Source organism: Pseudomonas sp. GCEP-101 (assembly GCF_025133575.1).
Taxonomy (GTDB): Bacteria; Pseudomonadota; Gammaproteobacteria; order Pseudomonadales; family Pseudomonadaceae; genus Pseudomonas; species Pseudomonas nitroreducens_B.
This window is the reverse complement of sequence record NZ_CP104011.1, coordinates 5,718,476-5,774,200: the sequence shown is the minus strand read 5'-3', so window position 1 is coordinate 5,774,200 and position 55,725 is coordinate 5,718,476. Positions and strand designations below refer to the sequence as shown.

51 protein-coding genes (2 of these 51 only partly in view) are annotated in these 55,725 nt (G+C 66.7%); 20 read left to right on the top strand and 31 right to left on the bottom strand.

Translation table 11 applies throughout. The features are described from left to right. From ccoN (N0B71_RS25995) to ccoN (N0B71_RS25975), 5 genes are all read right to left on the bottom strand, one after another. Positions 1-1,256, bottom strand: partial view of a cytochrome-c oxidase, cbb3-type subunit I gene (ccoN, locus tag N0B71_RS25995; RefSeq protein ID WP_259755864.1) — the 5' portion only. The gene continues 187 nt to the left of window position 1, outside the view; the window shows 1,256 of its 1,443 coding nt (coding positions 1-1,256); its start codon is at positions 1,254-1,256; the stop codon falls past the left edge of the window. Positions 1,257-1,594: 338 nt separating this feature from the next. Then, positions 1,595-2,518: a cytochrome-c oxidase, cbb3-type subunit III gene (gene ccoP / locus N0B71_RS25990; protein ID WP_259755863.1), complete on the bottom strand. Its 924-nt coding sequence runs from the start codon at positions 2,516-2,518 to the stop codon at positions 1,595-1,597. Continuing rightward, positions 2,515-2,706 carry a cbb3-type cytochrome oxidase subunit 3 gene (locus N0B71_RS25985; protein WP_259755862.1) on the bottom strand — a complete coding sequence of 64 codons (192 nt, stop codon included), beginning with the start codon at positions 2,704-2,706 and terminating at the stop codon, positions 2,515-2,517. Before N0B71_RS25985 ends, ccoP begins: the two co-directional genes overlap by 4 nt. Positions 2,707-2,710: 4 nt before the next feature. Then, entirely contained in the window at positions 2,711-3,319 is a 609-nt protein-coding gene (gene ccoO / locus N0B71_RS25980) for a cytochrome-c oxidase, cbb3-type subunit II (RefSeq protein ID WP_259755860.1), read from the bottom strand. A 10-nt stretch (positions 3,320-3,329) separates the two neighbouring features. Continuing rightward, positions 3,330-4,754: a cytochrome-c oxidase, cbb3-type subunit I gene (ccoN, locus tag N0B71_RS25975; protein WP_259755859.1), complete on the bottom strand. Its 1,425-nt coding sequence runs from the start codon at positions 4,752-4,754 to the stop codon at positions 3,330-3,332. 119 nt (positions 4,755-4,873) lie between these two features. Here ccoN (N0B71_RS25975) and N0B71_RS25970 point away from each other — a divergent pair, with 119 nt between their 5' ends. Together N0B71_RS25970 and cprA are read left to right on the top strand one after the other, a co-directional pair. Continuing rightward, positions 4,874-5,572, top strand: coding sequence for an alpha/beta family hydrolase (locus N0B71_RS25970; RefSeq protein WP_259755857.1), 699 nt, complete (start codon positions 4,874-4,876; stop codon positions 5,570-5,572). Positions 5,573-5,661: 89 nt separating this feature from the next. Continuing rightward, complete coding sequence (gene cprA / locus N0B71_RS25965) at positions 5,662-6,834, top strand: cationic peptide resistance protein CprA (RefSeq protein WP_259755856.1); 1,173 nt, start codon at positions 5,662-5,664, stop codon at positions 6,832-6,834. Between the two features lie 166 nt (positions 6,835-7,000). On the opposite strand, the gene N0B71_RS25960 is transcribed toward cprA, so the two are convergent. Both N0B71_RS25960 and acnA read right to left on the bottom strand, forming a co-directional pair. After that, positions 7,001-8,566 carry a methyl-accepting chemotaxis protein gene (locus tag N0B71_RS25960; protein WP_259755855.1) on the bottom strand — a complete coding sequence of 522 codons (1,566 nt, stop codon included), beginning with the start codon at positions 8,564-8,566 and terminating at the stop codon, positions 7,001-7,003. A gap of 195 nt (positions 8,567-8,761) precedes the next feature. Then, complete coding sequence (acnA, locus tag N0B71_RS25955) at positions 8,762-11,494, bottom strand: aconitate hydratase AcnA (protein ID WP_259755853.1); 2,733 nt, start codon at positions 11,492-11,494, stop codon at positions 8,762-8,764. Positions 11,495-11,839: 345 nt separating this feature from the next. On the opposite strand from acnA, the gene rlmM reads away from it, so the two are divergent. Beyond that, a complete protein-coding gene (gene rlmM, locus N0B71_RS25950; RefSeq protein WP_259755852.1) occupies positions 11,840-12,907 on the top strand; it encodes a 23S rRNA (cytidine(2498)-2'-O)-methyltransferase RlmM in 1,068 nt (355 codons plus the stop codon). 100 nt (positions 12,908-13,007) lie between these two features. Then, positions 13,008-13,886: a MaoC family dehydratase gene (locus N0B71_RS25945; protein WP_259755851.1), complete on the top strand. Its 879-nt coding sequence runs from the start codon at positions 13,008-13,010 to the stop codon at positions 13,884-13,886. Between the two features lie 117 nt (positions 13,887-14,003). Here N0B71_RS25945 and N0B71_RS25940 read toward each other — a convergent pair whose 3' ends face one another. Further along, positions 14,004-15,560: an alpha/beta hydrolase gene (locus N0B71_RS25940; protein ID WP_259755849.1), complete on the bottom strand. Its 1,557-nt coding sequence runs from the start codon at positions 15,558-15,560 to the stop codon at positions 14,004-14,006. A gap of 153 nt (positions 15,561-15,713) precedes the next feature. On the opposite strand from N0B71_RS25940, the gene tusA reads away from it, so the two are divergent. Beyond that, the gene (tusA, locus tag N0B71_RS25935) at positions 15,714-15,953 is read left to right on the top strand and encodes a sulfurtransferase TusA (protein ID WP_015477744.1); all 240 of its coding nucleotides are present in this window, start codon (positions 15,714-15,716) and stop codon (positions 15,951-15,953) included. A gap of 387 nt (positions 15,954-16,340) precedes the next feature. On the opposite strand, the gene N0B71_RS25930 is transcribed toward tusA, so the two are convergent. From N0B71_RS25930 to N0B71_RS25895, 8 genes are all read right to left on the bottom strand, one after another. After that, positions 16,341-17,156, bottom strand: coding sequence for an ABC transporter permease (locus N0B71_RS25930; protein WP_259755847.1), 816 nt, complete (start codon positions 17,154-17,156; stop codon positions 16,341-16,343). A 12-nt stretch (positions 17,157-17,168) separates the two neighbouring features. Then, positions 17,169-18,005 (bottom strand): ABC transporter permease, encoded by an 837-nt coding sequence (locus N0B71_RS25925; protein ID WP_259755845.1) that lies wholly within the window; start codon positions 18,003-18,005, stop codon positions 17,169-17,171. Between the two features lie 15 nt (positions 18,006-18,020). Beyond that, positions 18,021-19,136 (bottom strand): ABC transporter substrate-binding protein, encoded by a 1,116-nt coding sequence (locus tag N0B71_RS25920; protein WP_259755844.1) that lies wholly within the window; start codon positions 19,134-19,136, stop codon positions 18,021-18,023. A gap of 56 nt (positions 19,137-19,192) precedes the next feature. Further along, the gene (locus tag N0B71_RS25915; RefSeq protein ID WP_259755843.1) at positions 19,193-20,278 is read right to left on the bottom strand and encodes an ABC transporter ATP-binding protein; all 1,086 of its coding nucleotides are present in this window, start codon (positions 20,276-20,278) and stop codon (positions 19,193-19,195) included. Between the two features lie 138 nt (positions 20,279-20,416). Next, positions 20,417-21,340 (bottom strand): LysR substrate-binding domain-containing protein, encoded by a 924-nt coding sequence (locus tag N0B71_RS25910; RefSeq protein WP_259755842.1) that lies wholly within the window; start codon positions 21,338-21,340, stop codon positions 20,417-20,419. 1,693 nt (positions 21,341-23,033) lie between these two features. Beyond that, a complete protein-coding gene (locus tag N0B71_RS25905) occupies positions 23,034-24,347 on the bottom strand; it encodes an NAD(P)/FAD-dependent oxidoreductase (protein WP_259755840.1) in 1,314 nt (437 codons plus the stop codon). 98 nt (positions 24,348-24,445) lie between these two features. After that, on the bottom strand, positions 24,446-25,810 hold the full coding sequence (locus tag N0B71_RS25900; RefSeq protein ID WP_259755838.1) for a glutamine synthetase family protein: 1,365 nt from the start codon (positions 25,808-25,810) through the stop codon (positions 24,446-24,448). A 173-nt stretch (positions 25,811-25,983) separates the two neighbouring features. Next, positions 25,984-26,172, bottom strand: a complete 189-nt coding sequence (locus tag N0B71_RS25895) for a hypothetical protein (RefSeq protein WP_259755837.1) — start codon at positions 26,170-26,172, stop codon at positions 25,984-25,986. A gap of 232 nt (positions 26,173-26,404) precedes the next feature. Here N0B71_RS25895 and N0B71_RS25890 point away from each other — a divergent pair, with 232 nt between their 5' ends. Continuing rightward, on the top strand, positions 26,405-26,674 hold the full coding sequence (locus tag N0B71_RS25890) for a MoaD/ThiS family protein (RefSeq protein ID WP_259755836.1): 270 nt from the start codon (positions 26,405-26,407) through the stop codon (positions 26,672-26,674). A gap of 29 nt (positions 26,675-26,703) precedes the next feature. Continuing rightward, positions 26,704-27,801: a WD40/YVTN/BNR-like repeat-containing protein gene (locus N0B71_RS25885; protein WP_259755834.1), complete on the top strand. Its 1,098-nt coding sequence runs from the start codon at positions 26,704-26,706 to the stop codon at positions 27,799-27,801. Here N0B71_RS25885 and N0B71_RS25880 read toward each other — a convergent pair. Further along, a complete protein-coding gene (locus N0B71_RS25880; RefSeq protein ID WP_259755833.1) occupies positions 27,780-27,923 on the bottom strand; it encodes a hypothetical protein in 144 nt (47 codons plus the stop codon). The two genes, N0B71_RS25885 and N0B71_RS25880, sit on opposite strands and share 22 nt — an antisense overlap. Before the next feature lie 20 nt (positions 27,924-27,943). Further along, positions 27,944-29,524, bottom strand: coding sequence for a RimK family protein (locus N0B71_RS25875; RefSeq protein ID WP_259755831.1), 1,581 nt, complete (start codon positions 29,522-29,524; stop codon positions 27,944-27,946). A gap of 93 nt (positions 29,525-29,617) precedes the next feature. Between N0B71_RS25875 and N0B71_RS25870 the strand changes: the two genes are divergently transcribed. Both N0B71_RS25870 and N0B71_RS25865 read left to right on the top strand, forming a co-directional pair. After that, on the top strand, positions 29,618-30,094 hold the full coding sequence (locus N0B71_RS25870) for a GNAT family N-acetyltransferase (RefSeq protein ID WP_259755829.1): 477 nt from the start codon (positions 29,618-29,620) through the stop codon (positions 30,092-30,094). Continuing rightward, on the top strand, positions 30,091-30,954 hold the full coding sequence (locus N0B71_RS25865; protein ID WP_259755827.1) for an MBL fold metallo-hydrolase: 864 nt from the start codon (positions 30,091-30,093) through the stop codon (positions 30,952-30,954). The genes N0B71_RS25870 and N0B71_RS25865 overlap by 4 nt, the downstream gene beginning before the upstream one ends. A gap of 82 nt (positions 30,955-31,036) precedes the next feature. On the opposite strand, the gene aceF is transcribed toward N0B71_RS25865, so the two are convergent. The 3 genes from aceF to N0B71_RS25850 form a co-directional block, all read right to left on the bottom strand. Beyond that, positions 31,037-32,665: a dihydrolipoyllysine-residue acetyltransferase gene (gene aceF, locus N0B71_RS25860; RefSeq protein ID WP_259755825.1), complete on the bottom strand. Its 1,629-nt coding sequence runs from the start codon at positions 32,663-32,665 to the stop codon at positions 31,037-31,039. 154 nt (positions 32,666-32,819) lie between these two features. After that, a complete protein-coding gene (aceE, locus tag N0B71_RS25855) occupies positions 32,820-35,468 on the bottom strand; it encodes a pyruvate dehydrogenase (acetyl-transferring), homodimeric type (RefSeq protein WP_259755823.1) in 2,649 nt (882 codons plus the stop codon). 200 nt (positions 35,469-35,668) lie between these two features. Continuing rightward, positions 35,669-36,649, bottom strand: coding sequence for a GGDEF domain-containing protein (locus N0B71_RS25850; RefSeq protein ID WP_259755822.1), 981 nt, complete (start codon positions 36,647-36,649; stop codon positions 35,669-35,671). Positions 36,650-36,940: 291 nt separating this feature from the next. Between N0B71_RS25850 and N0B71_RS25845 the strand changes: the two genes are divergently transcribed. Further along, on the top strand, positions 36,941-37,585 hold the full coding sequence (locus tag N0B71_RS25845) for a histidine phosphatase family protein (protein ID WP_259755820.1): 645 nt from the start codon (positions 36,941-36,943) through the stop codon (positions 37,583-37,585). Here the strand turns inward: N0B71_RS25845 and N0B71_RS25840 are convergent. The 3 genes from N0B71_RS25840 to N0B71_RS25830 form a co-directional block, all read right to left on the bottom strand. Continuing rightward, positions 37,572-38,171 carry a hypothetical protein gene (locus tag N0B71_RS25840; protein ID WP_442964633.1) on the bottom strand — a complete coding sequence of 200 codons (600 nt, stop codon included), beginning with the start codon at positions 38,169-38,171 and terminating at the stop codon, positions 37,572-37,574. The two genes, N0B71_RS25845 and N0B71_RS25840, sit on opposite strands and share 14 nt — an antisense overlap. A 55-nt stretch (positions 38,172-38,226) precedes the next feature. Then, positions 38,227-38,604, bottom strand: coding sequence for an NUDIX hydrolase (locus tag N0B71_RS25835; protein ID WP_259755817.1), 378 nt, complete (start codon positions 38,602-38,604; stop codon positions 38,227-38,229). A 236-nt stretch (positions 38,605-38,840) separates the two neighbouring features. Continuing rightward, on the bottom strand, positions 38,841-39,746 hold the full coding sequence (locus N0B71_RS25830; protein WP_259755816.1) for a LysR family transcriptional regulator: 906 nt from the start codon (positions 39,744-39,746) through the stop codon (positions 38,841-38,843). A 101-nt stretch (positions 39,747-39,847) separates the two neighbouring features. Here N0B71_RS25830 and N0B71_RS25825 point away from each other — a divergent pair, with 101 nt between their 5' ends. The 7 genes from N0B71_RS25825 to N0B71_RS25795 all read left to right on the top strand — a co-directional run bounded on the left by N0B71_RS25825 (position 39,848) and on the right by N0B71_RS25795 (position 46,163). After that, positions 39,848-40,714, top strand: a complete 867-nt coding sequence (locus N0B71_RS25825; protein ID WP_259755815.1) for a pirin family protein — start codon at positions 39,848-39,850, stop codon at positions 40,712-40,714. Positions 40,715-40,811: 97 nt separating this feature from the next. Continuing rightward, entirely contained in the window at positions 40,812-41,498 is a 687-nt protein-coding gene (locus N0B71_RS25820; RefSeq protein ID WP_259755813.1) for a hydrolase, read from the top strand. A 51-nt stretch (positions 41,499-41,549) separates the two neighbouring features. Further along, complete coding sequence (gene ycaC / locus N0B71_RS25815; RefSeq protein WP_259755812.1) at positions 41,550-42,176, top strand: isochorismate family cysteine hydrolase YcaC; 627 nt, start codon at positions 41,550-41,552, stop codon at positions 42,174-42,176. 814 nt (positions 42,177-42,990) lie between these two features. Next, positions 42,991-43,278 carry a DUF6021 family protein gene (locus N0B71_RS28340; RefSeq protein WP_442964632.1) on the top strand — a complete coding sequence of 96 codons (288 nt, stop codon included), beginning with the start codon at positions 42,991-42,993 and terminating at the stop codon, positions 43,276-43,278. 333 nt (positions 43,279-43,611) lie between these two features. Beyond that, complete coding sequence (locus tag N0B71_RS25805) at positions 43,612-44,739, top strand: MFS transporter (RefSeq protein ID WP_259755811.1); 1,128 nt, start codon at positions 43,612-43,614, stop codon at positions 44,737-44,739. A 60-nt stretch (positions 44,740-44,799) separates the two neighbouring features. Continuing rightward, a complete protein-coding gene (locus tag N0B71_RS25800; protein ID WP_416784607.1) occupies positions 44,800-45,156 on the top strand; it encodes a c-type cytochrome in 357 nt (118 codons plus the stop codon). 119 nt (positions 45,157-45,275) lie between these two features. Beyond that, positions 45,276-46,163, top strand: a complete 888-nt coding sequence (locus N0B71_RS25795) for a sterol desaturase family protein (protein ID WP_259755809.1) — start codon at positions 45,276-45,278, stop codon at positions 46,161-46,163. A gap of 196 nt (positions 46,164-46,359) precedes the next feature. On the opposite strand, the gene N0B71_RS25790 is transcribed toward N0B71_RS25795, so the two are convergent. The 4 genes from N0B71_RS25790 to N0B71_RS25775 form a co-directional block, all read right to left on the bottom strand. Beyond that, a complete protein-coding gene (locus tag N0B71_RS25790) occupies positions 46,360-47,043 on the bottom strand; it encodes a helix-turn-helix transcriptional regulator (protein ID WP_259755808.1) in 684 nt (227 codons plus the stop codon). After that, a complete protein-coding gene (locus tag N0B71_RS25785; RefSeq protein WP_259755807.1) occupies positions 47,030-47,590 on the bottom strand; it encodes a GNAT family N-acetyltransferase in 561 nt (186 codons plus the stop codon). The genes N0B71_RS25790 and N0B71_RS25785 overlap by 14 nt, the downstream gene beginning before the upstream one ends. Before the next feature lie 153 nt (positions 47,591-47,743). Then, positions 47,744-48,154, bottom strand: a complete 411-nt coding sequence (locus N0B71_RS25780) for a hypothetical protein (RefSeq protein WP_259755805.1) — start codon at positions 48,152-48,154, stop codon at positions 47,744-47,746. A gap of 92 nt (positions 48,155-48,246) precedes the next feature. Then, a complete protein-coding gene (locus tag N0B71_RS25775) occupies positions 48,247-48,906 on the bottom strand; it encodes a hypothetical protein (RefSeq protein WP_259755803.1) in 660 nt (219 codons plus the stop codon). A gap of 280 nt (positions 48,907-49,186) precedes the next feature. Between N0B71_RS25775 and N0B71_RS25770 the strand changes: the two genes are divergently transcribed. Then, a complete protein-coding gene (locus N0B71_RS25770; protein WP_259755802.1) occupies positions 49,187-51,115 on the top strand; it encodes an LTA synthase family protein in 1,929 nt (642 codons plus the stop codon). An 89-nt stretch (positions 51,116-51,204) separates the two neighbouring features. Then, positions 51,205-52,152 (top strand): LysR family transcriptional regulator, encoded by a 948-nt coding sequence (locus N0B71_RS25765; RefSeq protein ID WP_259755800.1) that lies wholly within the window; start codon positions 51,205-51,207, stop codon positions 52,150-52,152. Here the strand turns inward: N0B71_RS25765 and N0B71_RS25760 are convergent. Both N0B71_RS25760 and N0B71_RS25755 read right to left on the bottom strand, forming a co-directional pair. Further along, complete coding sequence (locus N0B71_RS25760; RefSeq protein WP_259755799.1) at positions 52,143-52,586, bottom strand: GlcG/HbpS family heme-binding protein; 444 nt, start codon at positions 52,584-52,586, stop codon at positions 52,143-52,145. The genes N0B71_RS25765 and N0B71_RS25760 overlap by 10 nt on opposite strands. A 2-nt stretch (positions 52,587-52,588) precedes the next feature. After that, positions 52,589-53,932 (bottom strand): metal-dependent hydrolase family protein, encoded by a 1,344-nt coding sequence (locus N0B71_RS25755; RefSeq protein ID WP_259755798.1) that lies wholly within the window; start codon positions 53,930-53,932, stop codon positions 52,589-52,591. 293 nt (positions 53,933-54,225) lie between these two features. On the opposite strand from N0B71_RS25755, the gene N0B71_RS25750 reads away from it, so the two are divergent. Next, the gene (locus N0B71_RS25750; protein WP_259755797.1) at positions 54,226-54,606 is read left to right on the top strand and encodes a nuclear transport factor 2 family protein; all 381 of its coding nucleotides are present in this window, start codon (positions 54,226-54,228) and stop codon (positions 54,604-54,606) included. Positions 54,607-55,429: 823 nt separating this feature from the next. Here N0B71_RS25750 and N0B71_RS25745 read toward each other — a convergent pair. Further along, positions 55,430-55,725 carry the final stretch of an alpha/beta hydrolase family protein gene (locus N0B71_RS25745; protein WP_259755796.1) on the bottom strand. The gene runs 862 nt beyond the window's last position, so only the last 296 of its 1,158 coding nucleotides appear in the window; the start codon falls outside the window, past its right edge; the stop codon is at positions 55,430-55,432.

The window sequence follows — 55,725 nt, the reverse complement described above, 5'->3', positions numbered from 1 at the left end:
GTGCCGTCGGCGTTGATTGCACGCCACATCAGGCCTTGGGTGATGCCGTTGACCCACATGGAGGCGATGTACAGCACGGTACCGATGGTCGCCAGCCAGAAGTGCGCGTTGATCAGGCCAACACTGTGCATCTGCTCGCGACCGAAGACCTTCGGAATCAGGTGGTACAGGGAGCCGATGGAGATCATCGCTACCCAGCCCAGAGCGCCGGCGTGTACGTGGCCGATGGTCCAGTCGGTGTAGTGCGACAGGGAGTTGACGGTCTTGATGGCCATCATCGGGCCTTCGAAGGTGGACATGCCGTAGAAGGCCAGGGACACCACCAGGAAGCGCAGGATCGGGTCGGTGCGCAGCTTATGCCAGGCGCCGGACAGGGTCATCATGCCGTTGATCATGCCGCCCCAGCTCGGAGCCAGCAGGATCAGGGACATCACCATGCCCAGGGACTGGGCCCAGTCCGGCAGGGCGGTGTAGTGCAGGTGGTGCGGACCGGCCCAGATGTACAGGGTGATCAGCGCCCAGAAGTGCACGATGGACAGGCGGTAGGAGTAGATCGGACGCTCGGCCTGCTTGGGTACGAAGTAATACATCATCCCCAGGAAGCCGGTGGTCAGGAAGAAGCCTACGGCGTTGTGGCCATACCACCACTGGATCATCGCGTCGGTCGCGCCGGCGTAGATCGAGTAGGACTTGAAGGCGGTAACCGGGATTTCCATGCTGTTGACGATGTGCAGCATGGCGGTGACCAGGATGAACGCGCCGTAGAACCAGTTGCCCACGTAGATGTGCTTGGTTTTGCGCTTCATCACGGTGCCGAAGAACACCAGGGCGTAGGTTACCCAGACGACGGCCAGCAGGATGTCGATCGGCCATTCCAGCTCGGCGTACTCCTTGGAGGAGGTGTAGCCCAGCGGCAGGGTAATGCCGGCCAGCACGATCACCGCTTGCCAACCCCAGAAGGTGAAGGCCGCGAGGCTGTCAGAAACCAGACGGGTCTGACAGGTGCGCTGTACGACGTAGTAGGAAGTTGCGAAGAGAGCACAGCCGCCGAAGGCGAAAATCACCAGGTTGGTGTGCAGCGGACGGAGGCGGCCGAAACTGGTCCAGGGCAGGTCCAGGTTCAACTGGGGCCAAACCAACTGTGAGGCGATGTAAACACCGAGCCCCATTCCAAGTATCCCCCAGACCACCGTCATGATGGCGAACTGGCGGACGACCTTATAGTTATAAGCAGTCGGACTGATTGCTGTGCTCATTCTAAGGTTCCACGGTTTTTGGATTTTATGGACAAAAAAACGGCGGCAAGTATGTAGAAAGCAACTAGCCATTGCAACGCGCCGAGACTTGGCGTATGGCCTGTTTGCCGCCTGCTCCGAAGCGCTTTGCGCCGCTGTTTGCCGCCTTTTTCGGGTCGCACGGACCAACCTGGGAAGTGGGTCAGGTTAGTCGTATGGCCGGTTTGCGAATGGAATCCAGCTTAGACGTGATCTGAAAGGGTGTGAAGAAAGGAGCTAGAGAGGGTGCGACACTTCGTCGCGATATTGCGGAGAGAAGAAACTCGCGCCCCGAGGGGGCGCGAGTTGGGGGAGGGAAGTTACTTCGCCTGGCCGGAAATGTTGTAGATGTAGGCGGCGAGGATGCGCACTTTGTCTTTGCCTAGGTACTGCTCCTGCGCCGGCATCTGGCCCTGGCGGCCGTGACGGATGGTCTGTTGCAGTTGCGCGTAGCTGGAACCGTAGATGAAGGCGGCCGGGTGAGTCAGGTCAGGTGCGCCCATCAGCGGGTTGCCCTTGCCTTCCGGACCGTGGCAGGCAACGCAGGTGGTGGCGAAGACTTTGCTGCCGTTGTCGACGTTTTCGGCGGTCACACCTTCGGGCAACTGGCGGCCATCCAGTTTGGTGGTGACGAAAGCGGCCACATCCTGCACGCCCTTGTCGCCCAGCACTTCGCCCCAGGCCGGCATGGCGGCATGGCGGCCACCGAGGATGGTGGTCTCGATGTCCTTGGCGGTACCGCCCCAGCGCCAGTCTTCGTCGGTCAGGTTCGGGAAGCCCTGGGCGCCCTTGGCGTCGGAACCGTGGCAGATGGAGCAGTAGGTTGCGAAAAGACGCTCGCCCATTTTCATGGCTTGCGGGTCTTTCGCCACTTCTTCCACGGACATGGCAGCATACTTCGCGAAGATCGGGCCGTATTTTTCCTGGGCCAGCGCTTCTTCGCGCTCCCACTGCTTGGCCTGGGTCCAGCCGCCATCGTAGCCGGGCAGGACGCCTTTCCAGTTGCCCAGGCCGGGGTAGAGGGCCAGGTAGCCGGCAGCGAAGATGATGGTGCCGACGAACAGCATGAACCACCACTTGGGCAGCGGGTTGTCATACTCTTCGATGCCGTCGAAGGCGTGACCCATGGTCTGGTCAGTGGTGTTCGAGGATTGCCCGCTGCGGGTGGCGAATACCAGCCACAGCAGGGCGATCAGCGAGCCGACTGTTAGAACGGTGATGTACAGACTCCAGAAGGTAGTCATGCGTTGTTGCTCCTAGAAGCTTGCTCTTTCTCAGCGTGCCGCTTGGCCACCGGGTCATCCGCGAAGGGCAGCAGCGCATCGTCGTCGAAGCGCTCCTTGCGTTTGCCGCCGTAAGCCCAGAGCAGTACGCCGACGAAGGCCACCATCACGATGACGGTGCCGATACCGCGAATGGTCCCGATATCCATGCTGTCACCGCTTGTTCTTGATGGAGGTGCCGAGGACCTGCAGGTACGCGACCACCGCGTCCATTTCGGTCTTCCCCTTGACGGCGTCGCTGGCGCCAGCGATGTCGTCGTCCGTGTAGGGCACGCCCATGACACGCATCACTTCCAGTTTCTTCGCCGTGTCCTTGCCATCGAGCTTGTTCTCGACCAGCCAGGGGTAGGCGGGCATCTTCGACTCCGGCACCACGTTGCGCGGGTTGTACAGGTGCGCGCGGTGCCAGTCGTCCGAGTAGCGGCCACCGACGCGGGCCAGGTCCGGACCGGTACGCTTGGAGCCCCACAGGAACGGGTGGTCCCAGACGCTTTCGCCGGCGACGGAGTAGTGGCCGTAGCGCTCGGTTTCAGCGCGGAACGGACGGATCATTTGCGAGTGGCAGCCGACGCAACCCTCGCGGATGTACACGTCACGGCCTTCCAGTTGCAGGGCGGTGTAGGGCTTCATGCCTTCCACCGGGGTGTTGGTGACGTCCTGGAAGAACAGCGGAACGATCTGGGTCAGGCCGCCGATGCTCACGGCGACCGCCATGCACAGGGCCAGCAGGCCGACGTTTTTCTCGAGTATTTCGTGTTTCATGTCGGTCTCCTCAGGCCATCTGCGCCGCGGCGTGCATTTCCGCCGGCTTCGCGTCCGCTACGGTGCGCCATACGTTGTAAGCCATGACCAGCATGCCGAGCAGGAAGATGGCGCCACCGATCATCCGCACGATGAAGCCGGGGTGGCCGGCGGCCAGGGCTTCGACGAAGGAGTAGGTGAGGGTGCCGTCGGCGTTCACTGCGCGCCACATCAGGCCCTGGGTGATGCCGTTGACCCACATGGAGGCGATGTACAGAACGGTACCGATGGTGGCCAGCCAGAAGTGGGTGTTGATCAGACCCACGCTGTGCATCTGCTCGCGGCCGAAGACCTTCGGAATCAGGTGGTACAGGGAACCGATGGACACCATGGCGACCCAGCCCAGAGCGCCGGCGTGTACGTGGCCGATGGTCCAGTCGGTGTAGTGGGAGAGGGCGTTGACGGTCTTGATGGCCATCATCGGGCCTTCGAAGGTGGACATGCCGTAGAAGGCCAGGGATACCACCAGGAAGCGCAGGATCGGGTCGGTGCGCAGCTTATGCCAGGCGCCGGAGAGGGTCATCATGCCGTTGATCATGCCGCCCCAGCTCGGAGCCAGCAGGATAAGGGACATCACCATGCCCAGGGACTGAGCCCAGTCCGGCAGGGCGGTGTAGTGCAGGTGGTGCGGACCAGCCCAGATGTAGACGGCGATCAGCGCCCAGAAGTGCACGATGGACAGGCGGTAGGAGTAGACCGGACGCTCAGCCTGCTTGGGTACGAAGTAGTACATCATCCCCAGGAAGCCGGCGGTCAGGAAGAAGCCCACGGCGTTGTGGCCGTACCACCACTGGATCATGGCGTCGGTGGCGCCCGAGTACAGCGAGTAGGACTTGGTCAGGCTGACCGGGATTTCCATGTTGTTGACCACGTGCAGGATCGCCACGGTCAGGATGAAGGCGCCGAAGAACCAGTTGCCCACATAGATGTGCTTGGTCTTGCGCTTCAGCAGCGTGCCGAAGAAGACGATGGCGTAGGAAACCCAGACGATGGTGATCAGGATGTCGATCGGCCACTCCAGCTCGGCGTACTCCTTGGAGGAGGTCATGCCCAGCGGCAGGGTGATGGCGGCACACAGGATCACCAGCTGCCAACCCCAGAAGGTGAAGGAAGCGAGCGCGTCGGAGAACAGGCGGGTCTGGCAGGTACGCTGCACCGAGTAATAGCTGGTGGCGAACAGTGCGCAGCCGCCGAAGGCGAAGATCACCGCATTGGTATGCAGCGGGCGCAGGCGCCCGAAGCTCGTCCACGGTAGGCCGAGGTTGAGTTCTGGCCACACCAGTTGCGCGGCGATCAGGACACCGACGGCCATGCCGACGATCCCCCACACCACTGTCATAATGGCGAACTGGCGGACCACCTTATAGTTATAAGCGGTCTGATTGGTTGTGCTCATTTATGGGCTTCCATCCACGGTTTGGGCAATGCCCTTCCCGGCAGGTTTTTTACGGCTTACGGCGTATGCCGCCCCTCCCCCTTGGGATAGGTACTAATTCGGAATTAGCGGAGTGAAGGATGGATAAAGGCACTTCCCGGAATATTGATTCGGATCAATTGGCGCCTGAGACCCCTGTCGCGGGCGCGTGCGGCCCTTTGTCGCTGCTGAGGAACCCGGCACGGCGCGAACTGTCACCCACGCTGGTTCTGGCGCATGGCGCCGGTGCGCCGATGGACAGCCCGTTCATGGACGGCATCGCCGCGCGGCTGGCCGAACGAGGGATCTCGGTGGTTCGCTTCGAGTTCCCCTACATGGCGATGCGCCGGGAGGACGGGAAGCGCCGTCCGCCCAATCCGCAGAAGCAATTGCTGGAGTGCTGGCGGCAGGTCTACGCGCAGGTGCGTGCCGAGGTACCCGGCACACTGGCCATCGGCGGCAAGTCCATGGGCGGGCGGATGGCCAGCCTGCTGGCCGATGAGCTGGGCGCCGATGCACTGGTCTGCCTGGGCTACCCGTTCTATGCCGCCGGCAAACCGGAGAAACCCCGGGTGGCCCACCTCGCCGAGCTGAAGACACCGACGCTGATCGCCCAGGGCGAGCGGGATGCGCTGGGAGACCGGCCGACGGTCGACGGCTACGCGTTGTCGCCGGCCATCCAGTTGCAGTGGCTGGCGGCGGCCGACCACGACCTCAAGCCGCTCAAGGCGTCCGGGCTGACCCATGAGCAGCACCTGGACAGCACCGCGGCAAGAATCGAAGCCTTTCTATTGCGCTAATCGGCCCTTAAGGCAGGGGTTCCTATCCTCGCCGGCGTCGGCTCCCCACAGCCGACGCCCCGTTTCCAGACGATAGGCCCTGAGCTGCCATGAACACCGATTACGCTGAACGCACTGCCACCCATTCCCCCCGATTCACCTCCGGCGCCGCGCACAGCCTGCTGTTGACTGGCGCCACCGGCTTCCTGGGCGGCGCCGTCGCCGCCCACCTGATGGCCGGCGGTCACACGGCGGCGCTGCTGTTCCTGGTGCGGGCCGTGTCACCCGCCGAGGGGCTGGAGCGGCTATGCGACAACTTGCGCCTGCACAGCGTGCCCGAGTCCGCGCTGGAGTCCCTGGAGGAAAGCCAGATCCTGTGCGGCGACCTGCTGGACACCGCGTGGATGCAGGGTGAGCGCGCACGCCTGATGCGCGTGGAACAGGTGATCAACTGCGCAGCAGTGGCCTCCTTCTCGAAGAACCCGAACATCTGGCCGGTGAACGTCGAGGGCACCTTCGCCTTCGCCCGGCTGCTCAGCCAGTCGCGCAACCTCAAGCGTTTCCTTCACGTCGGCACCGCCATGTGCTGCGGGCCGCAACGCGAGTCGCCGGTGCGCGAGTCCTGGGATTTTCCCGATAGCGAAGAGCAATTGGTCGACTACACCGCTTCCAAGGCCGAGATCGAACGGCGCATGCGCGAAGAGTTGCCGTCATTGCCGCTGGTGGTGGCGCGACCGTCCATCGTGGTCGGGCATCGCGAGCTGGGTTGCCGCGCTTCCGGCAGCATCTTCTGGGTGTTCCGCATGGGCTTTGCCCTGGAGAGCTTCACCTGCGGGCTGGACGAGCAGATCGACGTGATCCCGGTGGACTACTGCGCCGAAGCGCTGGTTGCCCTGGCGCTGAAGCCTACGCTGAGCCACAGCCTCTACCACATCTCCGCCGGCCACGGTTCGTCCTGCACCTTCGGCGAGATCGACCGCGCCTATGCGGACGCCCGCGGCGAAGCGCCTGTCGGCGAGCGCTACCGCAAGGTCAGCAGCGAAGATCTGCGGGAGCTGGCCGGCAGCTTCGAGAGCCGCATCGGCAAGGCCAACCCGCGCCTGGTGCTGCGCGCGCTGCGCCTGTACAGCGGCTTTGCCGACCTCAACTACCTGTTCGACAACCAACGCCTGCTGGATGAAGGCATCGCCGCGCCGCCGCGCTTCACCGATTACGTGGATGTGTGCGTGCATTCCTCGCGGGACGTCAGCATCCCGGCTCAGATGCAGTGGGATTTCAAGTAACCCGCTCGAACGCTGCCGGCCTGAACCTTGTAGGAGCGAGCTTGCTCGCGAACCTTACCCGGTCGAGACGAGGCGTAGGGCGAATAACGCTTCAGGCGTTATCCGCCATTGCGGCTGCCGGCCAGTTCGTTCGCGAGCAAGCTCGCTCCTACAGGTGGTCTCTGGATCAGCGGTTGAAACGCTCCACCAGCGAATACTGTCGCTGCGCGGTCTGTGTCAGTTCTTCGCTGAGCAGGGCAGTGCGCTGGGCCTCGCCGGAGGTCTGATCGGCCAGGTTGGCGATGGTGCTGATGTTGCGGTTGATCTCCTCGGCCACCGCGCTCTGTTCTTCCGCGGCGGCGGCGATCTGGGTGGTCATTTCGGTAATGTTGGCCACCGCATCGCTGATGCCCACCAGGGCGTTGTCCGCCTGCAGCACGCGCTCCACGCCCTCGTCGGCCTGGCGGCGGCCGGAATCCATGGCGCGTACCGCCTCGGTGGCGGTGTTCTGCAGGTTGGCGATGAGCTGGTGAATCTGCCCGGTGGACTCGGCGGTACGCTGGGCCAGCTGGCGCACTTCGTCGGCCACCACGGCGAAACCGCGGCCCATCTCGCCGGCGCGCGCCGCCTCGATGGCGGCATTGAGCGCCAGCAGGTTGGTCTGGTCGGCGATGCCCTTGATCACATCCACCACGCCGCCGATCTGCTCGCTGTCACGGGCCAGTTGGCTGACTGCTTCGCCGGTTTCGCCCACGGAGCTGGACAGGCGCTGCATGGCTTCGCGGGTTTCCGCGGCGATCTGCCGACCTTCGGTGGTCAGGTCGTTGGCCTGGCGGGTAGCGTCGGCGGTACGTTGTACGTTGTCGGCCACTTCCTGCGTGGTGGCGGCCATCTGGTTGACCGCGGTAGCCACCTGCTCGGTCTCCTGGCGCTGACGGTCCAGGCCGGCGGAGCTGTGATGGGCCAGGGAGTCGGCTTCGCGAGCCTGCTCGGTGAGGGTTTCGGCGGTGTCCTGCAGACGAGTCAGACAGGTTTTCAGTCGTGCTTCCTGGCTGAGAATGGACATTTCCAGGCGTGCCTGGGCGCCGCGGCTGTCGGTGTACATTTGCGCGATCAGCGGGTCGGAGGTGGTCTGCTCGGCCAGGCGCAGCAGGCGCTTGAGACCGCGCTGCTGCCAGCCCAATCCGGCCAGGCCCAGCGGGATCGACAGCAGGGCCGCGAGCAGGAAGCCCCAGTGCGAATTGAGCCAGGCGCCGATGAGGAAACCGATCTGGCCGATCAGGATGAACGGCAGCCAGTCCAGCAACACCGGCAACCAGCGGTCACGGGTCGGAACAGCCGACTTGCCGGCGTTGATCCGCGCATACAGCGCCTCGGCGCGGCGGACCTGTTCGGCGCTGGGTTTCACCCGCACCGACTCGTAGCCGACGATCTCGTTGCGTTCATAAATGGGCGTGACGTAGGCGCTGACCCAGTAGTGATCGCCGCTCTTGCAGCGGTTCTTGACGATACCCATCCACGGTCGACCCTTCTTCAGCGTCGTCCACATGTGCGCGAAGACCGCCGGCGGCACGTCGGGATGGCGCACCAGGTTGTGCGGCGAGCCCACCAACTCCTCGTGGGAGAAGCCGCTGATGGCGCTGAAGGCATCGTTGACGTAGCTGATCACGCCTCGTGCGTCGGTGGTGGAGATCAGCCGCTGTTCGGCGGGGAAGGTGCGTTCACGCTGGGTGATCGGCTGGTTGTTGCGCATCAGGCTGGAATCCTGGAGAAAGGCGAATTGGAACGTCTGTCCAGCGTATCGGCCGCCAGATCGAAAATTTGATAGCGATCACAGAAAAATGACAGAAGAGTGACGCCGGTAGGCTGACGATAGCCTATCGCCATGAGTCACCGGAAGCCTTGCGAAAGTCGAAGAGGGCGGCCCGTTGCGGGCCGCCGGAGCGCTCTAGATCAGGCTGCGCAGCACGTAGTGAAGGATGCCGCCGGCCTTGAAGTACTCGACTTCGTTCTGGGTATCGATGCGGCAGAGCACCTCGAAGCTGTCCTGGCTGCCGTCCTCGCGTTGCACTGCGACCGTGAGGGGCATGTGCGGCTTCAGCTCGCCCGACAGGCCGCTGATACTCAGCACTTCCTTGCCGCTCAGCTTCAGGGCCTTGCGGTCCTGGCCCTCCTTGAACTGCAGCGGCAACACGCCCATGCCCACCAGGTTGGAACGGTGGATGCGTTCGAAGCTCTCGGCGATCACCGCTTTCACGCCCAGCAGGTTGGTGCCCTTGGCCGCCCAGTCGCGGGACGAGCCGGTGCCGTACTCCTTGCCGGCGACGATCACCAGGGGCGTGCCGTCCTGCTGGTAGCGCATGGCGGCATCGTAGATCGCCAGCTTTTCCCCGGTGGGTACATAGAGGGTATTGCCGCCTTCCTCGCCGCCCAGCATCTCGTTCTTGATGCGGATGTTGGCGAAGGTGCCGCGCATCATCACCTCATGATTCCCACGGCGCGAGCCGTAGGAGTTGAAGTCGGCGTAGGCCACGCCATGCTCGCTGAGGTAGCGCCCGGCGGGGCTGTCCTTCTTGATGTTGCCGGCGGGGGAGATGTGGTCGGTGGTCACCGAGTCGCCCAGTAGGGCGAGGATCTTCGCGCCACGGATGTCTGCCACCTGCGGCGGTGCCTCGGCGATGTGTTCGAAGAACGGCGGATGCTGGATGTAGGTGGAATCGTCCTGCCAGGTGTAGGTCTTGGCGTCCGGCACCTGGATCGCACGCCACTTCTCATCGCCCTGGAAGACTTCGGCGTACTCCTTGTGGAACATTTTCGTGTCGACTTTCTGAACGGCGTCGGCGATTTCCTGCTGGGTCGGCCAGATGTCCTTCAGATACACCGGCTGACCATCCCTGCCGGTGCCCAGCGGTTCTTTAGTCAGGTCGATGCGCACGGTGCCGGCGAGGGCATAGGCGACCACCAGGGGCGGCGACGCCAGCCAGTTGGTTTTCACCAGCGGGTGCACACGTCCTTCGAAGTTGCGGTTGCCCGAGAGCACCGAGGCGACGGTCAGGTCGGCCTGCTGGATGGCCTTCTCGATGGGCTCCAGCAGCGGGCCGGAGTTGCCGATGCAGGTGGTGCAGCCATAGCCGACCAGATCGAAGCCCAGTTCGTCCAGGTAACGGGTCAGGCCGGCGGCGTGGAAGTAGTCGGTGACCACCTTGGAGCCGGGGGCCAGGGAACTCTTCACCCAGGGCTTGCGCTGCAGGCCTTTTTCCAGCGCCTTCTTCGCCAGCAGGCCGGCGGCCATCATCACGCTGGGGTTGGAGGTGTTGGTGCAGGAGGTGATGGCGGCGATCACCACGGCGCCGTTCTTCAGCCGGTGGGTCTGGCCTTCGTAGTGGTAGTCGGCTTCCCCGGTGGACTCCGCCGAGCCGACGGCAGCGCCACCGCCGCCCTCGCTGAGCAGGCGGCCTTCCTCGGTGGCGGCGGGCTTGATCTGCAGGCCGAGGAAGTCATCGAAGGCCTGGCTGACGTGGCCGAGGGCAACGCGGTCCTGCGGGCGCTTGGGGCCGGCGAGGCTGGCTTCGACGTCGCCCATGTCCAGTTGCAGGGAGTCGGTGAATACCGGCTCGTGGACTTTCTCGCGCCACAGGCCTTGCGCCTTGCTGTAGGCCTCCACCAGTTGCACGGTGGCTTCCGGCCGGCCGGACAGGCGCAGGTAACCCAGGGTGATCTCGTCCACCGGGAAGAAGCCGCACGTGGCGCCGTATTCGGGCGCCATGTTGGCGATGGTGGCGCGGTCCGCCAGCGGCAGGTCGGCGAGGCCGTCCCCGTAGAATTCGACGAACTTTCCTACAACGCCTTTCTTGCGCAGCATCTGGGTAACGGTCAGCACCAGGTCGGTGGCGGTGATGCCTTCCTTCAGCTTGCCGGTGAGCTTGAAGCCGATGACCTCGGGAATCAGCATCGACACCGGCTGGCCGAGCATGGCCGCTTCCGCCTCGATACCGCCCACGCCCCAGCCGAGCACGCCCAGGCCGTTGATCATGGTGGTGTGCGAGTCGGTGCCGACCAGGGTGTCGGGGAAGGCGTAGGTGCGGCCGTCCTCATCCTTGGTCCACACGGTGCGCCCCAGGTATTCCAGGTTGACCTGGTGGCAGATGCCGGTGCCCGGCGGCACCACGCGGAAGTTGTCGAAGGCGTTCTGCCCCCAGCGCAGGAAGGCGTAACGTTCGCCGTTGCGCTCCATCTCTATCTCGACGTTCTGGGCGAAGGCGGACTGGCTGGCGAACTTGTCCACCATCACCGAGTGGTCGATGACAAGGTCGACAGGGGACAGCGGATTGATCTTCTGCGGGTCGCCGCCGGCCTTGGCCATGGCGTCGCGCATGGCGGCGAGGTCGACTACCGCGGGCACCCCGGTGAAGTCCTGCATCAGCACGCGGGCGGGGCGGTACTGGATCTCGCGCTCGGAGCTGCGGGTCTTCAGCCAGCCGGCCAGGGCCTTGAGGTCGTCGCCGGTAACGGTGTTGCCGTCTTCCCAGCGCAACAGGTTTTCCAGCAGGACTTTCAGGGACATGGGCAGCTTGCCGAGGTCTCCCAGGCTCTTCGCCGCGTCGGGCAGGCTGTAGTAGTGATAGGTCTTGCCGGCGACCTCGAGGGTGCGCAGGCTGTTCAGGCTATCCACTGCGGGCATGACATTCTCCTCAGGCTTGGATTCTGCTCGTGTTCGGCGGCGCGGCCGGGGCCGCGGCGCACTGGCGATACGGGGCGAGGGAGGGCGCGAACGTCCTGATCCATCGCCGCTGAACCACGGTCGGCGGCCCTTCTTGCCAGGCGGGGCAATCGGCGGGCAGTCGTCTGGCGGGCTGGGCCAGACCACTCAAGCTAGACCGCCCGAACGGGTATTGCCATCTGTTCTGGACCCTTGGCTCCGGCGTAGGGTTCAGAACAAGTGACTTCTGTCGTGGGAGATTTCCGGCGAATCTGCATGAAACCTTCGCGGGCACCCTCTATAGTGCGCGGCCAAGGAGACACCCCGATGAATACCCTCTTACTGCACTGCCGTCCGGGCTTCGAGAGCGAGGTCTGCGCCGAGCTGTCCGAACACGCCGCGCGCCTGGACATCCCCGGCTACGCCCGGGCCAAGCCGGCGACTGCCTACGCCGAGTTCATCTGCGCCGAGGACGACGGCGCCGAGCGCCTGATGCGCCAGCTGCGCTTCGCCGAGCTGATCTTCCCGCGCCAGTGGGCGCGCGGGAACGGCTTCACCGCGCTGCCGGAAACGGACCGCATCGGTGCGATCCTCGAGGCCCTGGCCGGTTTTCCGGCGTGCGGCAGCCTCTGGCTGGAGGTGTTCGACACCAACGATGGCAAGGAGCTGTCGACCTTCTGCCGCAAGTTCGAGAAGCCGCTGCGCGCCGCGCTGGTGAAAGCCGGCAAGCTGGTGGAAGACCCGAGCCTGCCGCGCCTGTTGCTGACCTTCCGCTCCGGTCGCGAGGCTTTCATCGGCCTGGCCGAGTCGCGCAATTGCGCCATGTGGCCGATGGGCATTCCGCGCCTGAAGTTCCCCCGCGAGGCGCCCAGCCGCTCGACGCTGAAGCTGGAGGAGGCCTGGCACCACTTCATCCCCCGCGCCGACTGGGACCGCCGCCTGGCGCCGGACATGCTCGCCGTGGACCTGGGCGCATCGCCCGGTGGCTGGACCTGGCAGCTGGTGAATCGGGAGATGCGCGTGGTCGCCGTGGACAACGGGCCGATGGCGGAGAACCTGATGTATTCCGGGCTGGTCGAGCACCAGCGTGTCGACGGCTACGCCTTCCGCCCGCGCCAGCGCATGGACTGGATGGTCTGCGACATCGTCGAGAAGCCCGCGCGCACCGGCGCGATGATCGAAACCTGGATCGGCGAAGGCCTGTGCCGCGAGGCCATCGTCAACCTGAAGTTGCCGATGAAACAGCGCTACGCCGAGGTGCGGCGCATCCTCGATCGCCTGGAAGAGGCCTTCCGCGAGCGCGGGCTGAAGGTGCAGATCGGCTGCAAGCAGCTTTACCACGACCGCGAGGAAGTGACCTGCCACCTGCGCCGCATCGAGAAGGGCGAGCGCTAGCGACCCCCACGCGCCTGGCAGCGCCACCCGACCTTTGGTGGCTTGTCGCGTCGCCCGGCATTGCCCATGCTAGGCGGCGCGAATTCACCCGGAGCCGTTCGTGAAGCGAAAGTTGCCCTCGCTGCTGGGCAGTTACAGCCGCATGTTGCTGCCGCGCCGTGGCCTTGGCCAGGGCGAGCGCGTGCCCTACCTGGCGATGGACAGCCGCACCCTGACCTTCGACCTGCGCCACCTGCGCGCGTACCGCCAGCACTTCGGCCTCGACCCGGCGCTGGGCGTACCGCTGCTCTACCCGCAGGTGATCAGCCTGCCGCTGCACCTGCGCCTGCTCAGCCGCTCGCGCATGCCGCTATCGGTGGTGGGGCTGATCCACCTGCGCAGCCACATCCAGCGCTACCGCCTGCTCGACGAACACGAGCCGCTGCAGTTCGATTGCCGCATCCTCACCAGCCGCCGCAACGAGCTGGGCCTGGAGGTGGACGTGGTCACCGAGGCCTGGCATCACGACATGCTCTACTGGCAGTCCATCACCACCTACCTGCGCCGGGGCGACTTCCTCGATGCCGGCAGCGCGCCGGACCCGCTGCCCGAGCGCGCCCAGTGGCACACCTTGGAAGCGCCGGTGCATGCCGGCGTGCAGTGGCGCGTGCCGAAGATCGTCGGCTGGCGCTACGCCGGCCTGAGTGGCGACTTCAACCCGCTGCACCTGTCGCGGCTGATGGCCTCACACTATGGCTTCGGCAAGCCCTTCGCCCACGGCATGTGGGGCCTGGCGCGCAGCCTGACCGGCCGCCGCCTGGCCGAGAACGTGCGCCTGGACGCGCACTTCAAGGCGCCCCTGCCGCTGGGTAGCCAGGTGAAGCAGAGCTACCGGCGCCTGGGCAAGAAGGAACAGTGGGCGTTGCTGCCCGCCGACGGCGATGGCCAGCCCATGCTGCTGGCGCAGTTGGACGAGGCGCCGGATGGGCCGTTGCGCTAGTCGTTTCTCTGGGACGAGCGGCTGCGGCTTTGTTCGCGAGCAAGCTCGCTCCTACGAAGAGCGCACCGGCGCTCACCTGTAGGAGCGAGCGTGCTCGCGAACCGCACGGCAGAGGGGTCAGCGGCGTGCGGCGACGCGAGGCTGCAGCGGCACGAGGCTGGGCAGTTGCACCTCCCCCTGCAATTCCACTGAGGAAAAGCGCCAGGAGCTGTTGAACAGGTACTGGCCGCTGAAGCCGCTCACCAGCAATCCAATCTCATCCCCCGGCGCGAGGCTGGCGCTGACGGCGTTCAGCCGCGTGCTGCCCCGGTTCGCCAGCGGTTTCACCTGCTCGTCCAGACGCCGGGTGCGGCCGTCGGCGCTACGGATCGCCAGGGCGGCGAACACCTGCGTATCCGGGCGTTCGGCCAGCGGCTGGTCGAGGCGCACCTGAGCGCTGCCGAGCAACGCGCTCGGTTCGCTGACGCGCTGCAAGGGAACGAATCGCGAAGGCTGCAGCAGGCCGCTGACCGCCGGGCGGAGGGCGGTGGCCGGCAGCGCCACGGTGGGCCCGGGCGGCGGCAGGTCGTCCAGCGCCACGCCCTGGTCCAGGTCGAGGCTGATGCACAGGTCCGGCACGCCGTCGGCGGCGCCGGGGCGCTTGCGCAGCTTTTCCTCGTACCAGGCGACGATGCCGGTGTAGAGGTTGATCGCCCGCGAGCCGCAGTGGATCACCGGCTCGTTGTTGAACGGCGGCAAGCCGCTCCACGCCTGCAAGGGCGGCGGCAGGATGTGCCCGCCCTGCATGCCCAGCAGGCGCACGTCGGCCGGCCCCTGTTTCAGGCACTGGCGGATCTGCAGGCCCTGGTCCAGCGGGAACAGCGTGTCGCGCAGGCCCTGGATCAGCAGGGCGTCGGCATGGGGCAGGCGGCCGGCCGCGCAGTAGCTGGCGAGGCTGTTGGCGTGCAGTTCGGCCTGCACCGGCGCGGTCATGCGGCCGCCGGTGGTGTGCAGGTAGTCGGCCTGGACGAACTTGCCCAGATCGTAGCCGGTGGCCAGGCCCAGGCTGACCAGCACGCCGCCCCAGCCGATCTTCAGCTGGCCGTCCGGCGCCAGGGCGTCGGCCAGGTCGTACCAGGTGGCGATGGGGACGATGGCGTCGATGCGCGGGTCCTCCGCCGAGGCCAGCAGTTGCACGGCGCCGCCGTAGCTTTCGCCGAGCATGCCCACGCGCGGGTCGTTCGGGCCGTCCAGGGTCAGCCGGGCCAGGTGCGTCGCGGCCCAGTCGATCACCGCGCTGGCGTCCTGCACCTCGAACTGCGGGTTCATCATCTCGATGCGCCCGTCGCTGCCGCCCCAGCCGCGCTGGTCGTAGCTGACCACCCAGAAGCCGGCCTTCCAGGCGCGCAGCGCGGCGCGGCCGGACATCATGTTCTTGCCGTAGTAGCCGTCCGGCCCGGTGACCCGCCAGCCGCCCCAGCCGTGTGTGTGGACGATCAGCGGGGCGCTCTCGCCGGCTTTCAGCGCCGGTTGGAACACGGTGGCGGAGAGCTTCGTGCCGTCGCGGGCGGTGATTACCGCCTCGAACCAGGTGGCTGGCAGGTCCTGGCCGGCGCTGGCATTGAAGTCGGGAACCTGGTCGCGGGCGGCGCAGCCGGCAAGGAGCGCAAGGCACAGGCAGAGGAGGGCGCGCATCGGCATTCCATGCAGGAGAGGGCGGATGCGCCAGCATGCCCGGTGCCCGCCGCGCCCACCCCCAACCAAGGTTCGGTGACCCGGACGGACGCGGGGTGACCGCACGGTGCCCTTTGCGCGACAATGCGCCATTGATTTTTCTGGAGTGACGTAATGTCCCAGCCTGTCGATGCGATCCTCGACGCCACCGGCCTGAACTGCCCCGAGCCGGTCATGATGCTGCACAACAAGGTGCGCGACCTGCCGGCCGGCGGCCTGCTCAAGGTGATTGCCACCGACCCGTCCACCCGCCGCGACATTCCCAAGTTCTGCGTCTTCCTCGGCCACGAGCTGGTGGAACAGCAGGAAGAGGCGGGTACCTACCTGTACTGGATTCGCAAGAAGGCGGAGTGATCCGCCTCATGCGGCCGGTGTAGGAGCGGGCCATGCCCGCGATCCGTCGGCGGGGCCGGCGCTGACATCGGGACCTGCCGATTTCGCTGCCGCGGATTTCGCGGACAAGGTCCGCTCCTACCTGGGTAGTCCTGCGCTGGCGTCAGCCATCTCCCTCCGCCCTGGCTGCGCGCCCGCTCCAAAGGGAGAGGGAGCCATCCGAGCCGGCTGACGCCGCAGTTTCAGCCGGCAATGATCCAATCCCCTCTCCCTTCAGGGAGAGGGTTAGGGAGAGGGAACATCCCAGGCACGGACTTTCAGAGAAAGACAGTTGCGCCTACCGGTATTTTCCCTCACGAGCTGGTTTGAGGCAGGTCGCGGGCGTGGCCCGCTCCTACAGGGGGCGTCTCAGCTTCCCGCCGGCCGTGCGGCGATGCGCTGGGCGATCATCCGTCCCACCAGCGCAACGAAGGTCAGGGCGATCAGCACCACCGAGATGGCCGCCACGGCCGGGTCGATGTTGTCGCGCAGGCCGGACCAGATCTGCCGCGGCAGGGTGTTCACCTCGGTGCTGGTGACGAACAGGGTCACCGCGATCTCTTCCCAGGAGAGCGCAAAACACAGCAGCGCCGTGCTCGCTACGCCCAGCTTGAGGTTCGGCAGCACCACCAGGAAGGTGGTCTGGCCGAGGCTCGCGCCGAGGTTGCGGGCGGCCAGTTCGATGCGCCGGTCCAGTTGGCTCAGCGCCACCAGCATGGTCACCACGCCGTAGGGCACGACCATCACGATGTGCGCGATGGTCAGGCCGAACAGGGTGTCGTAGCCCAGGCCGGGGGCGAACTGGCTGACCTTGGTTTCCATGAAGTACAGGACCATCGCCGAGATCATCGGCGGGATCGCCATCGGCAGCAGCACCAGGCCGATCAGCAGGGTGGCCAGGCGCGAGCGCAGGTACCAGATGCCGAGGCTGAAGCTCACCGCCAGTGCGGTCGCGATGATGCAGGTGGCGGTGGCGACGATCAGGCTCTGGCCGATCGCCGAGAGCCATTCGGGGCTGTCCAGCAGCGCCTGGTAGTGGCGCAGCGACCAGTTGCCGTTGGGCATCGACAGAAAGCGCTTGCCGGTGAAGGACACCGGGATCACCGCCAACAGCGGGAAGACCATGAAGATCATCGCCAGGGTCGCCAGCAGGCGGCTCGGTGCCTTGGTTTCGTGCGAATTCATGAATGCCGCTCCTTATCCCACCAGCTTGTCGACGCGGGTCATGCGCAGCAGCGCCCAGATCATCCCGCTGACCAGCGCCAGCAGCACTACCGAGAGCGCCGCGCCCAGGCCCCAGTTGCTGGTCTGGAACATCTGCAGGTAGACGTACTCGGCCACCATCACCGTCTGCCCGCCGCCAAGGATCGCCGGGGTGATGAAGAAGCCCAGGCAGAACACGAAGACGATGATGAAGGCGCCCAGGATGCCGGGGATGGTCTGCGGCACGAAGATGCTCCAGAAGGTGCGCAGCTGCCCGGCGCCCAGGCCGCGCGCGGCGAGCAGCACGCGCGGGTCGAGGCGGCGCATGGTGGATACCAGCGGGAACAGCGCGAAGGGCACCATGAAATGGACCATGCCGATCACCACGCCCAGCTCGTTGCGGGTCAGCTGCAACGGCTCGCTGGTGATGCCCAGATACTGCAGCCAGTCGTTGAGCAGACCGTTGCTGCGCAGGGCGATCAGCCAGCCGAAGGCGCGCACCAGCACCGACAGCCAGAACGGGATGAACACGCAGATTTCCACCACGCGCTGCCAGAATGGCGGGCTGTAGACCCAGCAGTAGGCCATCAGGTAGGCGATCAGCAGGGATATCACGCTGACCGTGGTGCACAGGCGGAAGGTCCGCCAGAGCACGTCGTGGATCGCCGGGTCGGTGATGATCCGCTGGTACTGCTCGATCCCCGGCTCCGGGAGGGTCACGCTCCAGCCGAGCACGCCGAGGAAGGGCAGCACGTAGAACACGATCAGCACGACCGGCAGCGGCAGCAGCAGGGCGCCCAGCTTGAGCCGCGAGGGGGCGTTATCGGCCATGACCTGCGCTCCGCGTCACTTGGAAATGTGGGTCAGGTACTGCTCCAGGGTCGCCCCGTAGTGGTCGGTGTACCACTCGTGGCTGAGCATCACCTGCTTGGGCAGGTTCGCAGGATCCGTGCAGTTCAGGTGCTTGCGGTCGTCCGGGATCAGCGCGGCGGCGGCGGGGTTGGCCGGGCCGTTGCCGAACATCTTGAACAGCTCCACCTGGGACTGCGGGTCCTGGGCGTAGGCGATGAACTTCATGGCCGCCTCGGTGCCCGCCGGGTTGCCCTTGAGCACGCCCCAGTTGCTGCAGCCCAGCAGGGCATTGTCGAAGGTCCACTTGATGCGGCCCTCGCTGTCCTCGGTGATCACCTGGGCGCGGGTGTTCCAGATGGCGCCCATGGAGACCTCGCCCTCGATCAGCAACTGCTGGGTTTCCGCGCCCGAGCCCCAGAAGGAAAGGACGTGGGGCTTGAGCTCTTCGATCTTCTTCAGCGCGCGCGGCACATCCAGCGGGTAGAGCTTGTCCGGCGTGACGCCGTCGGCCAGCAGGGCGGCCTCCAGCATGCCGTTCATCCACTTGTAGAGGGTGCGCTTGCCGGGGAAGGTCTTGACGTCCCAGAAGTCCGCCCAGGTCGTGGGCGCCTTGTCGCCGAAGCGCTCGCTGTCGTAGGCGATCACATAGCTGAGCATGTAGTTGGCGATGCCGTATTCGTAGGCGAAGCCGGGCAGCACCTTGTCCTTGGAGACGACGTTGTAGTCGATGGGCTGCACCAGGCCTTCCTTGCCGAGTATCTGCAGGACCGAGCTTTCCGCGTCGACCACGTCCCAGCTGACCCGGCCGCTGGAGAGCTGGGTGCGGATGGCGCCCTCGGTGGGGCCGCTGCCGTCGATCTTGGTGGGGATGCCGGTGGCCTTGGAGAAGCCCTCGGTCCAGGCCTTGCCGAACGCCTTGATCGCGTCGCCGCCCCAGTTCACCACCACCAGCGGCTTGTCGCCGGCGGCAAAGCTCACGCCGCTGCGCAACGCCAGCGGCAGGGCGGCCATCAGGCCCATTCCCTTGAGGAAGGTGCGGCGGTCGATCTGCCCGCGGCGGGTCTTTTCGATGAGGACTTCGATGCAGTCTTGCTGGTGCGGATTGAACATGGGGGCAGCTCCCGATCGGGTGGGATGGCGAAAAGGGGACGAATGCTTGCGGCGACTCAGGCGATCAGCAGGCTTTTCTCGATGGGCCAGCTCAGCCAGACCTTCGCGCCCTGTTCCAGGCGCGACGCCTGGTGGTCGGCGTGCACGGCCAGGCTCATGGGTTGCTTGCCCTCGACGCCGGCGCCCAGGCACAGCTCGGTGCTGGCGCCCTGGTAGGTCTTGGCGGTGAGCACGGCCTGCACCACGTTGTGGCCGTTCACCTGCGGCGGGGCGCTGTGCAGCTGCATGTGCTCCGGGCGCACCGCCAGCAGCGGCGCGTCGGCCTGCACGGCGTTGGAATAGCCGGCGCGCAGCTCGGCGTCGCCGAAGCGACCGCAGGCCAGTTCGCCGGCGCGGCCCACCTGGCTCAGCGGGAACAGGTTCATCTTGCCGAGGAATTCGGCGACGAAGCGATTGCTGGGTTGGTTGTAGATGGTCTGCGGGTCGTCGACCTGGGCCAGTTGGCCACGGTTGAAGATGGCGATGCGGGTGGAGAGGGCAAGGGCTTCGTTCTGGTCGTGGGTGACGAAGACGAAGGTGGTGCCGACCTGGCGGTGGATGCGTTGCAGTTCGGCCTGCAACTGCTCGCGCAGGTTCTTGTCCAGTGCCGAGAGGGGTTCGTCGAGCAGCAGCATGTCCGGTTCGAACACCAGTGCGCGGGCGATGGCCACGCGCTGCTGCTGGCCGCCGGAGAGCTCGCCGGGGCGCTTGCCCAGGTGTTCGCCCAGGCCCACCACCTCGAGCATGTGGCGCACGCGGCGGTTGCGCTCCTCGGCCTTCACGCCACGGATCTTCAGCGGGAAGGCGACGTTGTCCTCGATGCTCATGTGCGGGAACAGCGCGTAGCCCTGGAACACCATGCCGAAATTGCGCTTCTCGGCCGGGCGCCGGGTGATGTCGGCGCCGCCCTCTTCGAGCGTGCCGCGGGATGGGTCCTGGAACCCGGCGAGGATCATCAGGAAGGTGGTCTTGCCGGAGCCCGACGGGCCGAGGAGGGTGAGGAACTCCCCCTGCCGGATGTCGATGGACACGTTGTCCAGCGCGTTGAAACTGCCGTAGCTCTTGCCGATACCGATGGCACGTAGTTGGGGCTGGGGCTGCACTGCACTTACCTCGATTTCTTGTTCTTGTTCGAGTGGCCGCCGGGTGAGGATCGGTAAAGATCAGCGGCCTTTTTTTAATGCAGTATTGTTAAATCCCTCTCCGCATCAATCGCGTTTTTTCGCCCTCATTGTTCGAAATCATTCACCTATCACGGCGGTCCGGCCGCTCTGGCGGAACTGCTCGGACATTCGCAGTTCGGCCCTCATCCAGGCCTTGAAGGCGCGTATGTCCGGGCGTTCGGACTTGGCCGGGTCAGTGACGAAGTAGTAGCGGTTGGGCGGCTCGATGGCGACGTTGAACAACCGCACCAGCTGCCCCTTGGCCATGGCGTCGCCACTGACCAGCGCATCGCCCATGGCCACGCCTTGCCCGGCGATGGCCGCCGACTGCACCAGGTGGGCGTCCGAGAAGACGATGCCGTTGCGTACGTTGAGGTCGCGCACGCCGGCCGCCGCCGTCCACAGCAGCCAGTCGGAGTGATCGACCATGTGCAGGAAGGGCAGGCTGGCGAGGTCTTCCGGCGAGTCCAGGCCGCCCACCGCATTGATCAGCGACGGGCTGCACACCGGGAAGCTGTCCAGGGTGGCGATCAGCTCCACGTGCAGGTCGGTCCAGTCGCCCACGCCATAGGCGATGAACAGGTCGACGTCGCGGTCGCTGACATCGTCGGGCACCCGTGGCGAGACCAGGTTCAGCTCCACCTGCGGGTGGGCGCGCTGGAACTTGCCGATCTGGTGGCACAGCCAGTAGGTGGCGAAGCCCGGCGTACAGCTGACGCACAGCCGGCCGGCGACTTCCTCGGCATTGGCGAAGCGCCGCGCTTCGTTGAGGATCGCCAGCGCGCGCTGGGTTTCGCGGGCGAAGCACTCGCCGTGGTAGGTCAGCGCGATGCCGCGGCCGACCCGCTCGGTGAGGGCGATGCCCAGGCAATCTTCCAGGCTGTGCAACTGGTGACTGACGGCGCTGCGGGTCAGGCTCAGCTCGCTGGCGGCGCCGGACAGGCTGCCCAGGCGGGCGACGGCATCCAGCACGCGCAGGGCGGTCATCGAGGGGAAACGCATGGCTCACTCCATACGGCGAAGTGGAGCCTTTATCCCCGAGTGGGGCGGTGGTGTCGAGTGGCTGCGGGTACGGGCGTTCCCCCTGATTGCCGAAACCCTGTAGGAGCGGGCCCTGCCCGCGACCCGCCGGCAAGGCGGGCGCTAGGCAGGTTCGCGATCAAGGACCAGGCGTCCCCCTCGTTCCTACGAAGAGCCGCGCGGAACATGGCCTGTAGGAGCGGGCCCTGCCTGCGATCCGCCGGCAGGGCCGGCGCCGGGCAGGTTCGCGAGCAAGGACCAGGCGTCCCCCTCGGTCCTACGAAGAGCCGCACGGAACATGGCCTGTAGGAGCGGGCCATGCCCGCGATCCGCCGGCAGGGCCGGCGTCTGCCTTGGCTCCAAGGTTGATCCTGTATGGCTGCTTCGGCGTGGGTGATTCAGCGCCGCTTCAGTGTGCGCTCGAGCTCTGTGTTTCGCCACCTCGGGCGAGTCACTTCTTCCAAACGCCGAAGAAGTAACCAAGAAGGCTTGCCCCGGACATCCGGTTTTTCGCCTAGGCGAAAAATTCCCTCGTCGAAGCGAAGTTTCAGGGGCCCGCGCTGACGGGCCATCCCTGGCCCGACAGCGCTCTCGCGACATCCATGTCGCTCAACCCCTGAAACTCCGCTTCCACTCGGCCTCCTGAACGGGGCGTTTGGAGTGCTTGGATATTTCGCTGGAAGACTTTGGGAGCCAAAGCCAAAGGTGGAGTAGGCGTCCCCCTCGGTCCTAGGAAGAGCCGCACGGAGCATGGCCTGTAGGAGCGGGCCATGCCCGCGATCCGCCGGCAGGGCCGGCGCCTGCCTTGGCTCCCAGGTTGATCATGTATTGCTGCTTCGGCGTGGGTGATTCAGCGCCGCTTCGGTGTGTGCTCGAACTCTGTGTTTCGCCCCCTCGGGCGAGTCACTTCTTCCAAACGCCGAAGAAGTAACCAAAGGGCTTGCCCCTGCATCCGGTTTTTCGCTTAGGCGAAAAATTCCCTCGTCGAAGCGAAGTTTCAGGGGCCCGCGCTGACGGGCCATCCCTGGCCCGACAGCGCTCTCGCGACATCCATGCCGCTCAACCCCTGAAACTCCGCTTCCACTCGGCCTCCTGAACGGGGCGTTTGGAGTGCTTGGATGTTTCGCTGGAAGACTTTAGGAGCCAAAGCCAAAGGTGGAGTAGGCGCCCCCTCGGTCGCTACGAAGAGCGATTGCGCGACGCTCTGGTCTCGAAGACTTCCAGAGAAGCTGACGCACGCTCCGGAATGCCCCTTCAGGAGGCCGAACGAAGTCGGAGTTTCAGGGGTTGAGCGGCATGGATGCCGCGAGAGCCGCGATGGGCCAGGGATGGCCCTTCGCGGCGTGCCCCTGGAACTTCGATGGAGTGAGGGGATTTTTCGCCTCAGCGAAAAATCGGATGCAGGGGCAAGCCCTTTGGTTACTTTCTGGCGTTTGAGAAAGTAACTCGCCCGAGGGGGCGAAACAAAATCTATCAGCACACGCCGAAGCGGCGCAGAAACACCTAACCCCGATACGGCGGATAACGCCAGAGGCGTTATTCGCCCTACGGAGAGCAAGAGCATCGCGGAGAAGCTCCGCTCCTACAAGAGCAGAAACCCCGCGCTGATCTACATCAGCGCCCCCTGGGCGCATCGCGGGCATGGCCCGCACCTACGGAAGAGTTCAGCCGGATATCAGCGCAGCTTCTCCATCAGCTGGTAGTACCACATCCCCGCCGCCAGCATCGGGTTGCCGAACACGTCGCCCATCGGCACGCGGATGTGCTTGCACTGGGCGAAGGTGTCGAACTTCTCCAGGTCGCCGGTCATGGCGGTGGCCATGATCTCGCCCATGATGTGGGTGGTCGCCACGCCGTGGCCGGAATAGCCCTGGCAGTACCAGACGTTCTCCGACAACTTGCCCAGCTGCGGGATGCGGTTCATCACGATGCCCATGGCGCAGCTCCACTGGAACTCGATGTCCACGCCCTTGAGCGCCGGGAAGGTGCGCTCGATGCACGGGCGCAGTTCGCCGGCGATGTCGCGCGAGTCGCGGCCGGAGTAGTTGGCACCGCCGCCGAACAGCAGGCGGCCGTCGCCGGTCATGCGGTAGTAGTCGAGCACGAAGCGGCAGTCGTAGACCGCCAGGTCCTGCGGGTTGATACGCTTGGCCAGTTCGCCCAGCGGCTTGGTGGTGACGATGCCGCCCATGGCCGGGAAGATCATGCCCTTGAGCTGCTTGCGCTCCAGCTTGTGGTAGACGTCGCCGGCCAGCATCACCTGGGCGGCGTTGATCCGCCCGCCCGACGTGACCACCGCCGGGCGCGGGCCGTGGATGATGTCCAGCACCTCGGAGTGTTCGAAGATCAGCGCGCCCAGGCTGGCGGCGGCCTTGGCCTCGCCGATGCACAGGTTGAGCGGGTGCAGGTGCATGTTGCGGGTGTTCTTGATGGCGCCGCAGTAGAGGTCGCTTTCCAGGTGCGCGCGCACGCCGGCGCCATCCAGCAGGCTGATCTCGTCGCCCATGCCACGGCGCTTGGCATCGTCATAGGAGGCCTTGAGCTCGTCCATGTGCGAGGGCTTCATCGCCGCGTGCAGGTGGCCGAACTTCAGGTCGCAGGCGATGCCGTATTTCTCCACGCGGCTCTTGATGATCTCGTGGCCGCGCCAGCGCAGGTGCCAGATGAAATCGTCGACGTCGTCGCCCAGCCACTGGCGCATCTGCTTGCTCATGGCGGCGTCGCCGGAGAGGCTGCCGGTGACCTGCCCGCCGTTGCGCCCGCTGGCGCCCCAGCCGACCTTGTTGGTCTCGACGATGGCGACCTTGTAGCCGCGCTCGGCCAGCTCGACGGCGGTGGCCACGCCGGTGAAGCCGCCGCCGATGATGGCGATGTCGACGTTCACCTCGCCTTGCAGTGTGGGGTAACTGGTCTCTTCGTTGAGGCTCGCGGAGTAGTAGGACTTCGCGCGCTCGGGGGCGGGCGTGGCGGGGTTCAGTGCAGCGTTCATTTCGGTGTTCCTGTCGTTGTTCGGTTTCCCTCTCCCCGGCCCTCTCCCTTCAGGGAGAGGGCCGGGGAGAGGGGCTCTCGATCTTGCGCGCGATGCCCTCACGCCTGCGTCAGATACCAGCGCCAGTCCTGCTCGCCGACCTCGCCCATGAACTGGCGGTACTCGGCCTGCTTGACCTTCAGGTAGACGCCGAGGAACTCATGCCCCAGCGCATCGCGCGCCCAGCTGGAGCGCTCCAGCGCGCGCAGCGAGGTGAGCCAGTCGGTGGGCAGCAGTTCCTTGGCCTGGGCGTAGCCATTGCCTTCCACCGGCGCGCCCGGATCGATCTGCTCGCGGATGCCGCGGTGGATGCCGGCGAGGATGGCCGCCGCAGCGAGATATGGGTTGGCATCGGCGCCGCAGATGCGGTGCTCCACGTGCCGGGTGTTGGCCGGGCCGCCAGGCACGCGCAGGCTCACGGTGCGGTTGTCGCAGCCCCAGGTCGGCGCCAGCGGCGCGTAGCTGTTGGCCTGGAAGCGGCGATAGGAATTGGCGTTGGGGCAGAACAGCAGCAGCGAGTCGAGCAGGCTTTTCAGCATGCCGCCCACCGCCTGGCGCAGCAGCGGCGTGCCTGCCGGGTCTTCGCTGGCGAACAGGTTGTTGCCCTCGGCATCGGCCAGCGACACGTGCATGTGCATGCCGGTGCCGGCCAGGTCGTCGAACGGCTTGGCCATGAAGCACGCCTGCATGCCGTGCTTGTGCGCCACGCCTTTCACCAGGCGCTTGTAGCGCACCGCCTGGTCCATGGCGAGCAGCGCGTCACCGTGCTCCAGGGTGATTTCCACCTGGCCCGGCGCGTATTCGGAAATGGCCGTGCGCGCCGGAATGCCCTGGGCCTTGCACGCAGCGTAGAGGTCGGCGAGGAACGGCTCGATCTGCTCCAGTTCACGCAGGCCGTACACCTGGGTGGCGCGCGGGCGGCCGCCGTCGGCATCGAGCGCCGGCTGCGGGCGGCCGTTGGCGTCGCGCTTGGCATCCAGCAGGTAGAACTCCAGCTCGCACGCCATCACCGGATAGTAGCCGGCAGCCTTGAGGCCATCGATCACGTGGATCAGCACATGGCGCGGGTCGGCGATGTCCGCCGGCTTGCCCTGCTCGGGATGCATGCTGACCTGCACCGCGGCCGTGGGAATCTGCCGCCAGGGCAGGCGCACCAGGCTGCCGGCCAGCGGATAGGCGCGGCAGTCGATATCGCCGACGTCCCATACCAGCCCGGAATCCTCCACATCCTCGCCGTGCACGGTGAGGCCGAGGATGGTGCTGGGCAGCGGGCGGCCGGACTGGTACACCGCGAGCAGTTCCTCGCGGTGCAGCAGCTTGCCGCGCGGCACGCCGTTGGCGTCGAGGATGAACAGCTCGACCATCTCGATATCGGGGTTCTGGGCCAGGAAATACTGGGCTTCTTGCACGGAGGCGAAATTCATGGGGCTCTCGTTAGCATCCACGCGGATGCGCTGACGACCTGCAGGCCAGGGCCGCGCCGGGGACGCGGGGTTGAAGGCAGGCAAGCGATGCAACGGGCTACGTCTTGTTCGAGAACGGCGTGGCGCCACTCCTGAGCGTAGTTCCGTCGGGCGATGTCGGGCGGGGTGCCCGGTCAGCGAGAGGTGCGATCCGGCGGGCGCGCGTGGCGGCAATGCCAGAGCGCCCAGAAAGCCAGTTCCAGAGGCAGGGTCAGCGGTTGCAGTTCGAGCCAGCGGGCGTGTTTGCGCGGCAGGCGGACGACGCTGCCGGCCTTGCGGGCGGCGACGGGTTCCAGCGGTGCGGGCGAAACGAGCAGGTGCATGTCGAAGGATTTGGCTGACGATTTCCGCAGACTCGCACGGCGTATGGGTTTGTTAAATGTGATTTTCAAGACGTTTGGTTTTGCCAAATCGAAACTGATTGCCTTCCTGGTATCGCGTCGATGGCCGTCGCAGAGCCGTTCGGGCGGTCCTCGCGCATCCTGTCGAACGAGACGCAGCACTCCTCGGCGCTGCCCTAGACTGGGTCCATCCGTGTCAGCCACGAGGCCGTCCATGTGCCGCATCGTCTTCGCCCCGTCGATCCAGCGCCACGTTCCCATCGAGGAATGCGAGTTGCCGGCGGCGACGCTGGCCGCTGCGCTGGAAGCGGTCTTCACCCGGGCGCCGGCCTTGCGCGGCTACCTGCTGGACGACCAGGGCGGGCTGCGCCGGCACCTGACGATCTTCATCGACGGCCTGCGCCTGCGTGACCGCGTCCGTCTCAGCGATGCGCTGGCGGCGGACAGCGAGGTGTACGTGGTCCAGGCCCTGAGCGGCGGTTGAGTACCCGGCGGGATTTCAGGAGAGCAGAAATGGATGATCGATTACTGGTGGCGACCCGCAAGGGGCTGTTCACCTTTCAGCGCGGCGCCAACGGCTGGCAGGAAACCCGCCGCGACTTCCTCGGCGAACCGCTCAGCGCGGTGCTGGCCGACCCGCGCGACGAAACCCTCTACGCCGCCCTCAACCTCGGCCACTTCGGTTGCAAGCTGTGGCGCCAGCGTGTCGGCGAGGACTGGCAGGAAATCGCCGTGCCGACCTATCCGCCGCAGCCCGACCCGTTGCCGGCATCCAGCGAGGGCGAAGGCGCGCCCTGGGTCCTGCAGCAGATCTGGTGCCTGGAAACCGGTGGCGCCGCCGAGCCCGGCGTGCTCTGGGCCGGGACCATCCCCGGCGGCCTGTTCCGCAGCGACGATGGTGGCGACAGCTGGGCGTTGAACCGCCCCCTGTGGGACCGCCCCGAACGCGCACGCTGGATGGGCGGCGGCTACGACTGGCCGGGCATCCATTCGATCAGCGTCGACCCGCGCGACAGCCAGCACCTGACGGTCGCCGTGTCCTGCGGCGGCGTGTGGCAGAGCGACGATGGCGGCGCCAGCTGGCGCGTCACCACCCAAGGCATGTATGCCGACTACATGCCGCCGGAGCTGCGCGAAGAAGGCGCCATCCAGGACCCGCACCGGCTGGTGCAGTGCCCGGCACAGCCGCAGCGCTTGTGGGTGCAGCACCACAACGGCATCTTCACCTCCACCGATGGCGGGGAGCATTGGCGCGACGTGCCGGTGACGCCGTCCAGCTTCGGCTTCGCCGTCGCTGTCCACCCGACCCAGCCGGACACCGCCTGGTTCGTTCCCGCCGTGAAGGACGCCTGCCGGGTTCCGGTGGACGGCCGCTTCGTCGTTACCCGTACCCGTGACGGTGGCGCCAGTTTCGAGGTGCTCGACAGTGGCCTGCCGCCGGGGGCGGCCTTCGACCTGGTGTACCGCCACGGCCTGGCGGTGGAAGACGATGGCGCGTGCCTGGCCATGGGGTCGACCACCGGCGGCCTGTGGCTGTCCGAGAACGGCGGCGACCACTGGCAGTGCCTGTCGGCCAATCTGCCGCCGATCTACTGCCTGCGCTTTGGCTGAGCCTTGCGCCGGGCCTGCTCGCGAATCTCGCGCGGTTTGAGGCGGCGGTCGAAGTAGTTGATCGCGCTGCCGAACACGATGATGGCGATGAGTATGGTCAGGCCGATGTGCGTGGCTTGCATGGGATGCTCCTTGAGAGGGATCAGAGCGCCTGGCCGCGGCGCTTGAGTTCCAGGCGGCGGACGAACTCTTCCAGCACCCGGCGGTACAGATCGTCCTTGAGGCAGGCGTCTTCGATGCCGGCGTCGAGGTTGGGGTTGTCGTTCACCTCGATCACCACCACCTCGCCGTCGACTTCCTTGAGATCGACGCCATACAGGCCGTCGCCGATCAGGTTGGCGGTCTTCAGCGCCAGCTCCACCACGGCGGACGGCGCTTTCTCCACCGGCAGCGTGCGGCATTCGCCGATCACCTCGCCGTCGGCCTTGTGCTGGACGATCTGCCAGTGCCCGCGGGACATGAAGTACTGGCAGGCGAACACCGGCTGGCGGTTGAGGATGCCGATGCGCCAGTCGTAGTCGGTGTAGAGGTATTCCTGGGCCAGCAGCAGGACCGAGTGCTCGAACAGTTCGGCGCTGACGCTGCGCAGCTGCTGGGCGTCCTCGACCTTGTACACGCCGCGGGAAAAGCAGCCGTCGGGAATCTTCAGCACCAGCGGGAAGCCCAGCCGCGCGCCGACGCGCTCCAGTTCCTGGGGGTTGTCCTTGTAGAGGATTTCCGTGTCCGGCATGCCCAGGCCGTGGCTGCGCAGCAGGTCGGTGAGGTAGACCTTGTTGGTGCAGCGCAGGATCGACGCCGGGTCGTCCATCACGATCAGCCCCTCGCTCTCGGCCTTCTTGGCGAAGCGGTAGGTGTGGTCGTCGACACGGGTGGTCTCGCGGATCAGCAGCGCGTCGTACTCGGCCAGGCGCGCATAGTCCTTCTTCTCGATCAGTTCGACGTCGATGCCCAGCTGCCGGCCGACCCGGACGAAGTGTTCCAGGGCGCGGGCATTGGAGGGCGGCAGGGTTTCCGCCGGGTTGTGCAGGATGGCCAGGTCGTAACGCGCCAGGCGCCGTGAGTTGGGCTGGCGCCACACGCGCCGGCTGAAGCGGTCGAGGGCGTCGGCGAACTGGTCTTCCTGGTTCTCCCGCAGCTTGTGCAGCGCGCCGGGTCGCACACCGGCGATGTGCCAAGCGTCGGTGCGGCGAAAGTCCACCAGCAGGATGGGGCAGGGGAAGGCTTCGAACAGCTGGCGGGCGATGGATTGCAGCGGTTCCAGGTCCGTGTGGCCGAAATACAGGCGCAGGGTGAAGCCGTCGGTGCTGGCGCAGGGATGCTGGTCGAGGGCTTTTTCCAGGGTCTTTTCCAGGCCATCCAGGGCCAGCCCGTAGAGGGATTTCTTCGCCAGTTCGCTGATCGTGCGTACCGAAGGAATCACCTTGTGCCCGCGCGCCTCGGCCAGCAGCGAACAATAATAACCGTGTCCGAGATATTTATAGTGGCGGCACAGGTTGATCACTTGCAGGCGCTTGCCCGTGTCGAACTGACGCGAATCTTCCAGATATTCCCGCGCGGTCAGCATGTCTTCGCTGGGAAGGTAAGAGGCCCAGTCTTCCTTGCGTTCGACGATGATCAGGACCTGGCTGGAGCGGGCTGAAGGTGGCTGTGCAGAGGCGTCGGCGATTATCTGGAGGGAACTTGCGTTGAACTTTTCATGGAAGTTAGTCTGTAATGAAGACATTCTTTTTTGGCCTGTATGAAAGTTGCCGTAAGACTATTAAGCAGCAAGTTCGGCAAATGTCCCGGTTCATTACGAAATTTTTACGGAGACCCCATGTCGTTGTTATATCGCCTTGCCACGCTCGCCGATTTGCCGCCTCTGGTGACGCTGGAAGAGGGCACCTTCAACGAGGACCGTCTCAGCGCGCGCAGCTTTCGCCACCTGATCGCCGCACCGAGCGCCGACCTGGTCGTGGCCGAGAAGGAGGGCGAGCTGCTGGGCTACGCCTTGCTGCTGTTTCGCCAGGGCAGCGGCGTGGCGCGCCTATACTCCCTGGCAGTCTCGGCGCAGGCCCGTGGCCAGGGCGTGGGGCGCGGATTGCTGGAGGAGGGCGAGCGGCGATCCGCGGCGCGGAACTGCTCGCGGCTGCGCCTGGAGGTCCGCCTGGACAACGCCGTCGCCATCGCCTTGTACGAGCGCCAGGGTTATCGCCGTTTTGCCCGCACGGCCGGCTTCTACGAAGACGGCAGTGACGCCTGGCGCTACGAGAAGACGCTTGGCCATCGGGAACCAGATAGGAGCGGGGCATGAGTGGCACCATCCAGCATTTCTTCGACCCGGACACGTCCGCGTACAGCTACGTGGTGGCGGACCACAGCACCGGGCGCTGCGCCATCATCGACCCCGTGCTGGACTACGATGCCGCCTCCGGCCGTGTCGGCAATGCCGGCGCGCGGCGCATCCTCGACTACGTGCGGGAGCAGGCGCTGACGGTGGAGTGGCTGCTGGAGACTCACCTGCATGCCGATCACCTGTCCGCCGCCGCCTGGCTCAAGGGCGAGCTGGGCGGGCGGCTGGCCATCGGCTCGAACATCACCCAGGTGCAGCGCACCTTTGCCGGTCTGCTCAACCTGGGCGAGGACTTTCCCTGCGATGGCAGCCAGTTCGACCATCTGTTCGAGGATGGCGAGCGCTTCCAGATTGGCGAGCTGCAGGCCCAGGCGTTGCACACGCCCGGCCACACGCCGGCGTGCATGACCTACCTGATCGGTGAGGCGGCGTTCGTCGGCGACACCCTGTTCATGCCCGACTACGGCACCGCCCGTTGCGACTTTCCCGGCGGCGATGCGCGGCAGTTGTATCGCTCCATCCAGCGGCTGTTCGCGCTGCCGGGGGACACGCGGGTGTTCCTGTGCCACGACTACCTGGCCCCCGGCCGCGACGAGCATCGGCACGAGACCACGGTGGCGCAGGAACGGCAGGAGAACGTGCACGTGCACGAGGGCGTCAGCGAGGACGCCTTCGTCACCCTGCGCAACGAACGCGACGCGACCCTGCAGGCGCCGGCGCTGATCTGGCCGTCGATCCAGGTGAACATGCGTGCGGGGGAGCTGCCGCAGGCGGAAGCAAACGGCGTGCGCTACCTGCGGATCCCGCTGGATCGCATGTGATGGGTTTGCGAGCACGCTCGCTCCCACGGCGAGCGCATCGGCCACGCTTGTAGGAGCGAGCTTGCTCGCGAACCTCGCCGCGCTATAACAGCAAGCTGCGGATATCCCCCAGCACTTCCCCGAGCCGCCGGGTGAACCGCGCCGCCGCCGCGCCGTTGATCACGCGGTGGTCGTAGGACAGCGACAGCGGCAACATCAGCCGCGGCTGGAAGGCCTTGCCGTCCCACACTGGCTGGATGGTCGCCTTGCTCACCCCGAGGATCGCCACTTCCGGCGCATTGACGATCGGCGTGAAGCCGGTGCCGCCGATATGCCCGAGGCTGGAAATGGTGAAGCAGGCCCCCTGCATGGCATCGGCGGAGAGTTTCTTGGTCCGCGCCTTCTCCGCCAGCTCGGCAGCCTCGAGGGCGAGTTGCAGCAGGCCTTTCCTGTCGACGTCGCGGATCACCGGCACCAGCAGGCCGTCCGGCGTGTCCACCGCGAAGCCGATGTGCACGTACTTCTTGCGGATCAGCGCCTTGCCGCTGGGAGCCAGCGAACTGTTGAAGTCCGGCAGTTCGCGCAGCAGGTGCGCGCAGGCCTTGAGCAGGATCGGCAGGATGGTCAGCTTGGTTCCGGCCTTTTCCGCGACCGCCTTCTGCGCGATGCGGAAGGCTTCCGCCTCGGTAATGTCGGCGGACTCGAACTGCGTCACGTGGGGCACGTTCAGCCAGCTGCGGTGCAGGTTGCTGGCGCCGACCTGCATCAGCCGGGTCATCGCCACTTCTTCCACGTCGCCGAACTTGCTGAAGTCGATCTCCGGAATCGGCGGAATGCCCGCGCCACCGCTCGCGCCCGCGGGCGCGCCGGCCTTGCTGCGCTGCAGTTGCTCCTTCACGAACGCCTGCACGTCTTCCTTGAGAATGCGGCCCTTGGGCCCGGTGCCGGTAACCTCAGCCAGGTCGACGCCGAACTCGCGGGCGACCCTGCGCACGGCAGGGCCGGCATGCACCTTGGTGCCGTCGCGGCTTGGCGCGCCCACCGGGGCAGCCGCCGGGGCCTCGGTCTTTTCCGTCCTCGCCGGTTCGGCTGGCGTGGCCGGGGCGGCGGCGGGCTTCTCGGCAGTTGCCGTTGCAGCGACGGGAGCGGGCGCCGCACCGGCGACCTCCAGGTCGAGAATCTCGTCGCCTTCCTTGAGGGTGTCGCCGATCTTCACCTTGATGGCCTTCACCACGCCGGCCTTCGGCGCGGGGATTTCCATGCTGGCCTTGTCCGACTCCAGCGTCAGCAGGCTCTGGTCGGCTTCGATGGCGTCGCCGACCTTGACCATCAGTTCGATGATCTCGCCCTGGCCGTTACCGATGTCCGGCACCCTGATGGTTTCCACGCTACCCCCTGTGGCGCCCGCCGGGGCCGGTTGCGGCTCGGGGGTGGCGGCAGGCGGGGGCGCTTCGGCGGCCGGTGGGGCGGGCTTCTTCGCCTCGGGGGCGGTGGTGGCGCCCTCGGCTTCCAGCTCCAGGATCGCGTCGCCTTCCTTGAGGGTGTCGCCGATTTTCACCTTGATGGCTTGCACCACGCCGGCCTTGGGCGCGGGAATCTCCATGCTGGCCTTGTCGGACTCCAGCGTCAGCAGGCTCTGGTCGGCCTCGATGCGGTCGCCGACCTTGACCAGCAGTTCGATCACTTCGCCCTGGCCATTGCCGATGTCGGGTACGCGAATAGTCTCGCTCACTCTGCCTCTCCTCAGAACCTGCTCGATGTCTGCCTGCATGGGCTCATGCGGCGTTGAGAGCAGGCTCGAAATGCTCGTTTGCCGCTCGTAAACTGCGCCTTTTCGCCTGCTCTCGCCTGGCCTGAACGGCGTTCGGCAAGACGTTGAACAGGTTCTAGCAGTCCAGCGGGTTGGGTTTTTCCGGGTCGAGGCCGAATCTCGCGATGGCCTCGGCCACCACCTTCGGCTCGATGTCGCCGCGATCGGCCAGGGCTTCCAGCGCGGCGAGCACCACCCAGTGGCGGTCCACCTCGAAGAAGTGTCGCAGCCGCGCGCGGGTGTCGCTGCGGCCGAAACCGTCGGTGCCCAGCACCTTGTATTCCTTGGTCGGCACCCACTGGCGAATCTGTTCGGCGTAGACCTTCATGTAGTCGGTGGAGGCGATCACCGGCCCCTTGCGGCCGGCCAGGCACTCCTCGACGTAGCTGCGCCTCGGCTTCTGACCGGGATGCAGGCGGTTCCAGCGTTCCACGGCCAGCCCATCGCGGCGCAGCTCGTTGAAGCTGGGAGCCGACCAGACGTCCGCGCCGATACCGAAGTCTTCGCGCAGGATCTTCGCCGCCGCCTCGACTTCGCGCAGGATGGTCCCGGAGCCGAGGAGCTGTACGTGGTGCGCGGCGGCGCGGCGGTCCTCGAAGAGCAGGTACAGGCCCTTGATGATGCCCTGCTCGACGCCCTTGGGCAGCGGCGGGTGAGGGTAGTTCTCGTTCATCACGGTGATGTAGTAGAAGACGTCCTGCTGCTCTTCCATCATCTGCCGCACCCCTTCCTGGATGATCACCGCCAGCTCGTAGGAGTAGGTCGGGTCGTAGGTGCGGCAGTTGGGAATGACCGAGGCCAGCACGTGGCTGTGGCCATCCTCGTGCTGCAGACCCTCGCCATTGAGCGTGGTGCGCCCGGCCGTGCCGCCCAGCAGGAAGCCGCGCGTCAGGCTGTCGCCGGCGGCCCAGGCCAAGTCGCCGATGCGCTGGAAGCCGAACATCGAATAGAAGATGTAGAACGGCAGCATTGGCTGGCGGTAGTTGCTGTAGGCGGTGCCGGCGGCGATGAAGGAGGACATGGCGCCGGCCTCGGTGATGCCTTCCTCGAGGATCTGGCCCTGCTTGTCCTCGCGGTAGAACATCAGCTGCTCCTTGTCGACCGGCTCGTACAGCTGGCCCACAGAGGAGTAGATGCCGAGCTGGCGGAACATGCCTTCCATGCCGAAGGTGCGCGCCTCGTCGGGGATGATCGGCACGATGCGCTGGCCCAGTTCCTTGTCCTTGACCAGCTGCGAGATGATCCGCACGAAGGCCATGGTGGTGGAAATCTCGCGGTCGCCCGAGCCATCCAGCAGCGCCTTGAGCGTCTCCAGCGGGGGCGCCGGGATGCGCTGGCTGTTGCCGTGGCGGTGGGGCATGAAGCCGCCCAGGGCGGCGCGGCGCTCCTTCAGGTAGCGCGCCTCGGCGCTGCCTTCCTCGGGGCGGTAGAAGGGCAGCTTGGCGAGGTCGGCATCCTTGATCGGGATGTCGAAGCGGTCGCGGAAGGCGCGCAGGCTGTCGACGTCGATCTCGTGGATGTTGTGGGCGATGTTCTTCGCCTCGCCGGTGCCGGTGCCGTAGCCCTTGATGGTCTTGGCCAGCACCACGCTGGGCTGGCCCTTGTGGTTCACCGCCGCGTGGTAGGCGGCGTAGACCTTGTACGGGTCGTGCCCGCCGCGGTTGAGCTTCCAGATTTCCTCGTCGGAGAGGTCCTTGACCATCTCCAGCAATTCCGGCCGCGCGCCGAAGAAGTGCTCGCGCACATAGGCGCCGTCCTTGGCCTTGTAGTTCTGGTAGTCGCCGTCGACGGCCTCGTCCATCCGCGCCTGCAGCAGGCCGGCATGGTCCTTGGCGAACAGCGGGTCCCAGAAGCGGCCCCAGATCACCTTGATCACGTTCCAGTTGGCGCCGCGGAACACGCCTTCCAGCTCCTGGATGATCTTGCCGTTGCCGCGCACCGGGCCATCCAGGCGCTGCAGGTTGCAGTTCACCACGAAGATCAGGTTGTCGAGCTTCTCCCGTCCGGCCAGGGAGATCGCGCCGAGGGATTCCGGCTCGTCGGTCTCGCCGTCACCCAGGAAGCACCAGACCTTTTGCTTGCCGGCGGGAATGAAGCCGCGGCTCTCCAGATACTTCATGAAGCGCGCCTGGTAGATCGCCTGGATCGGCCCCAGGCCCATGGACACCGTCGGGAACTGCCAGAACTGCGGCATCAGGCGCGGGTGCGGATAGGAGGAAAGGCCCTTGCCGTCGACCTCCTGGCGGAAGTTCTCCAGCTGCTCGTCGCTGAGCAGGCCCTCGATGTAGGCGCGGGCGTAGAAGCCCGGCGAGGCGTGGCCCTGGAAGTAGATCAGGTCGCCGGCGTGCTCCTCGGTGGGGCCGTTGAAGAAGTAGTTGAAGCCGATGTCGTAGAGCGTCGCCGACGAGGCGAAGGTGGAGATGTGCCCGCCCAGCGACGGGTCCTTGTGGTTGGCGCGCATCACCATGGCCAGGGCGTTCCAGCGCACCAGCGAGCGGATGCGCCGCTCCATGAACAGGTCGCCCGGCATGCGGGCTTCCTGCCCCACCGGGATGGTGTTGCGGTAGGGCGTGGTGATGGCGTAGGGCAGTTGCGTGCCGGTTCGGCTGGCCAGCTCGCCGAGGCGAGTCATCAGGTAGTGGGCGCGTTCTTCGCCTTCTTTCTCCAGTACGGATTCCAGCGCGTCCAGCCATTCCTGGGTTTCGACGGGGTCGATGTCGTGCATGGTCAGGGGTCCTGGTTACGGGGTCGGCTCTACGCAATGCCGGCCTCCGGGCCAGGTGTTCCGCCAGTTTGACGGGAATGGCGGCAGCCCTCGTGAGGCCGCCGCGCTGCCGCCGGCACGCGCGTGTGGCATAGAGCTTAGTCAGCTCTGGCGTCGGCGCCCGCGCGATTGGTCGAGTCAGGACGTCGCAGCCGGCCGCATCAGGGAATGGCGCGCGGTGAATCGCGCCGCAGGTCGTCGCCACGGTTCCACTGGCCCGCCACCAGCCGATCTCGTCCGGCCTGCTTGGCCTGGTAGAGCAGGCGGTCCACCGCCGCGACGAAGTCCAGCGGGCGGTCGCTGGCTGAGGGCACGGCGGTACCCACGCCCAGGCTGATGGTCAGCAGACTGGACACGGCGGATTGTTCGTGGCAGATGCGCTGCTCGCGCAACACGCTGCGGCAGCGCTCGGCGATCTGCCGGGCGGCCTCGCTGTCGGTTTCCGGCAGCACCAGCACGAACTCTTCGCCGCCGAAGCGGGCGATGAAGTCGCGGGGGCGGTGCAGCGCGCCGGCCAGCGCCTTGCCGACGCTGCGCAGGCAGTCGTCGCCCTGGATGTGCCCGTAGTGATCGTTGAACTGCTTGAAGTAGTCGATATCCAGCAGCACCAGCGAGAGCGGCTGGCCACTGCGTTGGGCGCTGCCCCATTCGGTTTCCAGCAGCGAGTCGAACATGCGCCGGTTGGCCACGCCGGTCAGGCCGTCCTTGTACGAATACTCCTCCAGCTGGCGTTGCAGCATGATCAGTTGCTCTTCGGCCCGCTTGCGCTCGCTGATGTCGAACATGAAGCCGATCAGCGAATCCACCTCGCCGTTGTCGTCGCGCACCACGTGCACCACATCGCGAATCCACACGTAGTCCCCGGAGGCGGTGAGGGCGCGGTAATCCGCCTCGTGGTCGGTGCCCTCGCGGGACTGCGACACGCAGAAATTCACCACCCGCTCGCGATCCTCCGGGTGCATGCGTTCGGCCCAGTCGTTGGCGCTGACCCAACTGGCCTGGCTCCAGCCTAGAAGTGCTTCGATCTGCGGGCCGATGTAGGCGAAGGTCATGGATTTCCAGTCGATCTTCCACGGGATGGCGCGGGTGGACTCGAGGAGGGTCTGGTAGACGGGATTTTCCGGCGAGGCGTCGTACGGCATGGCGGCGGCTCTCTGATGGCACTGTGCCTTGTTCTATCACAGTGCGTTGACCGAAAACCGTTGAATCGCGCCCGCTGCAGGCCGGAAAGCGGCGGGACGACAAACGGTCGTATTTCACAGAGACGGATTCTTCAGCAATTCATAACGGGTTCTTCACGAAACCGGGGATAGGGTTTGATCGCCCGCCATCTGACAACCCCGCAGTGCGATGGTCATCCCAGGGAAGGGGCGGGCCTCCCTCCTTTTTCGGGGGAAACGGATGCGGAAACATTCCCTGTAGCGGCCCAAACCATGCCCATCCCGAAATTCATCAGTGTCCTCTCCCGCCGTTGGCTGGCTCTGCTGGCGATTCTTCCGGTGATTGCCCTGCTCAGTGGCTTCCTGCCGCTGGACTTCTCCCGGCCGACGCCGCTGGTGGGCGATGCCCAGCGCCAGGCCGAGTTGCGCGAGCACTGGCAGAACGGCGACCTGATCGTGCTGGTGCGCCATGCCGAACGCTGCGACCGCTCCAGCGCGCCATGCTTGGCCGACGCCAGTGGCATCACCGTGCGTGGCGGGCAGAGCGCCCATGAGATCGGCCAGGATTTCGCCGCCCTCGGCCTGGCCAACGCCGACATCCTCAGCAGCGACCAGCTGCGCGCCGTGCAGACCGCCTCGTCGATGTTCGGCCGGACGCCGCAGGAGCAGTCCTGGCTGTACAAGTGTGAAGGCTCGATGCTGGAGCAGGCGCTGCAGCACAAGGTCGCCCACCGCAACCTGATCCTGGTGACCCACAGTGAGTGCATCGAGGACCTGGAGCACTCAGTGAGCGTGAAGGACCCGGCCACGCCGGATTACGCCTCGACGCTCTTCGTGCTCAGTGAGAAGGACCAGACGCCGCGTCTACTGGGCTACCTGGACGCCGACCAGTGGCCGCTGAACGTCAGCGGGCGCTGATCTGGCTGGGCGTTGCGCCCAGGCCGTAGCGCTGCAGTTCCTGCGGCGTCAGCACGCGCATGCGCTGGGGCTCGATGCTCTGCATGGCGTCGGCCAGTTCCAGCGGAATGTCCATGTCACGCAGATAGGCGCGGGCGTTGTAGCTGCCCGCCGCCTGCGACGAATCGCCAGCAGGGTAGTAGGGGCGATGCAGGCCGACGTAGCCGCGCACCGTGCGCTGCTTGCCGGCGGCCAGCAGGTAGACGCAGGAGCCCTGGCACACGCTGTTGGTCGGCACCAATGTCTCGAAGCCGGCTTCGCGCAGCAGGCGGCCCATCTTGATCGACTCGGCGGCGCTGCCGCCAATGCTGTCCAGCAGGGCCACCTTGCGCGCGAACTTGCCGGGGTTGGCGATCAGGCCCTTGAACAGCCGCTCGTAGTCACCCGGGGCAATGTCTTCGCTGATTCGCACCGCCAGCACTTCGCCGACCTTGGAATGCTGCACCGGCTTCACCTCGACCTGGGCGAAGGCCAGGCTGGAGCCCAGCGCAGTGGTGAAGAGCGCGGTGGTGCAGAGCAGGGCGGCGCGAAGCATGGGGCGGTGCATCCTTTCTGGGCATCTTGTAAGAAGCTTCGGAAGATACCCTGATCGGCGGAGTCCGTCAGCCAGCTTTGTTCAGACAGGTACGCAGCAGGCGGCGCGCCGATTTGTTGACCCGGCGGCGCTCCAGCTCGTCGGGAGCGAACCAGCGGCAGTCGGCGATCTCGTTCAGCGGGGTGGGCTGCTGCGTCGGGTCCACCGGCGTTTCGAACACGTAGTGCAGCGTCTGGTACAGCTCCAGCGGCGCCACGTAGTTCATCTGCTCGATGGTCAGCCCGGTTTCCTCGATCAGCTCGCGCACGGCGGCCTGGCCGGGGCGCTCGTCGGCCTCGATGCGGCCGCCGGGGAGGTTCCACTTCGACTTGGACTTGCGCACGAAGAGGATCTTGTCGTCGAGGCGGCAGATGACCGTTGCACGCTCTTTCAGGTTCTTAGCCATACCGGCGGCTCCTCGACACGCTTTGTACAGACTTCAGGATAGTCATTAATCAAAGATTCCTAACCAGATGAACTGGTTACGGCATTTATTTCGACAAATGGTAAGGAATGGCTGCTGGAAAGGTATGTCAGCGCTTTCTGAAGAAAGGCTCGTCATATTCCCGACTCGTATGTCCTTCATGGACCGGCGTCCGGGAATGAAGTGCGAACTTTCTTTCCCGCCTGAAGGGCCCTCACCTAGGACATGTCGCTTTTCTCGAACTCCTCCCCGAGAAAATCCAGCAAGGTTCGTACCGACGGCAGCAGGCCGCGCCGCGACGGAAACACCGCGTGGACCACGCCGGTGCGCGGCGCCCAGTCCGGCAGCAGGTTCACCAGCCTGCCGTCGTTGAGGTCCTCGCACACCACCACGGCGGGCAGGTGCACCACGCCGGCGCCGGCCAATGCGGCCTGGCGCAGGGCGACCAGGTCGTCGGTGACCATGCGCGGCCGGTAGCGCACCTGGGCGCTGGCGCCCTTGGGGCCGTCGAGCTGCCAGTGATAGTCGCGTTGCACCGTGCCCCAGTGCAGCGTCGGCAGCGCCGCCACGTCCGCGGGCTTCGGCTTGGCCGGCAGGCGCTCGCGCCAGGACGGAGCGCCCACCACGCGCTGTCGGCTCTCGCCCAGCACCTTCATCACCAGATCGCTGCTTTCCAGCGGCGGAAAGCGCACCCGCAGAGCGATGTCGATGCCTTCCTGGATCAGGTCCACCTGGCGGTTGGTGCTCTGCACATGCAGTTCCACCAGCGGGTACTGCACCATGAAGCGCGCCAGCATCGGGCCGACCCAGAAATTCAGCAGCGCCGTGGGGCAGCTCAGGTTCACCACGCCGCGCGGCTCGGAGCGGTGCTGCTCGACGGCCTCGGTGGCCGCCGCCGCCTCCACCAGCATCGCCACGCAGTGGCGGTAGAACACCTGGCCGATCTCGGTCACCGAGAAGTGCCGGGTCGAGCGCTGGATCAGCCGTACGCCCAGGCGCTCTTCCAAAGCGGCGATACGCCGGCTGAGCTTCGACTTGGGCTCGTCCAGGGCGCGGCCGGCGGGGGTGAAGCCACCATGCTCCACCACCTGCGCGAAGTAATAGAGGTCGTTGAGATCGTCCATTTCGGTGTTCCTCTCATGGAACACTGATAGTAGTTTTTGCCGTCTACCGGGGCAATTGTTCCGCCCGTATCGTTGCCTCCATGCATCACAGGAGGCATCCCATGAAACAGATTCTCGGCATCTACAGCGCCGCCCGGCCGCACTGGGTCGGTGACGGCTTCCCGGTTCGCACGCTGTTTTCCTACGACAGCCTGGGCGAGCACCTCAGCCCCTTTTTGTTGCTCGACCATGCCGGCCCCCATGCATTCGGCCCCAGCACGGTGCGCCGTGGCGTCGGCCAGCACCCGCACCGCGGTTTCGAAACGGTGACGCTGGTTTACGAAGGCGAACTGGAACACCGCGACTCCAGCGGCGGTGGCGGCCGCATCGGTCCCGGCGACGTGCAGTGGATGACCGCCGGCGACGGCATCCTCCACGAGGAATACCACGCGCCGGACTTCGCCCGCCGCGGCGGCAACCTGCACATGGCCCAGCTCTGGGTGAACCTGCCGGCGCGCCACAAGCGCACCGCGCCGGCCTACCAGACGCTGCTCGCCGGCGACATCCCGCGCGTCGAACTGCCCGATGGCGCCGGCAGCCTGCGGGTGATCGCCGGGGACTACGCCGGCCACGCCGGCCCGGCCCACACGTTCAGCCCGCTGGATGTCTGGGACCTGCGCCTGCAGCCCGGCCGCCCGCTGGAACTGGCCGTCAAGGCCGGACGCAACACCGCCCTGGTGGTGCTGCGCGGCCACCTGCGACTGGGCAGCGGCGAAACGCTGCGCGAAGGCCAACTGGCGCTGTTCGACCGGCGCGGCGACAGCCTGCTGCTGGAAGCCGAGAGCGACGCCCTGGTGCTGCTGCTCAGCGGCGAGCCGCTGGACGAGCCCATCGTCGGCTACGGCCCCTTCGTGATGAACAGCGAAAGCGAAATCCAGCAGGCGATCGCCGACGTCCAGAACGGACGTTTCGGACAGATGACCCGCTGATGTCATACCCCGGACTCAGGCGTCGCCTAGTCTGGATGAACGCCCGCGCAGGAGGCGCGGGCTCTGCGGACAGGATGCCCCTTGTGGAGACCCCGAAATGAGCCACTTCAATCAGGTTGCCAACTTCAACGGCCAGCGCCCGGTCATCGACCCCGACGATACCGCCATGCTGCTCATCGACCACCAGAGCGGTCTGTTCCAGACGGTCAAGGACATGCCCATGACCGAGCTGCGCAACAACGCCATCACCCTGGCGCGAATCGCCACGCTGGCGAAGATCCCGGTGATCACCACCGCCTCGGTGCCGCAGGGCCCCAACGGCCCGCTGATTCCCGAGATCCACGAGGCTGCGCCCCCTGCGCGGTACGTGGCGCGCAAGGGCGAGATCAATGCCTGGGACAATCCGGAATTCGTCGCCGCGGTGCAAGCCACCGGGAAGAAGACCCTGGTCATCGCCGGCACCATCACCAGCGTGTGCATGGCCTTCCCGGCGATTGCCGCGGTCGACGCCGGCTACAAGGTATTCGCCGTGATCGACGCTTCCGGCACCTATTCCAAGGCGGCCCAGGAAATCACCCTGGCCCGTGTCGTCCAGGCCGGCGTGGTGCCCATGGACACCGCCGCCGTGGCTTCGGAGATCCAGCGCACCTGGAACCGCCCCGACGCCGCGCAGTGGGCCGAGGCCTACAGCCTGATCTTCCCGCACTACCGGCTGCTGATCGAAAGCTACACCAAGGCACAGCAGGTGGTGACCGAGCACGAGGTGCTGGACTCCCAGCGCTGAACCGCCCCTTGCCCGGCTCCGGCCGGGCCTTCACTGCAACGAGGAAACGCCATGAGCAAGCCCTACGTCCGTCTTGACAAGTCCCAGGCCGCCGTACTGCTGGTCGATCACCAGGCCGGTCTGCTCTCGCTGGTACGTGACATCGAACCGGACAAGTTCAAGAACAACGTCCTGGCCCTGGCCGACCTGGCCAAGTACTTCAAGCTGCCGACCATCCTCACCACCAGTTTCGAGAGCGGCCCCAACGGCCCGCTGGTGCCCGAGCTGAAAGACCTGTTCCCGGACGCGCCCTACATCGCCCGCCCCGGCAACATCAACGCCTGGGACAACGAGGACTTCGTCAAGGCGGTGAAGGCCACCGGCAAGAAACAGCTGATCATCGCCGGCGTGGTGACTGAAGTCTGCGTGGCGTTCCCGGCGCTGTCCGCGCTGGAGGAGGGCTTCGACGTGTTCGTGGTGGCCGATGCCTCGGGAACCTTCAACGACGTCACCCGCGATGCCGCCTGGCGCCGCATGGAAGCCGCCGGCGCACAGATGATGACCTGGTTCGGCGTGGCCTGTGAGCTGCACCGCGACTGGCGCAACGACATCGAAGGCCTGGCCGCGCTGTTCTCCAACCACATCCCCGATTACCGCAACCTGATTACCAGCTACAGCACGCTGACTGCCAAGAAGTAACGGCACGCGCCGGGCCGGCGCAGCCCTGCTGGCCCGGCGCGCTTCCGTTCGCGATCTCCCTGCGGCGGTCGCGGAGGTTGCCGGCGCAAGCCGGGGCACAGGCGCTCGTTCCCAAGCAACCGATTTGTCCCGGTCAACTCCGCGCCAGGGTTCGCCCCTCACCCCAGCCCTCTCCCACAGGGAGAGGGGGCAGACCGTGCCGGACAATCCTCCAGGGCATACCCAAGCACCGGCGTTGCGCTGTAGGAGCGGGCCACGCCCGCGACCGCGCCCATGGCGCGCTCCTACAGGTCAGCACCGGCGTTCTGGTTCGCGTAGGAGCAACTGTCTTTATCTGGAACCCCGTACCGGCTATTTCCCTCTCCCTAACCCTCTCCCTGAAGGGAGAGGGGACTGACCGGCATCAAGCGGAGCACTGAGCCAGCCAGCGACGCCGCACGGCTTCCGCTCTCTTCGGAGCGGGGCGCGCAGCCAGGGCGGGGGAGAGGGCTGAGGCCAGCGCAGGACTATCCGGGTAGGAGCGGACCTTGTCCGCGAAATCCACCACGCTGGCGCCGAGGATTCAGCTGTCAGCCGGGGCCTGCCCAAGCACTGGCGTTGCGCTGTAGGAGCGGGCCATGCCCGCGACCGCGCGCATGCGCGCTCCTGCAGGCCAGCACCGGCGTTCCGGTTCGCGAAGGGGAACAGTCTTTATCTGAAACCCCGAACCGGCCATTTCCCCTCTCCCTAACCTTCGCCGTCGGGCGATTGGCTGAAACCTTCGTGAGCCCTGTGCGTCCACCGCCATGCCCTGACCCAACCGCTGGAGGTGAGCATGAAAGGCCACGGTGAAATCACACAACGCCCCACGGTCGCCCCGGAGTGCTGGCCCGACCGGTCCGGCCCCGGCGACAAGCGCGGGTTGCCCGGCTATCCGCAGCGCCGGGGCCCGGCGGGCGGCTCGCGCAAGGTGGACCCGGAGCTGGGTTTCGACCCGGACTCGCCAGACCTCGCCGACCCGCAGATCGACCCGCCGCATCCGCCCCATGCCCCGCAGGACGGCCCGGACCCGCAAGGTAAGCGGCGCGTGCCGGGGGACAAGTACCCACCGTATTCGCGCTGACCCTTTCCGGCTGCCAGTTTGCAGGATGGGTTCAGCCGGTGGGTGATCAGCGGGGCGGCTCCCGCTGGCGCTTTTGTAGGATGGGTGGAGCGCAGCGATACCCATGCTGTCGGCGCACGGGCGTGATGGGTATCGCTGCGCTCCACGCCATCCTGCGTCGGGCTCAGCCGGTGAGTGATCAGCAGGCCTGCGGCAGCGCCGCGTACCGATGCCACGCACCCCTGCATGAACAATGGTTTTGCGCAGTCCGGTTCCACGCGAGGCCGGCGTAAAGCTTGCCCTGCCGGGCAGGGCGCGGGTTATCCTGCGGCCCTTCGTTGTCACGAGGTCGTCATGTCGTCCGCTTCCGCGCCTGCCCTGCAGCGAGCCGACCGGGATTCGCGCAACTCCGCCCAGGTGCTGAGCCTGTGCCTGCCCAGCGACGTGTTGCTGTACCTGCTGCTGCCGATGTACGCGGCGGACTTCGGCGTCACCCTGGTGGAAGCGGGCATCCTCCTGGCGGCCAACCGGCTGGTGCGCATCGTCGGCTACGGCTGGGTGGTGCGCTTCTACGGCCGCCACGGCGACCGCGCCGCCTGCAGCCTCGCGGCCTTCGCGGCGGCGGCCTGCGCCCTGGGCAACGCATTGCTTTCCGGCTTCGCCGCGCTGCTGGTGCTGCGCCTGGTCTGGGGCCTGTGCTTCGCCACCTTCAACCTCAGCACCCAGACCCTGGCCACCGCCGAGGCACAAGGGGCCGCACGGCGTGCCGGGCGCTCGCGGGCGACCCTTTCCATCGGCCCGATGCTGTTCCTGCCGCTGGGCGCGGTCATGGCCCAGGCGCTGGGGCCGCGCAGCATTTTCTTCGTCCTCTGCCTCAGTGCCCTGTGCGGGCTGTGGCGGGCCCGCGCGCTGCCCGACACAGGGCATCCCATCCCTGCGCACAGTGGCCGCCGTCTGCGCCTGCCGGACAGCATCGCCACCTGGTCGTTCATCGAAGGCGTGACCCTCGACGGTCTGTTCATCTTCGGCCTGTCGCTCTACGCGCAGACCCACCTGGGCGGCACCGGCGTGCTGGTGGCCGGCGTGCTGATGGCGGTGCGATACCTCAGCGAGATGCTCTTCAGCCCGTTCGGCGGGCGCCTGGCCGATCGCTTCGGCGCGCTGCGCATGCTGGTCATCCTGTCGCTGGCCACCTCGCTGGCGCTGCTGATGTTCGGCAGCTATTGGCTGTTCGTGGGGGCCTTCTTCGTCCTCGTGCTGCGCGCGCTGCAACTGCCGCTGGTGGTCACGCTGGTCGCGCAGCGCAACCCGCAGGGGCGCATCCAGGCGCTGGCGGGCAACGCGGTTTGGCGTGACATCGGCGCTGGGCTCGGGCCTATCCTGGCCGGCGTGCTGCTGCCGCAGGTGCCCGCGCTCTGGGCTTATGCGGGGGCGGCTGCGATACTGGCACTCAGCGCGCTGGGCTGCGCCTGGCGACGCTGAGTGATCCGGGACGAATCCCCATGGCAAGGAAGCAGGCAAGTGAAAGCAGTGTTCATCGGTATGACCGGGATTCTGGCGCTGGCTCAGGGCGCGCCCGCCCTGGCGGATAACCTCAACGGCAAGAATCTCTTTACCCAGCGCTGCGCCGTTTGCCACGGCGCGGACATCAAGGCCACCGGGCCGCTGGCCCGCAAGAGCAACCCGCCCACGCCCGACCTCACGACGCCCGCGTTCAGGAAACGGCTGAGTGATTATCCGGGCGTCATCGTGTCGTCGGTGGTGTTGCGCCCCAACGGCAGCCTGATCCCCAGGACCCTGCGCGAGAACGGCGTGAAGATACCGCCGCACGCCTGGAGCATCGATGACCTGCGCGATCTGAACCAGTACATGGTCGGCGTGATTTCGAAGAGCCGTTGAGGCGGCCGGTAAAGGCATGGAAACCGCGCGCGATGCCGGCGCCGAATGCGCGGATTGTTCAAGCGCGACGGACGGCGCTGCGGGAAAACTGGCCGCTCTTCCTGGATTGGAGCGGCCCCATGCGATACCTCTATGCCCCCGCGTTCTTCTTCGGCTTCATCGGCCTGGCCCTTTACCTGGTCGGTGAAGGCGTCTCGCTGATTGCCCTGCCGGCGCTGTTGCCGCTGGCGATCCTGCTGGCCTTTCTCGCCGAGCGACTGTGGCCCTATCGACCCGGCTGGAACGAGAGCCACGGCGATGGCGCCCGCGATCTGCTCCATGCGGTGGTCAACGAAACGTTGAACGCCCTCGGCATTGCCGCGGTTCCCCTGGTGACCCTGTGGCTGCCGCATCTCGACCTGTGGCCGACGGCATGGCCGCTGGCGCTGCAGCTGCTGGTGGCGCTGCTGATCGCCGACCTCGGCATCACCCTGGTGCACGTCGCCAGCCACCGTTCGCCGCTGTTGTGGCGCCTGCATGCGGTGCACCACAGCGTCACGCGGATGTATGGCTTCAACGGGCTGATGAAGCATCCGCTGCACCAGATGCTCGAAGCCCTGGGCGGCACGCTGCCGCTGCTGTTGCTGGGCATCCCGCTGGAGGTCGCGGCGTTGCTGGCGTTTGCCATCGCCATCCAGCTGCTGCTGCAGCACAGCAACGTCGATATGCGCATCGGCGCGCTGCGCTATCTGTTCGCCTGGGCGCCGCTGCATCGTCTGCATCACCTGAAATACGGCACGGCGGGGGACGTGAATTTCGCGCTGTTCTTCAGCGTCTGGGATCGCCTGCTGGGCACCGCGCTGCACCTGCCGGAGTATGCGCTGGCGGAGGATGACCTGGGCATTGGCGACCGCCCGGACTATCCCGTGGGGTACTTTGATCAGCTTGCCGAACCGTTCCGTCGCGCCGATGTGCTGCACCCGCCGGCGCCGTTGCCGCCGCAGCTACGCCGCGCGAGCGTCAAATGACGGGGAGCTGTCGAGCAAGACGTTTCTGCCAGTCGGCGCAGGGGCAAACGAACCTGTAGGAGCGAGCTTGCTCGCGAACCCGCCTCACGCAGGCGGCACAGGGTGCAATGCGTTCGCGAGCAAGCTCGCTCCTACGAAAAGCTCGCCATTCAGCCTCGATGTGGGGGGCGCCAGCGCTCGTGCCTACAGGTATCCCTCAGCTCAGCAACCGCAGCGTGAGCTGCCGCAGCGTCAGGTCGGCGCGTATGCCGAACTGCTTGCGCACGCTGCGGGAGAAGTGCGCGGAGTCGGCGAAGCCCGCGGCGATGGCGGCGTTTGTCAGGCTCTCGCCGGCCATGGCCAGCCGCAGCGCCTGGCGCAGTCGCTGCCAGAGCACCAGGCGGCGCACCGACAGGCCCAGGCTACCGCTGAACAGCCGTTCCAGCTGGCTCAGCGAGAGTGAGGCTTGCGCGGCCAGTTCGTGGGCGGGCAGGGCGCCATCGTCCAGCGCGCGAATGCGTTGCAGGGCTTTTTCCAGGCGCGGGTCGAGCTGGCGACGCGGCAGGTGGCGCAGGTCTTGCGTCAGGCGCGGCAGATCGGCGCCCGTGCTGCGGCAGAGGCGCTGCAGATCGGCCAGCTCGAAGGCCAGCGGCTCGGCGAACAGCGTCACGGTGTGCTGGCCGCCGTGGAGGATCGCGTGGCGCTGGTTGGAGGCGATCACCAGCAGCGCGGCCTGCTGCGGCTGGTCGTCGATCAGCGCCTTCACCTCGCCCTCACGGGCCATCAGCAACTGGTGCGCGTAATGGGCGTGGGCACGGGCGTGGCCGGTGGTACCGGCGACCAGGCAGAAATCCGCGCCGAGCCAGAGCTCGCCCTGCCAGGCCTGTTCAGTCGGCTGCATGGCGCGCCAGCCACTCTTCCCGCGTCAGCTCCCAGGTTTCCCGTGGCAGCACGCCGCTGACGAAGTGACCTTCGTCGCGGCCCACCAGGCGCATGCCCTCGCGTTCGGAAATGCGCCGCGAACCCTGGTTGGGTACAGCCTTGGGCACCCGCAGCGCCGGCTTTTCCAGCGTCAGGAACCAGAAGCGGTTGACCGCTTCGCAGGCCTCGCTCATGTAGCCGTGGCCCTGCCAGGCGGGCGCCAGCCAGAAACCGCGATGGTTGTCTGGCTGATCGAACAGCGAGACCGTGCCGATGGCGTCGTCCGGTTCGCTGGCGAGGCGGATCATCCAGTGCCACTCCTCGCCACGCGCCATGGCCGGCAGGACCACGTCACGCACGTAGGCCAGGGCGCCGTCGTCCGGGTAGGGCCAGGGCACGCGGCTGTCCAGGTAGCGCACCACCTCCCAGTGCGGGAACCGGCGCTGGATGACCTCGGCGTCGGTCAGCTCGATCGGCGTGAGCAGCAGGCGCGCGGTGCGCAAGGTGGGCGGAGGCGGGCAATCCATGGCAGGTTCCTCGGTGCGGTGCGCACAGTCTGCCGTCTCCCGCCGATGATTGACCAGCGCTTGCCGAACGCGCCGCGTGGCGAGCGGGGGTTCCCGCGGTGCTTCGCGAGGGAAGACGAATCAGCTGCGGCTGGTGCAGGCGATGGCGGCGCCTCAGCGCAGGATCACGCGCAGCAGTGAAACCGCCGCCGCGCCGAAGACCGGCGAGAACCAGATGCCGAACGTCTGCAGGACGAACTGGCGGAGGTAGGCGAGCAGGTTGGTCTCCACGGAGAGCCCGCCGAGGCTGTGTCGGCAGTACGCCAGGACGGCGAAGATGAAGCAGGCGCCGGCCAGCACGCCGATGGATCGCCACGCCAGGCCGCGCTCGCTGGCATAGGAGAGCAATGCGCCGCAGAGGATGCCGCTGAGGGCGACGAGGATTTCGAAGCCGAACTCCGGTTCGGCGAACCAGCGGTTGCCGTGCAGGCCGATGAGGTTGCCGATCTGCCAGCCGGCAAGGCTGCCCAGGGTCAGCGCCAGGGCGAGCCATGGGAGATAGCGCAAAACCTTGTGGGTCTGCATCGGGGTGTCCCCCTGTGTCCTCGGTGATGGCAAAAAACCAGTATAGCGAGCGTGCCGTCGCCCGCTGGTTCACCGATGGAAGGTCAGCCCGTTCACTTGCGCAGGATATAGACCCGCACGCCGTCCACGCCGGGGATCAGGTTGTAGTGGCGGATCTGCGAGAACCCGAGGCGCTGGAATTCGCGCTCCAGGGAACGGGCGTTGGCGAAGTCCGGGCCGCCGGGGTGGGGTTCGGGATCGCAGGGGCAGGACGCGGCGGTGCCGAGCGCCTGGCTGGAGTGGTCGACTCGGGCGAACAGGATGGCGCTGTCGCGGGTCACCGGAATCCATTGGTTGAGCAGGCGGATGTTCTGTCGGTTGCAGGCGGTGCGGGGGATTTCCGGCAGCAGCAGGCAGTCCACCGAGCCCTTGCGCAGCTCGGCGTTTTCCTCTGGGGCGGGCAGCTCCCGGATGCGCCGCTTCAGCGTCTCCGGCAACTTCTGGTGGGCCTGCGCCAACGCGTCGCCGGACGGGCAGGTCGCCACGATGACGCGGTTGCCGTGCTCCAGCAACACCGGCCAGGCGGCGCCGGGAGTCTGCGCCACCTCCAGCACCAGGATCGGCTCCTCGGCCATGCGCAGCGCCAGGCGCAGCAGGCGTTTCTCCCGCCATCGGCGAACTCGCTGGGCAATGCCATCGCCGAGCGACCTGCCGGCAAGGGCATCGCAGTCGCGATGGGGAGGGGTGGCCAAGAGGCGTTGGGGTTCGTTCATGGGGGCGGACTCGTCAGTTACCGCCATTGTCGGTTTGCGCGATCAAGGTCTCGTCAAGGGCGTGTGAAAAAGACGTCGTGACAGCCGATAGCGGACCCGCCGAACGTTGGCTGGCGGATTTCGCCCTTCTGTCTACGGGCTGTTTGAGCCGGGCAGGGAAAATCCGCTCCTTTGACGAATTCTTTTCCTTTGCCTTTGTACAGTGCTGCCGGCTGCCCGCTGCGGCACCTATCCGATTGCCTTGCTCCGCCCCAAAACGCACGACTACAAGGGACACCCCATGCAACTTTTCCGCTCGGCTGCGATGCGCTTCGTGGCGCTGGTCGCCTTGCTCTGGCTGATCGTCTTCTTCCTCACCCGATCGGTCCTGCTGTTCAGCCACCTGCCCGAGGTCGGCTCGGGCCACCTGGCGGTCTTCGCCATCGGTCTGCTGTATGACCTGAGCTTCCTCGTCTATGCCCTGTTGCCGATGGGCGTGGTGCTGTTGCTGATGCCCGCGCGGGTCTGGCGCAGCCCGACCTGGCGCTGGCTGCTGACGGCCACGCTGTTCGTCAGCGTCTACGTGATGCTTTTCACCGCGGTGGCCGAATGGCTGTTCTGGGACGAGTTCGGGGTGCGCTTCAACTTCATCGCGGTCGACTACTTGGTGTACTCGGACGAGGTGCTGAACAACATCCTCGAGTCCTATCCCATCGGCCTGCTGCTGAGCATCCTCGCCGCCGTGTCGCTGGTGGTGACCCTCGCGCTGGTCAAGGTGCTCGGCCGCCTGCGCGACGCCCCGAGCGTCTCCCTGCCGCGCCGCCTGCTGGGCTGCGTCGGCCTGGTGCTGCTGGCGCTGCTCGCCGGCCTGCTGGTGGACCAGGAAACCCCGCGTGGCCAGGGCGGCAACACCTATGCCCGCGAACTGGCGAGCAACGGGCCGTACCAGTTCTTCGCCGCCTTCCGCAACAACGAGCTGGACTACCCGCAGTTCTACGCCACGCTGCCGGCCGAGCAGGTGACCCAGCAGATCCGCGCCGAGCTGACCGAGCCCAACGCGCGCTTCACCGGCAGCGAGCCGATGGACATCCGCCGCCGCATCGCCAGCGCGGGCGAACCCAAGCGCTACAACATCGTCCTGGTGACCATCGAGAGCCTGAGCGCCAAGTACCTGGGCAGCAATGGCGACGGCCGCAACCTCACCCCCAACCTCGACGAGCTGCGCCGCAGCAGCCTCTACTTCAACAACTTCTACGCCACCGGCACCCGTACCGACCGTGGCCTGGAAGCCATCACCCTGTCGATCCCGCCCACGCCGGGGCGCTCCATCGTCAAGCGCGTCGGCCGCGAAAGCGGCTTCGCCAGCCTCGGCCAGCAGCTGAAGAACGTGGGCTACGACGCCGTGTTCCTCTATGGCGGGCGCGGCTACTTCGACAACATGAACGCCTTCTTCGGCGGCAACGGCTACCGCATCGTCGACCAGTCCAGCGTCCAGGAGTCGGACATCCACTTCAAGAACGCCTGGGGCATGAGCGACGAAGACCTCTACGCCCAGGCCATCAAGCTGGCGGACGAAGACCATGCGCGGCAGCAGCCGTTCCTGCTGCAACTCATGACCACCTCCAACCACCGCCCGTACACCTACCCGGACGGGCGCATCGACATTCCCTCGGGCAAGGGCCGCGAAGGCGCGGTGAAGTACACCGACTACGCCATCGGCCAGTTCCTCGCGGCGGCGAAGAGCAAGCCGTGGTTCGACAACACCCTGTTCGTGTTCGTCGCCGACCACACCGCGGGCAGCGCCGGCAAGGAAGACCTGCCGGTGGAGAACTACCAGATTCCGCTGTTCATCTACGCGCCCAAGCTGCTGCCGGCGGGGGAGCGCAGCGAACTGGCGAGCCAGCTGGACCTGGCGCCGAGCCTGCTGTCGATCCTCCACCTCGGCTACACCTCGACCTTCTACGGGCGCGACCTGATGGTGCCGAACGCGCTGCCGCCGCGGGTGGTGATCGGCAACTACCAGCACCTGGGCCTGTTCGACGGCCACGACCTGGCGATCCTCAGCCCGCGGGGCGAAGTGCGCCGGCATAACCAGGCGCTGGGCGCCAGCACCGAAGTGACGGCGAAGACCGACGACCCGCTGGTGCAGCGCGCGATCAGCTACTACCAGTCGGCGAGCTACGGCTTCACCCACCACCTGCTGGACTGGAAGCCCGCCGCGGCGCAATAGGCCCGGCAAGCGCCAGGTATCGCGCCGCGCGATACCTGGCAGCGCGAAATACGCTCATCGCGAGCGCAGCGCTTGGGTATAAGTCGCCCATGCGCTATCGACGTCTGGACCTCAACCTGCTGGTCGCCCTGGATGTGCTGCTCGACGAGGGCAGCGTCAGCCGGGCGGCGCAGCGCCTCAATCTCGGCCAGTCGGCCACCAGCGCCGCGCTGGGCCGGCTGCGCGAGCATTTCCAGGACCCGTTGCTGGTGCCGCTGGGCCGAGGCCTTGAGCTGACCGCGCTGGCGCGCCAGTTGGCGCCCAAGGTGCGCGAGGTGCTGAACCTGGCGGGGGAGGTGGTGGAGACGTCCGCCGACTTCGACCCGGCCCGCTGCGACCGGCGCTTCACCCTGGTGGCGTCGGACTATGTCGCGGCGACCCTGTTGCCCGCGGTCAGCCGCGAGCTGGCGCGACGAGCGCCCATGGCCTCGCTGGTGCTGCGCGACCTGCCGCTGCCGCGCGACGGCGATGTGGTGGCCGAGGCGCTGGAGTATCGGCGCAGCGACCTGGTGATCGTCCCGCAACGGCGAATCAACCCGCGCTACCCCCATGAAGCCCTGCTCGACGACGAGCTGTGCTGCCTCGTCTGCGCGGCTCACCCTGCGCACCCGGCATCGCTCAGCCTCGATGCCTATTGCGCGGCCGAGCACGTGGTGCGCGAGTTCACCGACGGCCAGAACCTGTCCCTGGATACCCAGCACCTGCGCGAGATCGGCATCGAACGGCGGGTGGCGGTGGCGGTGCAGAGCTTTTCCCTGATGGCCGAGTTCATCGTCGGCACGCCGCGCATCGCCACGCTGTTCCGCCGCCAGGCCGAGGCGCTGGCGCGGCGCTATCCGCTGCGGGTGGTGCCGGCGCCGCTCGAATTTCCTGCCGCGTCGCAGGTGCTGCAATGGCATCCGCAACAGGCTTTCGACCCGGCGCTGGCCTGGCTCCGCCAGGTGCTGGCGGCGCAGGCCGCGCTGCTCGATCAGGGCGCGCTGCCCGATCAGGATTGAGGGTCGCCCGTCTCGCCATGCAGGCCGAGTTCCGCGATGGCCAGCAGTGCGCAGCGTTCGTCGTTGTCCGAGGTGTCGCCGCTGACGCCGATGGCGCCCAGCAGCCGACCGTCCTCGTCACGCAGGAGAATGCCGCCGGCCACCGGGATCACCTCGCCGGCGGTGAGGCTGTTGATCGCATCGAAGAACGCCGGCATGGCCTGGGCGCGGCGCGCCAGTTCGCGGCCGCCGAACCCCATGCCCAGGCAGCCGCGGGCCTTGCCGGTGGCGATCTGCGGGCGCAGGAAGCTGGCCTGTTCGTCCCGCAGCACCGCCAGCGGGTGGCCGGCAACATCCAGCACGGCGGCGGCCAGCGGTCGCATGCCCAGGGTGCGGGCGTGGCGCAGGGTGGCGGCGGCGAGGTGCGCGGCCCGTTCGAAATCGAGTGGGTTCATGCTCACTGGCTCCATTTGCCCAACTGGGCGACGCGCTCGCGGGTGTAAAGGTCGGTCCACTTCAGCGAGTTGAAGTCCGACACCTGCTTGGGGTTGTACGCGGTGCGTTGCAGGCGCACCGGCTCGCCGGCCTTGTACACCGCCTGCAGGCGGCTGCGGTCCTGGAGGATACGGATGTCCTCCAGCGGCGAGCCGTCGAGGATCAGCAGGTCGGCCTGCTTGCCCGGCGCCAGCGTGCCCAGGGTGTCGCCGCGGGGCATCAGCCGCGCGCCGACGTTGGTGGCGGCGTAGAGGGCCTCGGCGGGCGTGAAGTCCAGTCGCCGAACCAGCAGCTCCAGCTCGCGGGCGTGCCATTCGCCGTAGGGCGTTACCGCGAAGCCGCTGTCGCTGCCGCAGGCGAAGGGGATGCCGGCGGCCTTGGCGCGCTTGAGCACCGGCGTGCCCAGCTCCAGCGTGCGCGCGCAGTATCCGGCGTAGCCGGTGCTGATGGCCGGGTCGTGGGGCTGGCAGAAGTCCACGGTGTTCTGCGGGAAGGTCATGGTCGGCGCGAGCACGCTGCCGGCGTCGAGCAGCGCCTCGATGCAGGCGTCGTCCATGTAGAAGGCGTGGAAGACCAGGTCGACGCCCGCCCGGGCCGCGTACATCACCGCCTCGCGGCCATAGGCATGGGTGGCCACGCGGCAACCCAGGCGGTGGGCTTCCTCGACCATCTCGCGGGTCTCCTCGGCGGTGAAGGCGGCGATGATCTCGCCATCGGGCCGGCGGTGGGTGCCGTCCATGGCGATCTTGATCAGGTCGACGCCGTCCTTGGCCTGCTTGCGGATCTCGGCGATGGCCTCGGTGCGGCTGGTGACCAGCGCGGCGGTGAAGAATTCCGGCGCGCCCACGCGGCTGGGAAACCAGTCGTTGAGGCTCTGCCGGTTGGTGATCACACGGCTGCTGGCGGCGATGCGCGGGCCTTCGAAGAGCCCGGCGTTGACCGTGTTGCGCACCGCGATGCTGAGCTGGCCGCTGTCGCCGGGGCAGACCATGGAGGTGACGCCGGCGGCCAGCACGTGCTGGGCGAAGAACAGCCCGCGCAGGGCGCGGAATTCGTCGCTGGTCCAGATATCGATGTCTTCCTCGCTCTGGGCGTTGCCGAAGGCCAGGTGGGTGTGCACGTCCACCAGGCCGGGCATGACGAAGTCGCCGTGGACTTCGCGATCGCCCGCGGCCGGACGCGGCGCCTCGCTCGTCGGGCCGACATGGCGGATCAGGCCATTGTCGATGATCAGCGTCTGCCGCTGGCGCGTTTCCAGGCCGGTGCCATCGAACAGGGTGGAGCAGTGCAGGTGCAGGGCGCCCATGGACGGACTCTCCTCGTCTTGTTGTTTGCCGGCAGGCTAGGGTGGCGCGGCGGCGGGGACCATCAGATGTTGTCGATGGGCAGGCATCGATGCTGTCGATAGGCGGGGACGCCGCGCGGTGCGTGGCGTTGCCGGTGCCGGTCCGACGGCGCCGGGGGGTATCGGGAGTGGCGATGCCTGGCATGGCGATCGGCGATTTTTCCCCGGCCGTGGGTGAGGCGAGGATGCGCCCGCTCAACAACCACCAAGGCCCAACAACCACTGAGGCCTCACAACCACCAAGGAAAGCCCCCATGAACGACATTCGTGATCTTTTGCTGAACCTGGAAGCCGAACGCCAGCGTGCGCTGGTCGAGGAGGATCATGCGCGGCTGGATGAGCTGTTCGCTGACGATCTGCTCTACGTGCACACCACCGGCCTTGTGCAGGACAAGGCGCAGTATCTCGATTATGCCCGTGCTGCCGTGCGCTACCTGGCGGTGGAGCGCGGCGAACTGAGGGTGCGCCTGTTCGGCGAAGGCCTGGCGCTGATGAGCGGGCCGCAATGCAACCTGCTGCAGAAGCGCGGCGGCGGCGAGCCGGTGCGTGCCGAGGGCTTTGCAACGCAGCTGTGGGTGAACGGCGAGAAGGGCTGGCGCATCGCGTCGTTCCACGGCACCCGCGCACCTGCCTGACCCGACCTGAATCTGCAGGAGCGGGCCATGCCCGCGATCCGCGGACATCGTCCGCGCCCGGAAGCGCTCGAATGCCTTGCCTGGCGCTGCTTCTGCCGGTCAGCCATCGCGGACGGAGTCCGCTCCTACGCCTATGGCCTGGGTGGCGTGGGGCGAAGGCGGGCTGCGTCTGCGATGGTTCGGTTCCAGGGCCGTCGCAGGCGTGGCCAGCTCCTACAGGGCAGCGTCGGCGCCAACTGCAGGAGCGGGCCATGCCCGCGATCCGCGGACATCCTCCGCGCCCGGAAGCGCTCGAATGCCTTGCCTGGCGCCGCTTCTGCCGGTCAGCCATCGCGGACGGAGTCCGCTCCTAAGCCTATGGCCTGGGTGGCGTGGGGCGAAGGCGGGCTGCGTCTGCGATGGTTCGGTGCCAGGGCCGTCGCAGGCGTGGCCAGCTCCTACAGGGCAGCGTCGGCGCCAATTGTAGGAGCGGGCCATGCCCGCGATCCGCGGACAGGGTCCGCGCGCTCGAATGCCTCGCCTGGCGCCGCTTCTGCCGGTCAGCCATCGCGGACGGAGTCCGCTCCTACGCCCATGGCCTGGGTGGCGTGGGGCGAAGGCGGGCTGCGTCCGTGATGGTTCGGTGCCAGGGCCGTCGCAGGCGTGGCCAGCTCCTACAGGGCAGCGTCGGCGCCAACTGTAGGAGCGGGCCATGCCCGCGATCGCGCCCATGGGGCGCTCCTGCAGGGGAGCGAGCAGCAAGAAAACGGCGCCGGTGGGCGCCGTGGGAGGGCGGGGCCGACACCCCGCGGGAGCAGCGCCGCTGGCAGCGGCGCAAGGGATGTCAGGCGGTACGGCCGCCCAGGGTTTCGGCGACCCAGTCGGCGATGTAGTGGCCGGCGTTGATGCTGTTGTCGAAGCTCGAATGCTGCACGCCGCCCTCGCGTTCGGTGAAGATCTTCAGCTCGCGCCTGGGGCTGTTCACCAGCTGTTCGTAGGTGCGGTGCGCCCATTTGAGCGGGATCTGCGAGTCCTTCTCGCCGTGGGTGACCAGGAAGGGCACGCGGATGCGGTCCAGCACGCCATCCAGGTGCACGTTCTCGGCGATCGCCATGAACTCGTCCATGTCCTTCGCCCCCC

Coding starts and splice junctions, on each gene's coding strand:
- N0B71_RS25785 (WP_259755807.1), bottom strand. CDS start 47,590: ATGGATTGCCCGCCTCCGCCCACCTTGCGCACCGCGCGCCTGCTGCTC.
- N0B71_RS25755 (WP_259755798.1), bottom strand. CDS start 53,932: ATGGGCGCCCTGCACCTGCACTGCTCCACCCTGTTCGATGGCACCGGC.
- N0B71_RS25830 (WP_259755816.1), bottom strand. CDS start 39,746: ATGGACGATCTCAACGACCTCTATTACTTCGCGCAGGTGGTGGAGCAT.
- N0B71_RS25885 (WP_259755834.1), top strand. CDS start 26,704: ATGGATGATCGATTACTGGTGGCGACCCGCAAGGGGCTGTTCACCTTT.
- N0B71_RS25845 (WP_259755820.1), top strand. CDS start 36,941: ATGCCCATCCCGAAATTCATCAGTGTCCTCTCCCGCCGTTGGCTGGCT.
- N0B71_RS25960 (WP_259755855.1), bottom strand. CDS start 8,566: ATGCGCAACAACCAGCCGATCACCCAGCGTGAACGCACCTTCCCCGCC.
- N0B71_RS25870 (WP_259755829.1), top strand. CDS start 29,618: ATGTCGTTGTTATATCGCCTTGCCACGCTCGCCGATTTGCCGCCTCTG.
- N0B71_RS25795 (WP_259755809.1), top strand. CDS start 45,276: ATGCGATACCTCTATGCCCCCGCGTTCTTCTTCGGCTTCATCGGCCTG.
- ccoO (WP_259755860.1), bottom strand. CDS start 3,319: ATGAAACACGAAATACTCGAGAAAAACGTCGGCCTGCTGGCCCTGTGC.
- aceE (WP_259755823.1), bottom strand. CDS start 35,468: ATGCACGACATCGACCCCGTCGAAACCCAGGAATGGCTGGACGCGCTG.
- N0B71_RS25800 (WP_416784607.1), top strand. CDS start 44,800: ATGACCGGGATTCTGGCGCTGGCTCAGGGCGCGCCCGCCCTGGCGGAT.
- N0B71_RS25875 (WP_259755831.1), bottom strand. CDS start 29,524: ATGTCTTCATTACAGACTAACTTCCATGAAAAGTTCAACGCAAGTTCC.
- ycaC (WP_259755812.1), top strand. CDS start 41,550: ATGAGCAAGCCCTACGTCCGTCTTGACAAGTCCCAGGCCGCCGTACTG.
- N0B71_RS25835 (WP_259755817.1), bottom strand. CDS start 38,604: ATGGCTAAGAACCTGAAAGAGCGTGCAACGGTCATCTGCCGCCTCGAC.
- N0B71_RS25790 (WP_259755808.1), bottom strand. CDS start 47,043: ATGCAGCCGACTGAACAGGCCTGGCAGGGCGAGCTCTGGCTCGGCGCG.
- N0B71_RS25805 (WP_259755811.1), top strand. CDS start 43,612: ATGTCGTCCGCTTCCGCGCCTGCCCTGCAGCGAGCCGACCGGGATTCG.
- tusA (WP_015477744.1), top strand. CDS start 15,714: ATGTCCCAGCCTGTCGATGCGATCCTCGACGCCACCGGCCTGAACTGC.
- N0B71_RS25910 (WP_259755842.1), bottom strand. CDS start 21,340: ATGCGTTTCCCCTCGATGACCGCCCTGCGCGTGCTGGATGCCGTCGCC.
- N0B71_RS25840 (WP_442964633.1), bottom strand. CDS start 38,171: ATGCACCGCCCCATGCTTCGCGCCGCCCTGCTCTGCACCACCGCGCTC.
- acnA (WP_259755853.1), bottom strand. CDS start 11,494: ATGCCCGCAGTGGATAGCCTGAACAGCCTGCGCACCCTCGAGGTCGCC.
- N0B71_RS25865 (WP_259755827.1), top strand. CDS start 30,091: ATGAGTGGCACCATCCAGCATTTCTTCGACCCGGACACGTCCGCGTAC.
- ccoN (WP_259755859.1), bottom strand. CDS start 4,754: ATGAGCACAACCAATCAGACCGCTTATAACTATAAGGTGGTCCGCCAG.
- N0B71_RS25930 (WP_259755847.1), bottom strand. CDS start 17,156: ATGAATTCGCACGAAACCAAGGCACCGAGCCGCCTGCTGGCGACCCTG.
- N0B71_RS25925 (WP_259755845.1), bottom strand. CDS start 18,005: ATGGCCGATAACGCCCCCTCGCGGCTCAAGCTGGGCGCCCTGCTGCTG.
- N0B71_RS25780 (WP_259755805.1), bottom strand. CDS start 48,154: ATGCAGACCCACAAGGTTTTGCGCTATCTCCCATGGCTCGCCCTGGCG.
- N0B71_RS25760 (WP_259755799.1), bottom strand. CDS start 52,586: ATGAACCCACTCGATTTCGAACGGGCCGCGCACCTCGCCGCCGCCACC.
- cprA (WP_259755856.1), top strand. CDS start 5,662: ATGAACACCGATTACGCTGAACGCACTGCCACCCATTCCCCCCGATTC.
- N0B71_RS25850 (WP_259755822.1), bottom strand. CDS start 36,649: ATGCCGTACGACGCCTCGCCGGAAAATCCCGTCTACCAGACCCTCCTC.
- N0B71_RS25825 (WP_259755815.1), top strand. CDS start 39,848: ATGAAACAGATTCTCGGCATCTACAGCGCCGCCCGGCCGCACTGGGTC.
- rlmM (WP_259755852.1), top strand. CDS start 11,840: ATGAATACCCTCTTACTGCACTGCCGTCCGGGCTTCGAGAGCGAGGTC.
- N0B71_RS25750 (WP_259755797.1), top strand. CDS start 54,226: ATGAACGACATTCGTGATCTTTTGCTGAACCTGGAAGCCGAACGCCAG.
- N0B71_RS25970 (WP_259755857.1), top strand. CDS start 4,874: ATGGATAAAGGCACTTCCCGGAATATTGATTCGGATCAATTGGCGCCT.
- N0B71_RS25880 (WP_259755833.1), bottom strand. CDS start 27,923: ATGCAAGCCACGCACATCGGCCTGACCATACTCATCGCCATCATCGTG.
- N0B71_RS25940 (WP_259755849.1), bottom strand. CDS start 15,560: ATGCGCGCCCTCCTCTGCCTGTGCCTTGCGCTCCTTGCCGGCTGCGCC.
- N0B71_RS28340 (WP_442964632.1), top strand. CDS start 42,991: ATGAAAGGCCACGGTGAAATCACACAACGCCCCACGGTCGCCCCGGAG.
- N0B71_RS25890 (WP_259755836.1), top strand. CDS start 26,405: ATGTGCCGCATCGTCTTCGCCCCGTCGATCCAGCGCCACGTTCCCATC.
- ccoP (WP_259755863.1), bottom strand. CDS start 2,518: ATGACTACCTTCTGGAGTCTGTACATCACCGTTCTAACAGTCGGCTCG.
- N0B71_RS25900 (WP_259755838.1), bottom strand. CDS start 25,810: ATGAATTTCGCCTCCGTGCAAGAAGCCCAGTATTTCCTGGCCCAGAAC.
- N0B71_RS25770 (WP_259755802.1), top strand. CDS start 49,187: ATGCAACTTTTCCGCTCGGCTGCGATGCGCTTCGTGGCGCTGGTCGCC.
- N0B71_RS25765 (WP_259755800.1), top strand. CDS start 51,205: ATGCGCTATCGACGTCTGGACCTCAACCTGCTGGTCGCCCTGGATGTG.
- N0B71_RS25905 (WP_259755840.1), bottom strand. CDS start 24,347: ATGAACGCTGCACTGAACCCCGCCACGCCCGCCCCCGAGCGCGCGAAG.
- N0B71_RS25920 (WP_259755844.1), bottom strand. CDS start 19,136: ATGTTCAATCCGCACCAGCAAGACTGCATCGAAGTCCTCATCGAAAAG.
- N0B71_RS25985 (WP_259755862.1), bottom strand. CDS start 2,706: ATGGATATCGGGACCATTCGCGGTATCGGCACCGTCATCGTGATGGTG.
- N0B71_RS25895 (WP_259755837.1), bottom strand. CDS start 26,172: ATGCACCTGCTCGTTTCGCCCGCACCGCTGGAACCCGTCGCCGCCCGC.
- N0B71_RS25775 (WP_259755803.1), bottom strand. CDS start 48,906: ATGAACGAACCCCAACGCCTCTTGGCCACCCCTCCCCATCGCGACTGC.
- N0B71_RS25820 (WP_259755813.1), top strand. CDS start 40,812: ATGAGCCACTTCAATCAGGTTGCCAACTTCAACGGCCAGCGCCCGGTC.